The organism is Flavobacterium orientale, assembly GCF_014638005.1.
In the GTDB taxonomy this organism is placed as follows: domain Bacteria; phylum Bacteroidota; class Bacteroidia; order Flavobacteriales; family Flavobacteriaceae; genus Flavobacterium; species Flavobacterium orientale.
The window spans coordinates 1-57671 of sequence record NZ_BMFG01000007.1 but is presented as its reverse complement, the minus strand read 5'-3'; the positions used below and the strand labels follow the sequence as shown (position 1 = coordinate 57671).

50 protein-coding genes and 3 tRNA genes (1 of these 53 running past the window's edge) are annotated in these 57671 nt (G+C 33.9%); 18 read left to right on the top strand and 35 right to left on the bottom strand.

All coding sequences use genetic code 11. The annotated features are described in order from the left end of the window. Positions 1-303 carry the 3' portion of a sulfite exporter TauE/SafE family protein gene (locus tag IEV15_RS09990; protein WP_308418844.1) on the top strand. It extends 72 nt beyond the left edge of the window, so only the last 303 of its 375 coding nucleotides appear in the window; its start codon lies beyond the left edge, outside the window; its stop codon occupies positions 301-303. Here the strand turns inward: IEV15_RS09990 and IEV15_RS09985 are convergent, their stop codons facing one another. The 14 genes from IEV15_RS09985 to IEV15_RS09920 form a co-directional block, all read right to left on the bottom strand. Next, positions 304-1008, bottom strand: coding sequence for a TlpA family protein disulfide reductase (locus IEV15_RS09985; protein ID WP_188362378.1), 705 nt, complete (start codon positions 1006-1008; stop codon positions 304-306). A gap of 141 nt (positions 1009-1149) precedes the next feature. Beyond that, positions 1150-2844: a family 16 glycosylhydrolase gene (locus IEV15_RS09980; protein WP_188362377.1), complete on the bottom strand. Its 1695-nt coding sequence runs from the start codon at positions 2842-2844 to the stop codon at positions 1150-1152. An 87-nt stretch (positions 2845-2931) separates the two neighbouring features. Further along, complete coding sequence (locus tag IEV15_RS09975; RefSeq protein ID WP_188362376.1) at positions 2932-3870, bottom strand: glycoside hydrolase family 17 protein; 939 nt, start codon at positions 3868-3870, stop codon at positions 2932-2934. A 17-nt stretch (positions 3871-3887) separates the two neighbouring features. Next, positions 3888-5471 (bottom strand): MFS transporter, encoded by a 1584-nt coding sequence (locus IEV15_RS09970; protein WP_188362375.1) that lies wholly within the window; start codon positions 5469-5471, stop codon positions 3888-3890. 10 nt (positions 5472-5481) lie between these two features. Next, positions 5482-6993, bottom strand: a complete 1512-nt coding sequence (locus tag IEV15_RS09965) for a glycoside hydrolase family 30 protein (protein WP_373282161.1) — start codon at positions 6991-6993, stop codon at positions 5482-5484. Positions 6994-6996: 3 nt separating this feature from the next. After that, positions 6997-8217: a glycoside hydrolase family 17 protein gene (locus IEV15_RS09960; RefSeq protein ID WP_188362487.1), complete on the bottom strand. Its 1221-nt coding sequence runs from the start codon at positions 8215-8217 to the stop codon at positions 6997-6999. Between the two features lie 29 nt (positions 8218-8246). Next, positions 8247-11657, bottom strand: coding sequence for a 1,3-beta-D-glucan phosphorylase, GH149 family (locus tag IEV15_RS09955; protein WP_188362374.1), 3411 nt, complete (start codon positions 11655-11657; stop codon positions 8247-8249). Positions 11658-11781: 124 nt separating this feature from the next. Next, positions 11782-12549 carry a carbohydrate binding domain-containing protein gene (locus tag IEV15_RS09950; protein WP_188362373.1) on the bottom strand — a complete coding sequence of 256 codons (768 nt, stop codon included), beginning with the start codon at positions 12547-12549 and terminating at the stop codon, positions 11782-11784. Between the two features lie 18 nt (positions 12550-12567). After that, complete coding sequence (locus tag IEV15_RS09945) at positions 12568-13401, bottom strand: glycoside hydrolase family 16 protein (protein ID WP_188362372.1); 834 nt, start codon at positions 13399-13401, stop codon at positions 12568-12570. A gap of 25 nt (positions 13402-13426) precedes the next feature. Then, positions 13427-14923 carry a carbohydrate-binding protein gene (locus tag IEV15_RS09940; protein WP_229734136.1) on the bottom strand — a complete coding sequence of 499 codons (1497 nt, stop codon included), beginning with the start codon at positions 14921-14923 and terminating at the stop codon, positions 13427-13429. A gap of 19 nt (positions 14924-14942) precedes the next feature. After that, entirely contained in the window at positions 14943-16364 is a 1422-nt protein-coding gene (locus IEV15_RS09935; RefSeq protein WP_188362371.1) for a glycosyl hydrolase family 16, read from the bottom strand. A gap of 31 nt (positions 16365-16395) precedes the next feature. Then, entirely contained in the window at positions 16396-19572 is a 3177-nt protein-coding gene (locus IEV15_RS09930) for a glycoside hydrolase 5 family protein (RefSeq protein WP_188362370.1), read from the bottom strand. Positions 19573-20461: 889 nt separating this feature from the next. Continuing rightward, a complete protein-coding gene (locus tag IEV15_RS09925; protein ID WP_188362369.1) occupies positions 20462-21811 on the bottom strand; it encodes a T9SS type A sorting domain-containing protein in 1350 nt (449 codons plus the stop codon). A 433-nt stretch (positions 21812-22244) separates the two neighbouring features. After that, a complete protein-coding gene (locus IEV15_RS09920; protein ID WP_188362368.1) occupies positions 22245-22760 on the bottom strand; it encodes a DUF2892 domain-containing protein in 516 nt (171 codons plus the stop codon). A 156-nt stretch (positions 22761-22916) separates the two neighbouring features. On the opposite strand from IEV15_RS09920, the gene rpmH reads away from it, so the two are divergent. Together rpmH and carB are read left to right on the top strand one after the other, a co-directional pair. Further along, positions 22917-23078: a 50S ribosomal protein L34 gene (gene rpmH / locus IEV15_RS09915; protein WP_026710894.1), complete on the top strand. Its 162-nt coding sequence runs from the start codon at positions 22917-22919 to the stop codon at positions 23076-23078. 112 nt (positions 23079-23190) lie between these two features. Further along, on the top strand, positions 23191-26043 hold the full coding sequence (gene carB / locus IEV15_RS09910) for a carbamoyl-phosphate synthase large subunit (RefSeq protein WP_188362367.1): 2853 nt from the start codon (positions 23191-23193) through the stop codon (positions 26041-26043). A gap of 49 nt (positions 26044-26092) precedes the next feature. Here the strand turns inward: carB and IEV15_RS09905 are convergent, their stop codons facing one another. Further along, on the bottom strand, positions 26093-26632 hold the full coding sequence (locus IEV15_RS09905) for a YceI family protein (RefSeq protein WP_188362366.1): 540 nt from the start codon (positions 26630-26632) through the stop codon (positions 26093-26095). A 13-nt stretch (positions 26633-26645) separates the two neighbouring features. Then, positions 26646-27005, bottom strand: a complete 360-nt coding sequence (locus IEV15_RS09900; protein ID WP_229734135.1) for a c-type cytochrome — start codon at positions 27003-27005, stop codon at positions 26646-26648. A gap of 72 nt (positions 27006-27077) precedes the next feature. Here IEV15_RS09900 and IEV15_RS09895 point away from each other — a divergent pair, with 72 nt between their 5' ends. The 4 genes from IEV15_RS09895 to IEV15_RS09880 all read left to right on the top strand — a co-directional run bounded on the left by IEV15_RS09895 (position 27078) and on the right by IEV15_RS09880 (position 29747). Continuing rightward, a complete protein-coding gene (locus IEV15_RS09895; RefSeq protein WP_188362365.1) occupies positions 27078-27482 on the top strand; it encodes an OB-fold protein in 405 nt (134 codons plus the stop codon). A gap of 8 nt (positions 27483-27490) precedes the next feature. Then, positions 27491-28003 carry an ankyrin repeat domain-containing protein gene (locus IEV15_RS09890; RefSeq protein WP_188362364.1) on the top strand — a complete coding sequence of 171 codons (513 nt, stop codon included), beginning with the start codon at positions 27491-27493 and terminating at the stop codon, positions 28001-28003. Between the two features lie 7 nt (positions 28004-28010). Beyond that, positions 28011-28790, top strand: coding sequence for a T9SS type A sorting domain-containing protein (locus tag IEV15_RS09885; protein WP_188362363.1), 780 nt, complete (start codon positions 28011-28013; stop codon positions 28788-28790). 81 nt (positions 28791-28871) lie between these two features. Next, positions 28872-29747: a DUF5777 family beta-barrel protein gene (locus IEV15_RS09880; protein WP_188362362.1), complete on the top strand. Its 876-nt coding sequence runs from the start codon at positions 28872-28874 to the stop codon at positions 29745-29747. Between the two features lie 33 nt (positions 29748-29780). Here IEV15_RS09880 and IEV15_RS09875 read toward each other — a convergent pair whose 3' ends face one another. Genes IEV15_RS09875 through IEV15_RS09855 form a run of 5 tightly spaced genes read right to left on the bottom strand, consistent with a single transcriptional unit; the run spans position 29781 to position 33911 of the window. Then, positions 29781-30167 carry a hypothetical protein gene (locus IEV15_RS09875; protein WP_188362361.1) on the bottom strand — a complete coding sequence of 129 codons (387 nt, stop codon included), beginning with the start codon at positions 30165-30167 and terminating at the stop codon, positions 29781-29783. 7 nt (positions 30168-30174) lie between these two features. Then, a complete protein-coding gene (locus tag IEV15_RS09870; protein ID WP_188362360.1) occupies positions 30175-30615 on the bottom strand; it encodes a sterol desaturase family protein in 441 nt (146 codons plus the stop codon). Positions 30616-30633: 18 nt separating this feature from the next. Beyond that, positions 30634-31473 carry a phytoene/squalene synthase family protein gene (locus IEV15_RS09865; protein ID WP_188362359.1) on the bottom strand — a complete coding sequence of 280 codons (840 nt, stop codon included), beginning with the start codon at positions 31471-31473 and terminating at the stop codon, positions 30634-30636. Positions 31474-31498: 25 nt separating this feature from the next. Beyond that, positions 31499-32959, bottom strand: coding sequence for a bifunctional phytoene desaturase/3,4-desaturase (crtID, locus tag IEV15_RS09860; RefSeq protein WP_188362358.1), 1461 nt, complete (start codon positions 32957-32959; stop codon positions 31499-31501). A 55-nt stretch (positions 32960-33014) separates the two neighbouring features. Then, positions 33015-33911, bottom strand: coding sequence for a MerR family transcriptional regulator (locus IEV15_RS09855; protein WP_188362357.1), 897 nt, complete (start codon positions 33909-33911; stop codon positions 33015-33017). Between the two features lie 233 nt (positions 33912-34144). On the opposite strand from IEV15_RS09855, the gene IEV15_RS09850 reads away from it, so the two are divergent. Beyond that, positions 34145-35131 (top strand): tetratricopeptide repeat protein, encoded by a 987-nt coding sequence (locus IEV15_RS09850; protein WP_188362356.1) that lies wholly within the window; start codon positions 34145-34147, stop codon positions 35129-35131. A 61-nt stretch (positions 35132-35192) separates the two neighbouring features. Here the strand turns inward: IEV15_RS09850 and IEV15_RS09845 are convergent. The 3 genes from IEV15_RS09845 to IEV15_RS09835 all read right to left on the bottom strand — a co-directional run bounded on the left by IEV15_RS09845 (position 35193) and on the right by IEV15_RS09835 (position 35495). Further along, positions 35193-35274 (bottom strand) — tRNA-Leu (locus IEV15_RS09845). A gap of 47 nt (positions 35275-35321) precedes the next feature. Continuing rightward, positions 35322-35394 (bottom strand) — tRNA-Lys (locus IEV15_RS09840). Positions 35395-35422: 28 nt separating this feature from the next. Next, positions 35423-35495: transfer RNA gene (locus IEV15_RS09835), tRNA-Lys, on the bottom strand. A gap of 131 nt (positions 35496-35626) precedes the next feature. Here IEV15_RS09835 and IEV15_RS09830 point away from each other — a divergent pair. Further along, positions 35627-36142 (top strand): shikimate kinase, encoded by a 516-nt coding sequence (locus IEV15_RS09830; protein ID WP_188362355.1) that lies wholly within the window; start codon positions 35627-35629, stop codon positions 36140-36142. On the opposite strand, the gene IEV15_RS09825 is transcribed toward IEV15_RS09830, so the two are convergent. The 3 genes from IEV15_RS09825 to IEV15_RS09815 are packed head-to-tail and all read right to left on the bottom strand — an operon-like array spanning position 36134 to position 37591. Next, positions 36134-36631, bottom strand: coding sequence for a phosphoribosyltransferase family protein (locus IEV15_RS09825; protein WP_188362354.1), 498 nt, complete (start codon positions 36629-36631; stop codon positions 36134-36136). The two genes, IEV15_RS09830 and IEV15_RS09825, sit on opposite strands and share 9 nt — an antisense overlap. A 5-nt stretch (positions 36632-36636) precedes the next feature. Further along, complete coding sequence (locus tag IEV15_RS09820) at positions 36637-37221, bottom strand: methyltransferase domain-containing protein (RefSeq protein WP_308418843.1); 585 nt, start codon at positions 37219-37221, stop codon at positions 36637-36639. Then, the gene (locus tag IEV15_RS09815; RefSeq protein WP_188362353.1) at positions 37208-37591 is read right to left on the bottom strand and encodes an RNA-binding S4 domain-containing protein; all 384 of its coding nucleotides are present in this window, start codon (positions 37589-37591) and stop codon (positions 37208-37210) included. Before IEV15_RS09815 ends, IEV15_RS09820 begins: the two co-directional genes overlap by 14 nt. A gap of 77 nt (positions 37592-37668) precedes the next feature. On the opposite strand from IEV15_RS09815, the gene IEV15_RS09810 reads away from it, so the two are divergent. Beyond that, positions 37669-38586 carry an FKBP-type peptidyl-prolyl cis-trans isomerase gene (locus IEV15_RS09810; RefSeq protein ID WP_188362352.1) on the top strand — a complete coding sequence of 306 codons (918 nt, stop codon included), beginning with the start codon at positions 37669-37671 and terminating at the stop codon, positions 38584-38586. A gap of 67 nt (positions 38587-38653) precedes the next feature. Here IEV15_RS09810 and IEV15_RS09805 read toward each other — a convergent pair whose 3' ends face one another. Both IEV15_RS09805 and IEV15_RS09800 read right to left on the bottom strand, forming a co-directional pair. Further along, a complete protein-coding gene (locus IEV15_RS09805) occupies positions 38654-39607 on the bottom strand; it encodes a transketolase family protein (protein WP_188362351.1) in 954 nt (317 codons plus the stop codon). 70 nt (positions 39608-39677) lie between these two features. After that, positions 39678-40526, bottom strand: a complete 849-nt coding sequence (locus IEV15_RS09800) for a transketolase (protein WP_188362350.1) — start codon at positions 40524-40526, stop codon at positions 39678-39680. A gap of 192 nt (positions 40527-40718) precedes the next feature. Between IEV15_RS09800 and tgt the strand changes: the two genes are divergently transcribed. The 6 genes from tgt (at position 40719) to IEV15_RS09770 (ending at position 47967) form a co-directional block, all read left to right on the top strand. After that, positions 40719-41849, top strand: coding sequence for a tRNA guanosine(34) transglycosylase Tgt (gene tgt, locus IEV15_RS09795; RefSeq protein WP_188362349.1), 1131 nt, complete (start codon positions 40719-40721; stop codon positions 41847-41849). Positions 41850-41889: 40 nt separating this feature from the next. After that, complete coding sequence (locus IEV15_RS09790; protein ID WP_188362348.1) at positions 41890-42966, top strand: LptF/LptG family permease; 1077 nt, start codon at positions 41890-41892, stop codon at positions 42964-42966. Next, positions 42953-43861: a DMT family transporter gene (locus tag IEV15_RS09785; RefSeq protein WP_188362347.1), complete on the top strand. Its 909-nt coding sequence runs from the start codon at positions 42953-42955 to the stop codon at positions 43859-43861. The genes IEV15_RS09790 and IEV15_RS09785 overlap by 14 nt, the downstream gene beginning before the upstream one ends. A gap of 125 nt (positions 43862-43986) precedes the next feature. Next, positions 43987-44940: an acetyl-CoA carboxylase carboxyltransferase subunit alpha gene (locus IEV15_RS09780; RefSeq protein ID WP_188362346.1), complete on the top strand. Its 954-nt coding sequence runs from the start codon at positions 43987-43989 to the stop codon at positions 44938-44940. Between the two features lie 140 nt (positions 44941-45080). Beyond that, positions 45081-46625, top strand: a complete 1545-nt coding sequence (gene dnaB, locus IEV15_RS09775) for a replicative DNA helicase (protein ID WP_188362345.1) — start codon at positions 45081-45083, stop codon at positions 46623-46625. Between the two features lie 97 nt (positions 46626-46722). Then, positions 46723-47967: an asparagine synthetase B gene (locus IEV15_RS09770; RefSeq protein ID WP_229734134.1), complete on the top strand. Its 1245-nt coding sequence runs from the start codon at positions 46723-46725 to the stop codon at positions 47965-47967. An 80-nt stretch (positions 47968-48047) separates the two neighbouring features. Here IEV15_RS09770 and cphA read toward each other — a convergent pair whose 3' ends face one another. Then, positions 48048-50672 carry a cyanophycin synthetase gene (gene cphA, locus IEV15_RS09765; protein ID WP_188362343.1) on the bottom strand — a complete coding sequence of 875 codons (2625 nt, stop codon included), beginning with the start codon at positions 50670-50672 and terminating at the stop codon, positions 48048-48050. Positions 50673-50992: 320 nt separating this feature from the next. Here cphA and IEV15_RS09760 point away from each other — a divergent pair, with 320 nt between their 5' ends. Together IEV15_RS09760 and IEV15_RS09755 are read left to right on the top strand one after the other, a co-directional pair. After that, positions 50993-51865, top strand: coding sequence for a cyanophycinase (locus IEV15_RS09760; RefSeq protein ID WP_188362342.1), 873 nt, complete (start codon positions 50993-50995; stop codon positions 51863-51865). A 91-nt stretch (positions 51866-51956) separates the two neighbouring features. After that, positions 51957-52802, top strand: a complete 846-nt coding sequence (locus tag IEV15_RS09755) for an isoaspartyl peptidase/L-asparaginase (protein ID WP_188362341.1) — start codon at positions 51957-51959, stop codon at positions 52800-52802. A 12-nt stretch (positions 52803-52814) separates the two neighbouring features. Here the strand turns inward: IEV15_RS09755 and IEV15_RS09750 are convergent, their stop codons facing one another. From IEV15_RS09750 to thrS, 5 genes are all read right to left on the bottom strand, one after another. After that, positions 52815-53372 (bottom strand): hypothetical protein, encoded by a 558-nt coding sequence (locus tag IEV15_RS09750; RefSeq protein WP_188362340.1) that lies wholly within the window; start codon positions 53370-53372, stop codon positions 52815-52817. A 117-nt stretch (positions 53373-53489) separates the two neighbouring features. Further along, entirely contained in the window at positions 53490-53834 is a 345-nt protein-coding gene (gene rplT, locus IEV15_RS09745; RefSeq protein ID WP_188362339.1) for a 50S ribosomal protein L20, read from the bottom strand. A gap of 150 nt (positions 53835-53984) precedes the next feature. Beyond that, positions 53985-54182 (bottom strand): 50S ribosomal protein L35, encoded by a 198-nt coding sequence (gene rpmI, locus IEV15_RS09740; RefSeq protein WP_091398482.1) that lies wholly within the window; start codon positions 54180-54182, stop codon positions 53985-53987. A gap of 119 nt (positions 54183-54301) precedes the next feature. Then, entirely contained in the window at positions 54302-54763 is a 462-nt protein-coding gene (gene infC, locus IEV15_RS09735; protein ID WP_229734133.1) for a translation initiation factor IF-3, read from the bottom strand. Positions 54764-54868: 105 nt separating this feature from the next. Continuing rightward, on the bottom strand, positions 54869-56818 hold the full coding sequence (gene thrS, locus IEV15_RS09730; protein WP_188362338.1) for a threonine--tRNA ligase: 1950 nt from the start codon (positions 56816-56818) through the stop codon (positions 54869-54871). Positions 56819-57671: the final 853 nt, after the last annotated feature.

The following is a 57671-nucleotide window of genomic DNA, read 5'->3' as shown; positions in this document are numbered from 1 at the left end:
CTAATTGGAATAGGTGGAGGGATTATTATGATTCCATTGCTATTGTTAATGGGCATGTCACAACATCAATCACAAGGAATTAGTTTAGCGGTTTTGGCAGTTCCCGTAACTGCATTAGCAGCATTAAATTATTATAAAGAAGGTTATATTGATTGGCGATATCCGGCAATTATAGCAATTTGTTTTATAATTGGAGGTTATATCGGCAGTAAATTTGCCGTTTCAATAGACGAGAAAATTTTAAAGAAAATCTTTGGATTTATATTATTACTTGTTGCCGGAAAATTGATTTTTGGCAAATAATTATTGTTTAGCCAAAATGGTTTTTTTAATTGCATCAGGCGATGTAATCAAAGCAAGTCTTTCTTCAAACACTTTGTAGTTCATTTCAATTGCTTTTTTTATTGGGGTTCTCAATTCAGGTTGGGCAGCACCTCGTTTAATGTCAACAACCTGAAGGTGTTCATCAATCATATAACAGGTAGGAAAACCAAGTGTTTCTCTCATACTTTGCACAATTTCATTATCGTTTTTATAATTTTTGTGAGCATAGCAGATTTCTATTCTTGAACTGAATTTGTTGCTGAATTTTTTAGCGTCTTTTTTCTTTCCCCATATAATCACTATAAATTCTACGTCTTTGTTGAATTCTTTGGCTAATTTGTTTAATGCAGGAATTTCTCCTTTACTGGGAATGCACCAAGAGGCGTAAGTAACCAGAAAAATGGGCTTTTTAAGTTTACTGATTTTAAGTTTTTTGTTTGAAACTCTTTTTAAAGTAAAATCATTGAATTTTGAACCCACAAGTTGGTTATTAACCAAACTGTCAAACAGATATTGACCTCTTTCAAAGTCACCTGTTCGATAGGCTTCATTACTTTGGTATTTGTATTTGAGAAAATTAGTTCGTACAGCTTCCGTAAATAGTTTAGGAGGCTCTTGATTAGATTGAGCTAATAAGTTTAGGTTTGAGGCAACAACTACTAATATGAGAATAATTTTTTTCATATTTTAAGTAATTTGATTCAAACAAAGCTATTTAATTTTATTAACAAAACCAAATTTTATCGGTTAACAACCTGTTAATAAGTCTTTAAATAAAAAATAAACTACAAAATCACAGTTTCTCTGTCTCTTGATTCAACCCTATTATTTCACTATCATTTTCTTGATACTTTTTTTGTCACCTTGATAAACAGCTAACAGATACACTCCTTTTGCAAGGTTTTTAACGGCAATGGATTCAGTGGGAGTTGATGAACTTAAAACTAATTTACCCAACAAAGTATAGATTTCTACTTTATCAATTGCCACAGTTGTATGTATGTTAATAAAATCTGTTACAGGGTTTTGAAAACTAAATTTATCCAATTCAAAGGCATTAACTGTTAGTGAGCAATTGTCACCTACTACATAGGTTAAATATTTAGTTACTGATAATCCTCCGGCATAAGCAAATTTAACGGCATAACTTATTGTAGCACCAATTGTTTGATTGGTAATGGTGTAAGAGTAAGTGCTTCCTGAAACATTTGTCATTTGATATTCTGTAAATGGGGTCTGTCGCCATAAAAAGGCGACCACTCCCACTTTGTCAGTATCAAGTAATTCAAATGTAATTTTCACATCGTTACCAATAGTTTCAAATATATAATTATATCCTGTGGAAAAAGAACCTTGTTGGGCTTCTGTATCTGTTCCAGAGCAACCTGTAACACCAGTGGTTGTGGCACTTAAAAGTAGGGGATTGTTGCTGTATTGATTACCGGCGACATCACTGGCAGAAATAGAAAAATTATAGGTTGTAGTAGGCATTAAATTTGGAACAATAACAGACTTTTCAACCCCGGAAGGATTTGCTGTATTGATAGTTTGATCACCATAATTGATAGAATAGGCAACATTTCCGGAGTTATCTGTGGCGTTTAGTAACAATTCAATAGTTGAACTTGTGACATTGCCAACTGTAGCTGTGAAATTAGTAGGAGCTTCTGTATCCACTTGCAAATTTTGATAAACTCTAACATAATCTATTTCCATGGAAGCTTGTGTAAAACTAGAAGGAATATTTCCGGCAACTCCACCCATTGCGATATTTAATAAAAGATATTGTTCAGCGTCAAAAGGCCAAGTACTAGCATTTTTAACAGCAGGATTGTAGGTATAAAACGCAACACCGTCAAGAAGAAATGTAATCTGAAAAGGAGACCAATTCACAGAATAGACATGAAAATCGTTACCTAAATTTGAAGCAATAGTTCCGCCATGATTCACAGTGTTTCCAAAGGAAGATGGTGTGTGAAGGGCACTTTGTATGAAACCCGCAGGTTGCGATGGTGTAATTCCATGTTCCATAATGTCAATTTCACCACAAGCAGGCCAATTGGTGGTTCCAAATTCAGCATTAAAAAAACCACCGATTTCGTTTACATTTTTACCCAACATCCATAATGCAGGCCAAGTTCCTTGATTGGTTGGAATTTTTGCTCGGATATCAACTCGACCATATAGAAAAGCGAATTTCGAATTTAATCGAGCCGAAGTATATTGTTTGGTTACGCCTTGATTGGTGTAAGGCTCTTTAATGGCTTTTATGGTCAAAAATCCCTCATTGACAAATGAATTGCTAATGAGATTGGTGTAATGTTGCACTTCACCATTAAACCAACTTCCACCATTTGGCAATTGTGTTTGATGATGCCATTTGGTTGAATTTATAGCACCGTTCGTTTCAAATTCATCAGACCAAACTAAATCAGTATATACTACATCAACTTGAGCTTTACTGGATGCTGTTATCATAAAAATGGATAAGAAAAGAAGGAATAGTATAATTTTTTTCATGATAAATGAGTTTATTTTTTTGTGTTTTTTGTGTTTTTAAAAAAGTTAAACCGATTTACCTATTTTTAACTTAGTCTGTTTGATGATTTATAAATCGTTTTTTTGGTATTTTAATTCTTCATTTTTATCCCATAAACCCCAATAGGCACCCACTTCACCTTCGGGACCAACTTTCCATGATTCGTCAAAAGAGGAAAAGTAGAAAATTTCAATTTCGTTTAGTTTTGACCAATTTTGAGTATCAATAAAATATTTCATGGCGTTTTCAGGTGAAGCTACCGCACCTTTGAGTGAACCACCTTGACTTGGCCAGCCTGTTTCGGTGATAATCACACGTTTTCCGTTTCCGGCTTGTTTAGCCGATTCGAACATACTTTTCATGTGATTAAAGGCGTGTTCAATCGGGCAACCTTCCCAATAGGGGTAACAATTGGTCAAAATCACATCACAAGCTTCAGTAATTCGCGGACGATGTGAAAATTCATAATATGCATCAACATAACCAACCGGAATGTTTGGAAGAGCTTCTTTTACACGATGTATGTATTCCAATAATTGATCTTCGGTTAAATCGTTTCGGTACATCACTTCATTACCAACCGCGGCAATGGTTACACAACCTTCTTTGGCTAGTGAAATTAAGGCTTCTATTTCGATTTCATTTTTTTCTAAATCATTTCCAAGCCATGCACCAACCAGCGTTTTCATCCCGTTTTGATGAGCTATTCTTGGGATGTATTCATTGCCTTCAATACATGAAAAAGAACGAACCCATTTGGCATAAGGTTTTAAGATTTGAATTCTTCTGTTCACTTGTTCACCATAAATGATATCACCCGGTTTTTGATGATTTTCATACATGCTAAAACAAATGCCATGCATTCCATCTTCTAAGGTTTTTAGCCATAATTTGGATAAATCTTCAGAAGTATAGTCAGCGATTTTTATTTCCTGAAGACTATTTTCTCCACTAGTATAATTTTTATTTTCATCGAATGAAAAAAAATGACCTTCTCTAAATGACATATTTTCTTTTTTTACTGTTAAATTTCACCTCTTCTGGCAACTAATTCTTCTTTAATTTCTCTTGCTCGCTTTTCGTTCAAATTGTATTTCCACATGATGATAATTGCAATTCCTGCGGTAAGAGAGGGAATGATAATATCTGCTAATCGCAAATTATGCATGGTTTCTGCGGTTTGACTTGCTGCTCCCCCATCAAAACCAATTAATTTTAATACCAATCCACTTAGTACCAAGGCAAGTCCTTGTCCTAATTTTACCATCCACCAATAAATAGCACCAAAAGTTCCTTCTTTTCGTGGCATTCCGTTTTCTAGTTCGTCTAAATCACATACATCAGCAGTCATACTCATCATTAAGGTGAATAAACTTCCCAATCCAAAAGCGAGCATAGGTATTGGAATAAAAATTAACCACGGCACACCATGACTTGTATTTACACTGAACCACGACATATTAAGAGATTCTAAAGTTGGCCCAATAGCATCAAAAAAAGATTGCAAACCATTAGTCATGCTTTGAGCCACGGCTGTTTGGTTAAATGATTCGTTTAAGTCGGTATCAAATCCCCACCATTTTAGCAAATAACCAACAATCGATATAAATGAAGCAATTATAAAAGCTCTCTTTTTCCCCCACTTATTTGCAATTCTTGTAATAATTGGAATTACCATAAAAGCCGTTAATACGGCACTGATGGTTGCAAACCAAGCGGGCCATGTTCCTGCACCTTCATAGCTTCCATTATACATGTAAAAAACAATAATAAATACGCTGAAAGAGGCCACAATTTGAAAGCCATTAAATACTAAAAAAGTAGCCGCACAAAGCTTCATAAAGGGTTTGTTTTTAGAAACTTGTTTTATACCAATAATCAATTCTTTAAAACTGGAACCAATGGTTTTAAAGGATATTTTCTTTCTGTTTTCCATATGAGCGGCATCAATACCTTTACAGAATATGGCTGGCAAGACACCCAAAATCATGCAAATTACACCCACATAAATGGCCAATTGATTAACACCTTCTACTTGAGTTTCATACATTTTTGGATTGGCAATGATTACCCAAAACCAAGGCACAATCATCCAAGCAAATTGACCAATTGTATTGGCAAATCCCATTAAACGAGTTCGCTCATTATAATCGCTGGTCATTTCATAACCCAGACCTACTAATGGCGTTGCGAATATGGTATTACCGGTTAAAAATATTAAAGAGAAAATTAAGAAATACCAGAAATTATACATTTGAGAATTTTCCGGGCTCATTTGCCAAAGCAAAATGTAGAAAATACCACTAAGGATTGCTCCAACAAAAATATAGGGTCTTCGTCTTCCCCATTTGGATTTGGTGTTGTCTGAAACAAATCCCATAATCGGATCAGAAATGGCATCATAAAGACGCGGTAGGCCACCTAAAATACCGGCTAACAAAGGATCCATGCCAAAAGCTGTCAGAAGGAAAAAACTAAAGACACCCAAAGCTCCGGGTAGTAAGTTAAGTACTAAATGACCCGCTCCAAAAGCCGATTTTTGTAAAAAGGGAACTTTGTTTCTGCCATTTGTAACCGTTTTTTCTATAGTAGGTAGTTGATTTTCCATAATTTACTTTTTAAGGTTTAATAACCACCGTTTGTAATGCTTTTGCACTAATGGAGCTATTTTTTTTCTGGTTATTAAAACGTAATTCTATTGTTTGTTCTTTGTCAGTTGGATTAAAAATGGCAATGGCAATTGATCCATCCGGATTTTTAACTGCGGTGGTCATCAATTCATCATTGCTGATTGTACATCCAATTTTCACGGCACCCGGTCGCATGAATTTGCTAAAATGTGCCATCACATAATATAATGGTGTGAAATACACTTCATCTTTTTCAGGGTCAACAATCACAGGAGCTACACACCAGTTTTTAAACCAATTGGGTCCTCCTTGACGGTCTAAAACCATGTTCCAATCAATCCAACCATCTACCCAATTATTCAAACAGCCAATAATATCAGTTGCATAACGATTCACAGGAGCATATTTTGGATGTAAGTGTTTGTCTTGTTCACTAGCCCAATCCCAGCCCCAATCGGTAGCTTCTTTTTTCCAATACCAAGCATCATCTTGCCAATGTGGAATTTCAGAATCCACACAACCTTCGGTTTCAATTAAATATTTATTGGGTGCTTTTTTGTGAGCATATTGCAACGCATCCGGAAAATAATCATAGGTGCTTTCATACCAATGAATGGCAGTTCCGGCAAAATATTTTGATGTTTCTTCGTTTTTATACATCGCATCTACCCATTCCGGTAACCCGGCTCTGTTTTGATCGTAGCCGAAGATTTTTACGTCTTTCCAACCGTCTTTTTCTAATTTTGGTCCGAGATGATTTTGTACAAACAAAGTCATTTCTTCTGGTGAGAAGTGAGTGCTTTCCCAGTTGTTTCCGTTTCCGTGTGGTTCGTTGATAACAGTAACTCCCCAAATATCAATTCCTTCTTTTTTATATGCATGTAAATATTTTGAAAAGTACAACGCAAAGGCATCGTTGAATTCGGGTAATAATTTTCCGCCAACGTAATTTTTGTTATCTTTCATCCAAGGAGGACAAGACCATGGGGAAGAAATGATTTTAAACCCATCTTTAGAAATCGCTTTTGATTCTAAAATCATCGGAATTAAATCGTCTTTATCATCTTCGATGGTGAAATGTTCCATTAATAAATCGTTTTCTACTTTAGCATAAGTATAATTACTCAATGAAAAATCACATGATGCAATGTGTGTTCGGGTTAGTGAATATTTTGCACCATCTTCACTAAAATAAGCATCCAAAATTTTCTTTCTGTTCTCTTTGCTAAGTTTATTAAGTAGATAAGCCGAAGCTTCTGTAAATGATCCACCAAAACCGGTAATGGTTTGAAATGTTTCTTCTGGATTGATGTTGATGATTACAGCATTTTCATTTTCTGAAAATTGAGTAATTTTTGTCAATGAATTTCCTGCTTCAGAAGTTTCATAAACTTCAATTTCTATTTCTTTAGTATCAGAACAACTTGCCATAAAAAAGGTGATAAGTAACGGAATGGTTAAAAATTTTAAATCAAATTTTATGTTGAAACAGTCTTTCATTGCTTAGTTTTTTAAAATTGATGAAGGCATTTTTACATCCAACCATAATGCTTTTTCATCACCATTATAGGTTTTTGTAATTGGTTTTCCGTTTCGGGTTAAATTTTTAAAAGTTCCTTTATCCACTTCATTCCAAAGTGCATGTTTGGCTTGGTTTTGCAAATTAATTAGTCCGAAATGATTTTCTGAACCTAGTGGATTGGCACTGTCTTTCCAATTTTCGTCAAAGGCTTCAAAATAGAAACAAGAAATATTTTCTTTGTTGCTCCATTCTCGCATTAAATTATAAAACTGAGCCGATTTGTATTCGTCAGTGGCTTTTGCACCATCATTGCCGTAATGTTCGTTGGATTGCGTTGCCCAACCTGTTTCGCCAATATGAACGGGTTTGTCTACACCAATTGACTTCATATAAGCCATAACATTATTGTATTGATTTACAGCATAATCTCTTGAACGAAGCATGGCGGCATCAATTTTTTCTTTGTCAGACAACTGTAGTTCATTTTCTTTAATTCCCCAAAAAACGGGATTGTAATGTGTGTCGTGCATTGGGTACGTGTGCATAGAAATATAATCAACAGCTTTGTATAGTTGATTCAGTTCTTCCACATGATATTCGCTATCACCACCTCCCCAAGAAGCAAAATTGTCGGAGCTTGTAATCCAAACTTCTTTCGGTAACTTGTTTTCTTTCTTCAAATTCTGAAGATGATTCACCCATTTTAAAATAATATTTGGCGTTACATAATAACTGGTTGCCCATTTTACCATCGCTTCATTTCCCACAGCAATAATTTTAATGATGTCAGGATATTGATTGGTTAATCGAACGGCTTCTGCAATTTCAATGGCATTGCGATCACTTTCTTCGTGATGAATAGGAGGCAAGTTTGTCCACGCATTTTTGCAATCGATCCAAGCACCAAGCATGACATACATTTCAAACTTTTCATCATCTTTTTTTAATTCGGTAATAGCTTTCAACAGATTTGAAACTTCTTCATAATGCACATTATACGTTCGTAAAAATTTAATGTTTATGGCGGATAGTATTTTTAAATCTTCTTTTATTTCTGCTACTGTGGGCTGGATTTCGCGAGAATTTGTGCGATATCCACCGTAACAAATAGCTTGATAGTTTTCATTTCCTAAAATCATTTGGGCCGTAATTTCTTTTGAGACTAAATTGTTATTGTCTTTTTGATTACATGATAGTACCATGAGGAATATGATGTAAATCAACTTTTTCATTATCGTAAATTATTTTCGGTTAATGAAACGAATACAGATTCAATGTCACCTGTTCTGTGGACTATTTTTTCACTGGTTTTTTTATCTAATTCCAAAGTTTGAAATACTTCTGTTGTTCCGTTTTTATAAAAAACAGTCAGAGCATTTGAGGTGTCAATTTTATAAATTATCGGCACTTGACAAACACTAAATGCCAGCGAATTTTCATCAAGCTTCATTACTTTTTTATTGCCATTTTCCAAAATAAAAGTCGCCTCAGTAGTGTGTGATAAAAATTCCTTTCTGTGTAGTAAAGCAGGCTGGAAATGTAATTTTCCATCTTTCATTTTCACGCCTAATTCGCTAATTCTTGCAAGGATGTCTTCTTTTACTTGACCGGTCATTCCCGGTTGTTGTGCACCTTTGTTGAAGGGTGTGTGCGAATACGGATCGGTTGGAAAAGCTCCGTAAACCTCCGGAGATTTATGAACACCAATTCCTTCGCCAATTTCATAATGATGAGCGATTAAAGCATCAATAATTTCTTGACTTTCGTTGTTTTCAATAGCTGCTTCGCAAACTTCAGAAACAGCTACATGCAATTTTGAAACCATGTGCCAATAAATAGAACCTAAACCTTCATAACCATAGAATGTTCCGGAACGACCAGTAAAAGCTTTATGATTAAAGACTTCTTCAAAAATGTTTAAAACAGTTTCTGAATCTTTTTGAACCAATTCTTTATAATTTTCTTCTTTTTCCAATTGTTCCAAAGCATTTTTTACATCGTTGGCGTTATGGAAATTTCCATTAAAATGATAGCCGCCTTTAATGTCTTTATTGATCAATTGAAAATTATGATGTTGCAGTAGTTTTTTCAACAATTCAGAAGATTCAACTCTTTCTTTTGGAATGCTGTTTTTTTCTAAAAACTTAGGTAATTCTTTATTTGGATATAAAATATAACTTTCTTGGTCTTTGCGATAAAGTGAACTGTTACGCAATGAATTCAAAACGTCTAGCGATTCTTTTCCGTTTAAAAATCCGGAACTTAAAACGGCTACTTGACCTTCTAACATTTCAGCTAAATAGGAAATGGAAACACCGTTATTTTCAAGTGACATCAAATTATACGCATGATATAATTTGTCTTGTCGTTGATTGGCTTTGATGGCATGCTCAATAAAAGCTAAACTTACTTTGGTAAATGTTTTTAAACCAGCCATAGAATGCGTTCTCTTTTTACCCCAAAATCCACTGTTGTAGATTTGATGACGGTAATCGGAAGCTGCATTTCCTAAAGCATCCAATATTTTTTTTCTATTTTCATTATCAATTGAAGAAGATAGATGTGGTTGAAATGCCAAAAGATTTTCTCTGATTGCATGATAAAATTCAACCATTTCATTTGAAATTTTGATGGTTTCTTGGTTAGAATTTTCCAATAATTGTTCAAAGAATTTCAAAAATCTTCTTAGGTAATAGAGCGTTACCATAGAAACACCATTTCCAACCAACGCATTGTTCGCATCGTTCCATTCCGGACGTTGGGTATTCATCCAAATACCGGCTTCGGGAATAAAGTTTGACATTTTTGCCAATACCGTAGCCAGAATTTTTTCGATAAAATTAACATGATAAATTTCGTCATTATTATCTCGCAACAAGGCTCCGTCTGCACCAATAGCATTTCTTCTTGTGTTGATTTTTGCTTCCCATTCATGGCTGTAAGCAATGGTATCTTTTGAGTTTTGAACTATTTCCTCATAGGATTTAATGATGTAAGGAACGGCAGCGTAAACAAAACAATCTTTGTCGAAATAAGAATTTAATTTTCCGGGTTGGTATTTTTCGATAAACTCTAAAAATTTCAATAAATAGATAATTTGATGATCGCCCCAATAACCAATGTATGACCAAGGATTGTCGGGTTCAATAGCTTCCCAATCGAAACCGCTTTTGGTTACACGGTACGGATTATAGCCATCAAAAGTAGAAGCGTTCAAGAATTTATGAATCATTCCGTCAATAAAATCAGGAAATGCAAAAGCTAACGCTTCCCAGTTTTGGAAGATGTCACGCCAGTTTCCTTCGTAATCTAAAATTTTTGAACCGTCAATTTCGCTTCGGGTATTGATGGAAAATTTGTTCCAAGGACGACTCGGGTCACCGTGTCTTCGACTGAATTTCAGCGGAAGATATTCCGTGCAAAGACGAATTAAATCGGCATCATCGCTTTGGTTTGCAAATTCTTGAATGAACTTATAATCAAATGTTTCAGGAAGATTGTTTAAAAACGAAGCATGTTTTTCGAAAACAAGTGTATTGGCTTTGGAAAGATAGGAGGTAAAATCTTTTTTTTCAATTTGATAATTGTTATCAAAAATTCCGCCACGCATGATGTTGAACAAAACATTGGAAAAATAGCGTGAATCTTTTCTGGAATCGGCTGTAAATTGCAAACCGTCCGCTGTTGCATTCAAGGCAATGAGGTTTTGTGTCCCAAGATTCACATCATCAACCACTTTTTGTTCGAGTGTTTTATCGGTAGAAATAGTTTCAGCTAATTCGATTATTTGAGCTTGATTTTGGTTGACATTGGCGATGATTTTCCAACTTTTAGAAGCATTACTTTCTAAATTCAAATCGGTAGAAACAAAATAAGCTCCTTTTTCACCTTTTACATCTGTTTCGACTTTTGGTTTTTGATTTTTACGGAAAGCTGCAACTTGTTTTGATGATAGTAAATAAGTTGGATTTTCTAATCCCAACGACCAAGCGATGTTGGCTTTGAGAGCTTCGCTTGGTTCGGCTTTATCTACGATGATTGCACTCAGTGCAAAAATTCCTAGTCCGCTAGTTTCTTCTAATTCGCTGCGTTTGTAGGCATCTACCAAATTACTGGTAGTTGCTTGCAAACCGCTTTCTACACCATGAGGAAGAATATTTTGAATTCCGTCTAACAGTGTAATTTTGTAATTTTTGTTTGAATTGTTTATGATTTCAGAAGTTCGCACAAAGCCAAATGCGTTGCTTGAATTCCAGTGGTATCGAAACGTGAGTTGCAAATCATGAAAAATTTCTTCAAATATGATTTTGTTACCGTACGTATTCTTGTATAAATTTCTACTGATGTTGTATTTATCATTGAAGCGTTCGGAAAAGGGTTCCCAAATTAAAGTAGTGTCTTCCAACTGAATTTGAAAAATCGATTTACTTCCGGTGATATCGGCAAATTCTGTGATTTTATCATCGGTGTAATAGGGGAAGAGGGCAAATTCTGCATTTTTTCTTCCGGCGGTTAATCCTCCATTACTGGAAATAAACATCCAATGATTGGAATCACTTACGATACTCATGAAAAAGGGTCTCATGGCATCGGAGTTTTCTATTTTATAATATTTTTCGCCTTTTATTTCAATTAATTGCATAAAATCAGTTCGATTGTAATTAGTTTTTTATTTAAATCAGCTTTAAAACAAATAGTAAAGTTGAATTTTTTAAGTAATTGTTTTTAAAAATGAAAACGTACTTATATAAAATTATAAATTGCGTCTAAGGCAGTTCGTTCAGGGTTACATTATCAATATTAACTCTACCGATTGCCGCTCCTAAGTCAAAAATTACTCTTGAATTATTGTTTGTAAAATTTGCTACTAAATCAATACTGAATGTTTGAACCGATGTTGTTAAGTTTTGAGTTACAACTTGATTGGTCCACGGATCACCACTTAAACCTATTCCCACAACCATACTTCTATTTACGTCTGACCAAGCGTCAAATGTCAATCGATATGTTTTTCCTTGAGTCATAGCAATTCCTTTGTGTGATAGATTCACATCGAATGGATTACCAGCTGCGGCAACATTAACGGAAAAATAGGTGTTTCCATTTTCAGATACTAGAAGTGATGGATTTATGGGATTAACAACACCAAAGGTCCAAGGAGCAGTGCCACTTTCAAAATCGCCATTGGTTACTAATCCACCTTGAAAAACAAATATAGAAACGGTACTACTAAAAGAATCTACAGCTCCTGTTGCATTGTTTTTTGCTGTGAGTGTTACAGTATATTCGCCTGTTTGCGTAAATGTTTTTACCGGATTCTGAAACATTGAAGTTGTTCCATCACCAAAATCCCATTCATAGCTTTCTGCATTGCTAGACGTGTTTATAAACGTGATCATTCCCGGCGAAGCTTCTCTTATATAGGTATATCCGGCACTTAACTTGTTGTTTTCAATGGTGTCATCATCATTGTCACAAGCTAGAAAACTAATGAAAATGAATAATAAACTAACTATTTTTATTGATTTGTTCATGATTTTATATTTATAATTTTATTGATAAACTCTAACATAATCTACAAGCATTCTTTGAGGAAATGTTGTATTACTATTTGGACTACCTGGTAAATTTCCGCCAACAGCCACATTTAAGATCATGAAAAATGAATTATCAAACACCCATTCTCCGCCTTCGTCTTCAACTTGTTTTCTGGTGATTTGATTATACAAAACATCATCCACATACCAATTGATGTGGTTTTCGCTCCATTCTACTCCAAACACGTGGAATTCAGTATCAAATCGACTATTTTGCAAAGTATATGTTTTACCGATACTTTCTGCTCCTGAAAAACCCGGACCGTGAAGCGTTCCTAAAATTTTAGTAGGACTATTTCCTAAGTATTCCATGATGTCAATTTCGCCACATTGTGGCCAGCCATCTACATCAATATTACTTCCCAACATCCAAAAGGCAGGCCATAATCCTTGACCTAGCGGTAGCTTGATACGTGCTTCAAAACGCCCATATTTTTGATCAAATAAATTTTGAGTTTTCAATCGAGCAGAGGTATAACTTGCACCACCAAAGGCTTCTTGTTTGGCTGTGATTATCAAATAGCCATTTTGTACGACTACGTTTTCAGGTCTATCGGTATAAAATTGTAATTCATTATTTCCCCAACCATCGTTTTGCGAGCCTCTTCCAATATCATATGTCCATATTGATGGATTTGGTGCACCATCAACATCAAAATTATCTTCCATAACCAAATTGAATTTAGTGACTACAGTTTGCGTTTCATTTTGATCACAAGAATAGGTACTGATGATTAACCCTATAAAAGCAAGGGATAATACACTTATTTTATAATTTATATTTTTCATTTTTCTATATTAAAATTTTTACTAATTATTGAGCATAAAAGTATACGTTGTCTACCCAAATATTGAAGATACCGCCTGGATTTCCGGATACAAAAAACAACTGTCCAAGATTGGTAGCATCATTAAAACCCGGGAAACTTGAAATTGGAATATCAATACTTGCCCATCCGTTTGAATCAACATTGGTTAAAGTAGCAGCATTAATTACAAAAGAACCGGAAGATGTTGTTGGTCCATTAGCAAGGCTGCTATGAAGTTCAATTCTAATAAAATTACCGGCTGTTACAGCTTGTCTGACATTTATGTCAACATGTAAATGAGTCATACCACTAATATTTACTGTTGGTACAGTTTCATACATACCTATGCTGACAAAATCCAATTGTGTGTAATGAATAATATTATCAATAGTTCCATTTAGGAAAGGTGCTTGGATATCTACATTATTGGGATCATTACCGGCACCACCTTGCGTATTTGATCCCTGAAAGAAACCATTATAATGTCTTACAGGAACATTGTTATAAGCATCGCTAAAAAGTGATATTACAGTTGCCTGATTTCTTGTTGGAACTGGTGCATGAGGGAATTCTCCTGCGGCATTGATAGTTAGAGAGCCTTGAGCTAAATCATTTCCTAGTTGAGCAGTAACTAAAGCTGTACCTGAGGACCCAATAATTTGAGTGGTCATTTGGCCAAAATTATTTAATTCAAAAGGACTCGTTACAGCAGGATTTGAAGAATTGAAGTTAAAATAGGAAGGTGCTGCATTAACAGAAATATTTTGCCCGTTTGACAGGTTGAATACTGCTCCCAAATTACCTAAAACTTGATTGGATCCTATAAATCCTGACACGGTAAGGTCTTGACCATCGAGCATGTAAGGATATAAAAGGTTGTTGTTGCCTAACTTTTCAAAACGCAATTCATCTATCCAAATGGTATAGCCTTGACCGTTTGTGCTTTCAGTTCCGGCTGCAAAAATAAACAGTCCTCTTTCTTTGTTCAGTTTTGAGGGATCAGGTATAGGAATAACGTACTTTTTCCAACCGGTAGAAAGTTGTAAATTTGACACAGAAGTTTCGTATTTGCTTTCTTCAAAATCTACACCAAAACCTACTGTTCCAAAAGATGCTGTTGTAGAGGCTTTTGCCCAGAATGTTAAGGCATCAAATCCTGTGAGATTTCTTCCAACACCTCTATCTCTAAAAATTCCTCCAATATAACCGCCTTCGGGATCATTAGGGGCGGGGACATCAATTCTGATTGATGAACGACCTACATAGGCAACATTATTATCTACACCAAATCCGAAAGGATTTGCACCAGAGGCCGGGTCAAAAGATTCAAAAAAAGCATCGGTAAGTCCTATAGGAGCATCTGTAAATATATCAGCCGTATTGGAATAAGTTGCAAGAACAGCATCATCAGAAATCTCTCTTTCACATCCAACAAAAAAGAGCGTAAAAGTAAATGCCATCAAACTGAAAAATTTTAAATTTTTATTTATTATATTTTTCATAATTAAATGTTTTTAAAAGTTAGTTGTTGTAGAAATATATGTTATCCACATATAATGAAGAGTTATCACCACCTTCAAAAATAATTTGTGCTAAATTTGATCTACTTTGCAAGTTAGGCATTGCTGAAAAAGGGATGTCAATGGATACCCAATTTTGTGAAACAAGCGTTGGAGCTAAAAAAGTTGTTGAATGTCTAGTATCGTCTCCTCCACCAAACACGCCATTTGCACCAAAATCAACAATAATTATTCTTAATTCTCTACCCGGAGCAATCGGGCCTGGAAAATAAAAATCAGCATGAAAATGAGTCATGTTAGTGGCATTAACCGTAGGGTTACTAAATTCTATTCCAACAAAGTTAAAAATTGTATAGTGTAAAATATTATCATTATTAACGGTAAAATCAGCTGAAAGTGTTGTCTGCCATGGTGCCCAATAACCATTAAAATAATTAACCGGAACGTTGGGATAGGCATTTGAAAAAATCGATATGACTTGACTGCTAGGTCTTGTGGGAGTTGGTGCAAATGAAAAAGCACCAAGACTGTTAATGGTTACACTACCCACTGTTTCATTTCCATTAAATGAAGCAGTAATAACAGCTATTCCTTGATTTAATGTGCTTATAGATCCTGTTGAATTAACAGTAGCAATAGAAGGATTAGAGGAAACAAATTCAAAATAACTTGGTGAACACATTACGACTAAATTAGTAGCATTAGGCATATTAAAAACGGTTTGCATACCTCTAACTTGATTTGTTGTGCCTTGATAAGTATTTATTTCAGTATTGTTTCCGGCTTCAATTGAACTTTGCATCTGTAAAATGGTTTCTATTTTTTCGAATTTTATTTCGTCAATCCATAAGGAGTAGGCTTCACCTGAAGTTCCTTGAGTTCCAAGTGCATATCTGAATACACCTCTTTCGTTAGTTAATTTTGAAGGGTCAGGAAAAGGAATAATCACTTTTGACCAACCAGTATCAACATCTACATTTAAAAGAGTTGCCATGTATTTATTTTCTCCAAAATCTTCTCCAAATCCTATTTGGTCTATTGTAACACCTCTAGAAGCTTTAACCCAAAGAGTCAAAGCATTAAAACCTGTTAAGTTTCTACCAACTCCATCAATCATAAAAATACCTCCGGCATAATTCCCGTTGGGATTTGATGCATTGGGAACGTTTATTTTTATGGAAGTATTACTTTGGTAACCTTGGGTTCTGTCTATAGTAAAGCTTTCAAAATTGGAACCTTCATAAAATTTTATAAAGTCAGCTCCCATGCCAACAAAATTATCTGTAAAGATGTCCGCAATTCTTGGGTAAGTTGCTTCTACAGCATCTTCTGATATATCTCTTTCGCAACTCGAAAAAACAAGCAAAAAAGCTATGAGTATTTGAGTTACAAAGTAATAGTTGGTGCTAGTTTTATTTTTCATAGTTTAAGTATTTAAATCTAAATTTCCAACTTTACTTGCCAACGTTAATTTGGATGTAGGTTCTAATTTCCCATTCACTTCCGTTGGGAAAACCTACCGGACTCAATATGGGCTGGTTTTGAAATTCAGCTGCCGCATTGGGAGCATATCTTGGTGAATATTGATCTAACGCCCTCCAAGTACCTCTTACTCCAATTCTTGTATTGGGTAAAATAAACCAATCTGGTTTTCCTAAACTTAAAGATGCATCAAGCATGGTTTGGAGCGGATAGGTAAGGTTAAAATCTCTGTGGTAATCAAATGGACCCCAATCATTTATTTTTAGAGCATACATAAATTTCCATTTATTCATGATTGCTCTTACATCAAAGCCAAACCTGTTGATTGTTCTGTCAGAATCTCCATTACCCTGACCGTTACCAATATAAAAGTTTCCAATAATACCTAAATCAGGACTTATTTTTGATACTACTCTGGAGTGTACTTCCCATAAATCTTCTGCAGGTGCTGAATTTGGAAATGCGAAAAACGTACGATCTGCTAAGAAACCGATATGAGCATCCATTGTTGTGGGTAATCGTCTATAGACAAATCCCATATTCATTGCAAACTTAGCATCTTCTGCTCTATCGTTATCCCATTGATACATCCATGAGCCAGGAGTTGGGTCATAAGTAAACAATAATTCATATCCATACATTTCTCTGTTACCATTTCTAACGGCAAAAGGGTCGTCAATTAAGTTTCTCAATCTTGCAGGTCCTCCAAAATTATTTGGGATGGCATCTACCAAAGGTTCTTGATACATAAAGTTTGGTGCAATCTGAATTTTTCCTACTGAATAAGTAAATCCAGATAATACATTTGCCATATTTCCACTTCCTGAGTCTTTAAGTTTCCAACCAGTGAACGTTTGGGTTTGGTCAGCACCACCACTTGCAACTAATCCCATAAGAGATGCTTGTCCGTACCAATTGAATATACCACTTTGATAAGTTAATTTAAACTTACCACCCCAATTGTCACTACTTTTAATTTTATCTTCAACAACAACACCATCGTCGGTTATGTCTTGATAAGAACTTCCGTTAAGTGGATTACCTCCCCAAATACCTCCTAGTACAATACCAAATTTACCAAATTTTCTTTCAATTGCTATAGTTGCACGTTCTGTTGCCCAAGGTGGAATAACCCCCGAACGCACTTGGTTTTGGTTTAACACACGTCTTCCAGTTTCATCAAACGTAATTTCTGTATTGAAATCTCTATGATAGATACCTGTTAAATTCCAGTTAGCAATTTTGCGTTGGTATTTAAATAAAGAACTGGGATTAGCTCCCCACCATAATTGAGGACCGGCAGCTATTTTTAAACCTTTAAAAGCTCCTTTAACATCTACCTCGATTCCGGATATTTCACCATTATAGATGTCTAAATTAGGACCATAATTAGCTTCAGGATAGAGTCCGAAAAAATCACCTTCATAGCCCCAATGATAATGTCCTGTTCTGTAAAAACCTTTTAAATCAAATTCTTTGGCGTTCCATTCAAATTCAGCTTGATAGACTCTTAATCGTTGCAAGTCATTCATTACAACATCGGTATTATTTCCACCATCAACACCCACAAAGGTGGTTCTTCTCCCAACATTTTCATAGAAAATTTCATCAATAGGGTTTTCAGCTACGTTGCCAAGAACGTTAAAAGTTACCTCAGCTCTCATATTAGAGGCCGGATTAGCTTCAACTCCTATGTAGTAAGATTGCATTTGATCAAAACCCAATTGGTTTGGATATACATTACTATTAGAGTCTGCTGTTTCTGGAGTTGTTATTAAATGGCCACCAGTACTAAAGGTTGTAAATTCAGCGGTTAATCTGCTAAAACGAATTTTGCTAGTTGAACTGCTTTCTAATGCTGCCTTGTCGCCTCTAGCTCTTAACTTAGCGTCAATTAAATAGATGTTATTAAAATGTTTGTTAATATCAGCTTGAGTTTTACCGCCATCATAAGGGTTAAATTGATGTACCTCTTTTAAAGTATAATATGCAGCTCTAGGGTAAAGTGTATAATTTCCTTGATTATTAGTTGGGCCTTTAGCACAAATTCCAAACCATTCTTCATTCATATTATTTACACCTTCTTCATAATCAAATTCATATCCACCATTGGACCAGGAAGCATTGCTGTCATGTTTGTCTAAGTTTGTGGTTTGACCAAATTTCCACCAACCATCACTAAATTGAAAGGTATAACCACCTAAAGAGTTACCGCTTTTTCCTAACCCTTGAGCATTTTCATAAATTTCTTTCCAATTGCTTTTTAAATAATAGGCTTGAGCCTGTTGATCTTCTTGTAGTGTTCTAGCATTAAAGGCATCAGAACCAAATTCTGTTAACAAGACAGGTTTTCCGTATTCATTTTTAACCCTTTCAAACAAATCACCAAAAGATTTTCCACGATACACATTAATACCAAAAATATCAACATCAGGACATTCTTTGGCAATAATGTCTAAAAATAATAAATCACCATTACAAATTGCAACTGGGTTATTAGGATTAATAGATTTCATGGCTTTAGACGCCTCATTCATTAGGTTATACATCGGTGTTCCTCTTGTTTTTCCAATATAAGCCTTTTGGGCATCATCATCTGGAAAGTCTTCTGTTTCTGCACCTGCCCAAAACAAGCCATAGTTGTTTTCGTTTCCAAGTAAAAACAATAATAAACCACGAGTGTTTTTGTAAGTTTCACTTAATTCTTTTACTTCAGACATAAGTAAGTCTCTTGTCTTTTTGTCTGAATAGTCTGTTACTGGAGTCCAAACACCATTTATGGTAAGACCATAACGACCAAAAGAGTGGTTAAGCATTGTATATATTCCATAATTGTCATAAATATATTCTACCCATTTTTTGGGTATACCTGCATAAACACGAATAGAATTTACACCCATATTCTGGAGGAGTGCCATCTCATCGTCTAAGGCAGTTTTGATAACAGTTTCAGGTTGATTCCAAAGACTGTAATCATAATTAGTGCCTATTGGAAAGTAATCCCAATTCATACCATTAACCATAAAGTCTTTTCCATTAACTTTAAGTTTTGTTCCGGAATTACTGTTATCAATAGTAACTTTTTCTGTTTGAGAAAAAATTAAAGAGGAATAACACCAAAAAATTAGTAATAAAATTATTTTTTTCATTTGGTTTGTTTGATTAAAAAGATTAATGAAATATGTAAAAAGTTGTTAGTTAAATTTTCGATTCTATAAAAATACTAATGAAATATTACATTATTAGTAAACTGACCTCAACAAAAAATATACATTTTTGTAAAATTGGATATATAAGTTGTTTTTAAACTTCAAAAAAAGAAAACCCAATTGGATTTGTAATTATGAATTGAAGGACAGATTGAATTAAAGGTCTTCAAGTATATTTAACTAAAATTAACAATTATGTTGTTTGAAGTCTTATAAATAGTGAGGAAATTCCATTTTATTTAAAATAGAAGGTATGGGTATTGATCAATAAAGTCAACTGCAAATTGAAGAAATCATGAAGTTTAAATTATTTGTTTTTTATTGTAAAAATATATGATACCTTATATTGAAATATAGTAATTTCAAACGTTAATGTTGAGGTGATGTATAGTTAATATAAGCTAAAAATGCATTGTGTACATCATCTTTTTTAAACTCAACAAGCAAAGACTTGTCGATTAAACTACTTTATTTGAAAATCAAATCTTTGATGATAGATAATAAAGGTTTGCCAATCACTAAGAGTGTATTGTAGATTAATGTAATATGCAATCTAATCTAATAATTTAGTACAACTAAATATATTGAATTGTACATTTTTATAGGAATAATTATTTACCATATACTACTATTTTGTATTGTTTTTTTTTAAAATTATATCAATCGCTTTTATAAAATTCTAAGTAGTTTATTTAACTACTTAGAATCTTATATGTGCTTTTAATCTAATACCAAATTGAAAAGTAAATGCCCATAACTGTTTATATAAGACATAAAAAAAAGGCTGTCCTTGATGGACAGCCTTTGAATTATAAAATTTTATTTTTATTTATTCTTTAACAATTCTAGTAGTGGATACAGCACCGTTAATTGTTGCTTTAACTACATAAACACCTACTTGAAGATTTGAAATATCAATAGCTGCTTGTTGGTTGTTTGGAGTTGTCGTAATAACTTCTTGACCTAACAAATTGTAAACGGCAACTTTTTCTAAAATTTCTTGTGCTTCAATTGTGAAGTTAGATGAAGCAGGATTTGGGTACAATTTAATTTGTGAAGCTTCAAAACTTGAAACACCTAATGTAGTGTTTTTGTGTAAATATAAATTGTCATAGAAAACAGTACCTAAATCAGATGTAATTACAAATTGTACTAAATCATTTCTGTTTGCATTTACAATTGGTGCAAAATTAGCTAGCGGAATATCTAAAGAAATCCATGTTCCTGGATTTGGATTAGTTAAAAAGTTTGAATTATTTATTGAAAATTCAATAGCATTTGCTTCTCCGGCTCCACCATTCCAATTTGAAAATTTAACGTTAAAACTTTTGTCAAGTGTTGCTGTTTCTGTCCAAATATCCATGTGGAAATGTGTAAAAGTAGTAGCGTCAAATCTACCGGCTAAAAAGGTAACACCTTCACAACCTAATCCGGTTACTTTGTGCGTGTTATTTCCTTGAATTTGAACTAAAGTTGTATTTGCACCACACCAAGAGTTGTTATAGGTATTGTCATCACCGGTATAGCCAATAACTGAAATAGGAGCGTAAGCATCACTAAATATTGATCGCACATCAGCAGCAGCTCTTGCAGGTGGTGTTGGAGCAGCAGTTGCAGGCTCTGCAGGAGGAAGAATCGGAGTAGCTTCACTAGTAATATTATCTATGTAAACAGTAAAGTTACCTGGTGGTAAAAAACCAGCATTATTTGGATTCCAGTTAGGGAAAAACACAATTTTTTGATAATTTCCATCAGCAGTTGTAGTTCCATCTAAACCTTGAGTAAAGGTAAATGTAAGTGTTTGCCAAGTATTTGGGGTAGTATAATTCTGTGATGCAGCTGAATTAGGACCTCCCACTTCAACTTTTGCCAATAAAGTAAATGCTTGAGTTGCATAAACATCTATTTGTACAGTTTTAACGGTAGTCAATTTGATTAAAGTATTTTGTTGTAAAACCTCAGCACCTTGCCATGGGTTTCCACCTGATTGACTAACCAATCTTAAATTGTTCATTCTTGTTCCACCAACTTCAGGATCCATTTCTATACTAGCACTTCCCAAACCTTCAAAACCTACAAAGGTAAAAGAAGAGGGAGTTTCAAAGTTTTGCACAACCACTTGTTGAGCAAATCCTACAGAAATTACCATTAAGGTAATAAATAGAGTAATTTTTTTCATAATATTTAATTTTTCAGTTAATAATTGTTAATTCCAAAATTAAATATTAAATGTAGTAAAATAACATACTTTAATATATACTAACTATACATTGTATTTTATTTTCATGAATCCCTGAAATAGCTTTAATTACATGGTATTTCCTTATAATTCATGTCTTTAATTGTTGGCGTGTTCCTGAATATTTTATCAGTTGTATAGGTGATGTATAGGTATTTTTTGACTAGCTAACTTCAACTACAACGTTTTCTTCATCAATTAATCATTAAATGACAAATTAATATTGAAAAATAGTGGTATAGTGAAGGTAAAAAAGAATTCTTAATAACGCTCTAATTAAAGTATTTTCAACATTTCTGTCAATTGATTAAAATAAAAATCGATTTACAGATAGCTGCAAATCGATTTATAATCGTAACAAAAATATTTTAACTTATATTTTTTTCAATTGCTGTTTCATCATAGTAATTTGCTCTTTCAACATTTTTTGTTTGTCAAGCTTGTTTGCTTCATTTAATAAATTCGTAGCTTCAATTTTCCGTCTTCTTGACATGGCAATTCCGGCAAGATTTAATTTGGCTACAGCCAAATCCATATCCATAGAAAGACCTAACTCAATTGCTTTTCTGAAAAACTTTTCGGCTTGATTCAAATTGGTTTGCGAAACCATCAAACCATGAAGGTAATTATAATAACCTTGTTGCTTTCTTACTAATGCAGTTTCCGGATTTTTAATTTTATCCAACCATTTTTTTGCTCCCGGAAAATCTTGCTTTCTTAATCGTAAAAAAGATAACAATATGAATTCATTTTTAAAATATAAGAAAATCGGAAATACAGTTAAGAGTAATAAAAATATTCCGTTTCCAATGTTGCGATCATAAAATTGCCAAAAGGAAGCAACAATCAATAAGGCGGTGATAACTAATTTGATATTCTTGTTAAACATGGTAATGACTTTTTTTGTGTTTGCAAAGGTAATAAAAGGAAATTAAATTTTTTTTATAAAACTGCTTGTGGGAAAAAAAAGTCTTTGTATATTTGCACTCGGTTTTTGAGAGACCGAAATCCTTTTTTAAAATAATAAGATTTAAAGATATCAGTAATGAGTAAGAGAACGTTTCAACCATCGAAAAGAAAAAGAAGAAATAAACACGGGTTTATGGATAGAATGGCTACTGCAAATGGTAGAAAAGTCCTTGCTCGTAGAAGAGCTAAAGGAAGACACAAATTAACTGTTTCTTGCGAACCAAGACATAAGAAATAATGATTGTGAAATCATAAATAAAGGCGTTACTTTTTTTAGTAACGCCTTTTTTTTATAACTTGTCAACTCAAACACCAACTAAATAGTTACAACACAACAAACTACATACACAATGCCAAAAGATTCTTCTATTAAATCAGTATTAATTATCGGATCAGGACCAATTGTAATCGGTCAAGCCTGTGAATTTGATTATGCAGGTTCACAATCTGCACGTTCACTTCGTGAAGAAGGAATTGAAGTGATACTTATTAACTCCAATCCGGCAACAATTATGACCGATCCGTCAATGGCTGATCATGTTTATTTATTGCCTTTAACCACAAAATCGATTATTCATATTCTAAAAAAACATCCCAATATTGATGCCGTTTTGCCAACAATGGGTGGTCAAACTGCTTTAAATTTGTGTTTGGAAGCTGATGAAAAAGGAATTTGGAAAGATTTTAATGTACGATTAATTGGTGTTGATATCAATGCCATCAATATTACTGAAGATAGAGAACAGTTTAAACAATTGTTGGAACGTATTGGAGTAGGAGCCGCTCCCGCTAAAATTGCTACTTCTTTCTTGAAAGGTAAAGAAATTGCTCAAGAATTTGGATTCCCATTGGTGATTCGTCCTTCTTTTACTTTAGGAGGTTCCGGAGCTTCATTTGTTCATAATAAAGATGAATTTGATGAATTATTAACTAGAGGTTTGGAAGCATCACCAATTCATGAGGTGTTGATAGACAAGGCTTTATTGGGTTGGAAAGAATATGAATTGGAATTACTTCGCGATAAAAATGACAATGTCGTAATAATATGTTCTATCGAGAATATGGATCCAATGGGAATTCATACCGGTGATAGTATTACTGTGGCTCCTGCTATGACTTTGTCCGACAAAACATTTCAGAAAATGAGAGATATGGCCATTTTGATGATGCGTAGCATCGGAAATTTTGCCGGAGGTTGTAATGTACAGTTTGCTGTTTCTCCCGATGAAAAGGAAGATATTGTAGCTATTGAAATCAATCCTCGTGTTTCACGTTCTTCTGCTTTAGCATCAAAAGCGACAGGTTATCCGATTGCTAAAATTGCAACAAAGTTAGCTTTAGGCTATCACTTAGATGAATTGCAAAACCAAATTACCAAATCTACTTCAGCACTTTTTGAGCCAACTATTGATTATGTGATTGTAAAAATACCTCGATGGAATTTTGACAAATTTGAAGGAGCCGACAGAACATTGGGCCTTCAAATGAAATCGGTGGGTGAAGTGATGGGAATTGGTCGTTCGTTTCAAGAAGCGTTACACAAAGCAACACAATCTTTAGAAATCAAACGAAATGGATTAGGTGCAGATGGAAAAGGATACAAAAACTACGAACAAATTATTGAAAAACTAACTTTTGCGAGTTGGGATAGAGTTTTTGTAATTTATGATGCTATTCAAATGGGAATTCCTTTGAGCAGAATTCATGAAATTACTAAAATTGATATGTGGTTCTTAAAGCAATATGAAGAACTTTATTTGTTAGATAAAGAAATTTCAAAGTTTGAAATTGATACATTACCAAAAGAATTACTTCTGGAAGCCAAACAAAAAGGTTTTGCCGATAGACAAATTGCTCATATGGTGCGTTGTTTAGAAAGTCAAGTTTATAAAAAACGAGAAGAACTTTCTATTAATCGAGTTTATAAATTGGTTGATACTTGTGCTGCCGAATTCAAAGCTCAAACACCTTATTATTATTCTACTTTTGAAGCTGAAATTGAAACAGCAACCGGTGAAAAATATGTACACAACGAAAGTGTTGTTACTGATAAGAAAAAAGTTATTGTTTTAGGTTCAGGCCCAAACCGTATCGGACAAGGAATTGAGTTCGATTATTCTTGTGTTCACGGTGTTTTAGCAGCTAAAGAGTGTGGTTATGAAACCATTATGATTAACTGTAATCCGGAAACGGTTTCAACCGATTTTGATACAGCCGATAAATTATACTTTGAGCCTGTTTTTTGGGAACATATTTATGATATTATTCGTCATGAAAAACCGGAAGGTGTCATTGTTCAATTAGGAGGTCAAACCGCATTGAAATTGGCAGAAAAATTAGATAGGTATGGTATAAAAATCTTAGGAACTAGTTTTGATGCCTTAGATTTAGCCGAAGATAGAGGTCGTTTTTCAGAACTTTTATCCGAATTAAAAATTCCTTTTCCTCAATTTGGAGTGGCAGAAAATGCCGATCAAGCTTCCGCCTTAGCAGATGTGTTGGACTTTCCATTATTAGTACGACCTTCTTATGTGTTAGGTGGTCAAGGAATGAAAATTGTGATCAATAAACAGGAATTGGAAGAACATGTAATTGACTTATTGAAAAACATTCCCGGAAATAAATTGCTTTTAGATCATTATTTGGATGGAGCGATAGAAGCGGAAGCTGATGCGATTTGCGATGGAGAAAATGTTTACATAATAGGAATTATGGAACATATTGAACCTTGTGGTGTTCATTCCGGAGATAGTAACGCAACATTGCCACCGTTTAATCTAGGTGAGTTTGTAATGCAACAAATCAAAGACCATACACACAAAATTGCTTTGGCATTAAAAACGGTCGGATTAATTAATATCCAGTTTGCTATCAAAGATGATACGGTTTATATTATCGAAGCAAATCCAAGAGCTTCTCGTACGGTACCATTCATCGCTAAAGCATATGGCGAACCATATGTAAATTATGCTACAAAAGTAATGTTAGGTGAAAATAAAGTAACCGATTTTACTTTTAACCCACAATTAAAAGGATATGCCATCAAACAACCGGTGTTTTCATTTGGAAAATTCCATGGCGTAAACAAAAAATTAGGGCCGGAAATGAAATCAACGGGTGAGAGTATTTTATTTATTGAAGATTTAAAAGACGATCAGTTTTATGAATTATATTCAAGACGTAAAATGTACTTAAGCAGGTAGTTTAGTACGTTATAAAATCTAAGAAGCCTCATTTAGTGAGGCTTCTTTTTTATTTTAAATTAAAATTTAAATCGACATTTACTTTTTTAGAAACTTTTTTACTTACAATATTCGGAATTTTTATATTGAAATCATCAGCATTCAAATCAAAATTTGATAAAAATTCTAAACCTTTTTCTGTTTTTTTAATTTTTGCCGTAACTGAAATTTGTTTGCTTTTTCCGTGCATTTCAATTTTTCCATTGACAGTATACTCTTTTTGATTTTGGTCAATTTTACGATAATCAAAATCTTCAATTGTACCTTTAAAACTAGCTTTTGGATAAGTGTCACTTTCTACATAGTTTTCGTTGAAATGTTCTTCCATTAAAGCAATCTTAAACCGAAAACCTTTCATAAGTGCTAATGAAGCAATTTCACCTGAAGTGGTATTCAATACACAACTAACTGCTTCGTTTTTTGCTTTTACCTCTTCAAATGAAGGCACAGAAGCTTCAAAAACAATAGTGCCTGTTTTAGTAATTAGTTTATCTTGTGCTAATCCAATTTGAAAATGTATCAAAAGAATTAAAAAAATTTTTGTCTTCATAAGTTTGTTAATTTTATTCAAGTAATCCGTCAGTATTCCATTGTTCAATCGCGTTTATTTGGTCTTGAGGCAATCGAGGACCACCAAATGGCATGGCTCCGGGAGAGCCTTCCGCTCTGGAAATTCTGTCTAATAATCCTCTATTTAAAACCGCTTCCTTCACATTTTCGTATGTTGTTAAAGACATTGGGGCTCCATTTGCTGGAGTCGCTCCATGGCAGTTTAAACAGTGGTTAGTTATAATAACTTTTACATTACTGTTATAGGTGCTCAATACAATAGGTGTTTCATCAGTTAAATCAGAAATACTATCAGATGTGCAACTATAAAATGGAGTTACTAAGACGATCAGAAAAAGGCGTTTCATTTTCATTTTTATGTAAAATTAAAGAATTAACTGTTTTGTTGTAACTATATTGATGAATTTAAATAAATTTGTATGATAATGAAATTAAATAAGCAAAAAAAAATAGTTATTATAATTTTAATAGTGATTGCTCTTGGGGCTTTACTAACCTATAATTATGTTTATAAAAACCATCGAAATATAAGTTCTGAAGTTGCGGTTTTTTCTATTGGAGTTACTGATTTATTTCAAGAATTTAGAAAAAATCCAGAAGCTTCAAATTTAAAATATGCTAACAAAACTATTATCACATACGGCGTTTTAAGTTCGTTGGATTTAGAAAATAGAACAATAGTTCTAAACGAACAATTATTTTTAAGTGGTGAAAAAATTGAATTCGAGAAGTTAATAGAAGGCCAATCCTATAAATTTAAAGGTAGATTTATTGGTTTTGATGATTTGTTAGAGGAATTAAAAATGGACCAATGTGAACTTGTGAAATAAAAAAAGCTATGAAGAAAATTATTTTTGTTTTAATTTTTATACAATCCTTACCGTGTTTCTCGCAACGCGATATTTTCTCAATTGCAAGAGATGGAAATGTAAAAGAACTAATTGCTTATTTAGAATTGCACCCAAATGCTGGTAATGAAGTTACTAAAGAAGGATTTTCTCCATTGGTTTTAGCTTGTTATCGAGGAAATAAAGAAGTAGCTCAATTCTTAATTGAAAATTCAAAAGATTTAAATTCAAAAAGTACAATGGGAACGCCTTTAATGGCGGTTGCCGTAAAAGGATATACTGATCTGGCTCAACTTTTACTAAAAAACGGAGCAAATCCCGATGGAACAGACGAAAAAGGAACAACGGCTTTAATGTATGCCGTTCAATTTAGAAATATAGAATTGGTTAAAGTTTTATTGGAGCATAATGCAAATAAAACGTTACAAGATAAAAACGGAAAAACTGCTTTTGAATTTGCTGTTTTTTCAGGAAATGATGAAATTATTAACTTACTTAAATAAATAACTTATGAAGAAAATTACTTTTTATGTGTTCTTATTAACCGGTTGCTTGGCTTTTTCACAAAAGTCAACGGGTGTTGTCACTTTAAATGATGACATGGAAGCAACACTTTCTTTAAATCAAACCAATTCATTAGTGACTTTGACTTTAGTTGGTCCTAATGACAGATGGTTTGCATTACAATTTGGTTCTTTTACCGGCGGAATGCAACCGGGGACAGACGTGGTTTACTGGAATGGCTCTATTTTAGTTGATGCCAAACATAATGGTATTGGTGTCGCTCCAACTACTGATCCGGTCAATAATTGGACTCAAGTTAGTAATACAAATAATTCACCAAGTGCAGGTTTAAGAACGCTTGTCTACACAAGACCTTTTAATTCTGGCGATACTGATGATTATTTGTTCAATTATTCAGATGTCACTATCGATTTGGCGTATGCAGTGATAGAAACAGCAACTTTTACTTTACAATACCATGGAGGACCGCCAAATAGAGGCGTTTACCTAAATGTGCCTTTGACTGATTTAAGTGTAACTGATTTTTCGCTGAATGCTACTGAGGTTTATCCAAATCCGTCTAATGGAAATTTTAGTATTAAAACAAAAACAAATCTGGATGTAATTACCATTTATTCTCAAACAGGTGCATTGATTAGAACAATTTCTGTTAATGACCCTTCTGAAAATATTGAAGTAACAGTAAACGGTCTACAATCCGGAATTTATTTTATTGAACTAAAAAACAAAACAGACAAATCTTGGAAAAAGATAATCGTTAACTAATTTAATAATAAAAAGGGTTGAAACTATATTGGAACGTTTTGCGTAAATAAGTTATGTTTTAACCTTTTTTATTTACAAAATATGAGAAAAATACTTCTATTTCTTTTGTTGCCCTTTATTGGTTGGACTCAAGATGATCTATTAAATAGTTTAGATAGTATTGAAACCAATCAGCGAGTTACTTCCGCATTTAAGTCATTGAAGATCATAAATCTTGAATCTACAAAATTAGCTTCAAAAGGAGATTTTTACTTTGTTGTAGCACATCGTTTTGACTATTTCAATAATGGTTTTGATGATTTTTTTGGATTAGATAATGCCAATACGCAACTAAAATTTTTATACGGAGCTACAGATTGGCTAACGGTTCACGTAGCAAGAAGTGGTTTTCAGGAAACGTATGATTTGGCAGCCAAATATTTGATAAAATCCCAAATAAAAGAAGGTTTTCCGGTAACAATTGTCGGGTTTAACAGTGTTTCAATCAATTCAGAGTTAAAGGAAAAAGACTATCCCAAACTAAAATTTGAAAATCGATTGAGCTATGTAACTCAATTATTAATTTCTAGAAAATTTTCAGATAAACTAACGCTTCAAATTGCTCCATCTTATTTTCATGAAAATACCTTGCGAGATATTTTGGATGAAAACAACCAAGCAATTTTACCCAATCCACAAGATAACAGTCAATTTGCTTTAGGAATGGGAGGAAGGTACAAATTAACCAGTCGTTGGTCAATCAATATGGATTATGCAGCTCATTTAAACAGAACTCATCAGTCAATTTACAGAAATCCATTATCTATTGGTGTAGATTTAGAAACGGGAGGTCATGTTTTCCAAATGCACTTCACCAATTCGAGAGCTATGCATGAATCAGGTTTTTTAGGACAAACTAGTGGTGATTGGTCCAAAGGTGAAATTGCTTTTGGATTTAATTTAGTTCGTGTATTTTAAATAAAAAAAAGTGTCAATTATGACACCTTTTTTTTATTTTCTTAAAATGATAATTCTTTTTTCGTCCGAAGTGTCTTCATTAACCCATTTTTGGTAGTTTGACTTATTCTTAACTTTTTTCCATGTTCGGGATAAATCAGAATTGTCACTTTTTATAACTATGAAGGTTTTTGAATCATCCCAACTAAAAGGACTCACATCTCTAATTTGGGTATTGAAAAAATTAAATTCCAAATTTTTATTACCACGATTGTTATTGTCAAAAGACATGGTTCCGATATTGGTTACTCTTGCGGTTTGAAAATTAGAATTTTGAATTTCATAGTGTGTAACCCGCCAAGTATCTGCTAATCTATGCGAACAACTTGTCAATACTAACAAACTTACAATACCTATAAAGATTGGGATAAATTTTTTCATACTGCTTTTATTTAAAGTACTTAAAGGGCACAATTAACATGCCAAAACATTCTCCTTTTTCTTTGCCGATGTGTTTGTGATGCATTTTGTGAGCACGTCTCACGGCTCTTGCATAACGATTATTAGCATTTCTGAATAGCTTAAATCGTTGATGAATAAAAATATCGTGCACTAAAAAATAGGTTAATCCGTAGGCAAAAATTCCCAATCCTATTGCTAATCCTAATTCAAGAATGTTATTTTGCCAAAGCAAAAAGAAAGATATGCTAACGATGGCATAAAAAATAAAGAAGGTATCATTGCGTTCAAACCATGAATCATGGTCTTTTTTGTGATGGTCTTCATGTAAATTCCAAAGAAAACCATGCATCACATATTTATGCGTAAACCACGCCATAAATTCCATCATAAAAAAAGTCAAAAAGAAAACTAAAATGTGAATCCACATAATCTGAAAATTTAAAATCTAAATAATATTAAGTCGGTAATTTACATAACACTTGGCCAATAATCCAACTTTTTGGTAATCCGGAACACGAATTCGAGTGGTTTTGATAGCCATAGAAGGTGTCTTCTTTAATTTGGAAAGCAGTTTTTTGTAATATACATAAGCCGTATAAACACCAAATTTTGCTTCTAACGGAAGTCGTTGAATACCCTCAAACCCGGCAGCAAAATCGGCTTCAATTTCTTCAATAATTAATTTTTTGGAAGCTTCGTCCAATTGATTTAAATTAGTATTTGGGAAATAGGTTCTGTTTAAATCGTCATGGTCTGCTTTTAAATCCCTTAAAAAGTTTACTTTTTGAAAGGCAGAACCTAAACGCATGGCACTTTGCTTTAGTTCTTCATATTGGTCATTATTTCCATTTACAAACACTTTCAAACACATTAGTCCAACAACATCAGCAGAACCGTAAATATATTCGGCATATTCTTCATTAGTTTGGTATACTTTTTTGGTTAAATCCATTTTCATACTTGACATAAAAGAGTCAATCAAGTCCTTTGGAATATTAAAAGTATGTACAGTATGTTGAAAAGAATTCAAAATCGGATTTAAACTAATTTTATTAGTTAAGGCCAAATTCAAATCATTTTCAAATAGATTGAACAACTCTTCTTTGTTGTAATCGTGAAATGTATCAACTATCTCATCGGCAAATCGCACAAAACCATATATATTATAAATGTCTTGTCTAATTGAGGGAGCCAACATTTTAACAGCTGATGAAAAGGAAGTGCTGTACGATCTTGTAACATTGCGACTGCAATCAAAGGAGACTTTGTCAAATAATGATTTCATAGCTTATTGTAATGGATTGATAGAATTATTTATTTTTTTCTATTAATGCTGCAACCAATTTTCCTGAAATTAACGACGGAGGAACTCCGGGTCCTGGAACAGTTAATTGGCCTGTAAAATATAAATTTCCAACTTTTTTACTCTTTAATTTAGGTCGTAAAAAAGCAGTTTGTAATAGGGTATTCGCCATTCCGTAAGCATTACCTTTATAGGAATTGTAATCTTTAATAAAGTCACTAACACAAAATGATTGCCTAAAGATAATATTATTTTTGATTTTCTGTTGCGTAATTTCTTCAAAACGTGACATAATTTTCAAAAAGTACTTTTCTCGTAGTTCCTCAGTATCCTCAATTCCAGGAGCTAATGGTATTAAAAAGATCCCTGCTTCACAACCTTCGGGTGCCACTGAATCGTCAGTTTTTGATGGGAAACTAGCATAAAAAAGTGGTTCTTCCGGCCAACTTGGATTGTCATAAATAGCTTCCGCATGTTTTTTAAATGACACATCGAAAAATAAAGTATGATGTTCTACATTTTCAACTTTTTTATCAAAACCAACATAAAATAATAGGGAGGAAGGAGCAAAAGTTTTCTTTTCCCAATATTTTTCTGAATAAGCTCGGTCAATTGGATCAAGTAAGGTTTCTGTATGATGGTAATCTGCACCACTTAAAACTAAATCGCAATAGTCTATTTTATTATTGACACTAATTCCGATTGCTTTTTTGTTTTCAACAATAATTTTGTCAACCGAAGCATTCGTTTTAAAAGTAACGCCTAATTCACGAGCTAAATTTTCAATGGCCAAAATAACGCTGTACATACCGTTTTTTGGATGCCATGTTCCCATTCCAAAATCAGCAAAATTCATGAAACTGTAAAATGCCGGCGTATCTGAAGGTTTTGCACCAAGAAATAAAACCGGGAATTCTAAAATCTGAATTAATTTATCGTTTGTAAAACGTTTACGAACTTCTTTGCTGATAGTTGAAAAAAACTGTCCAACTTTTAATGCTGTTTCAGGTGTGATTAGCTCTAACGGAGAAACACCGGGACGATAAACCAAATCTTTAATGGCAATATCATAATTGCTTTGAGCTTCAGCCATAAATTTTTCAAGAACAACGCCACTTCCTTTTTCAACCGTTTCAAAAGTTGCTATAATTTCAGGAAGATTGTCGGCAATAGTGACAAAACTATTGACTCCAAAATAAACTTTGTAAGCCGGTGATAGTTTTATTAATTCGTAGTAGTCAGATGGTTTCTTGCCAAAATCTTCAAAAAATCGCTCAAAAACATCAGGCATCCAATACCATGTTGGTCCGATGTCGAAAGTGAAATTGTTTTTAATAAGTTGACGTGCTCTTCCGCCAATTGTTTCGTTTTTTTCAAAGACTGTAACTTGATGTCCTTTTTGAGCTAAATAACAGGAGGCGGCAAGTGCCGAAAACCCTGAGCCGATGATGTATATTTTTCTCTTCATTTGTTTAACAAAAATAATAAAAAAGTTAAACAATAAAAGGAAAATTATATTTATTTTAAAGCATATATGTTAAATCTTTTATAGAGCTAAATATTTTAACTTTAGGGAATTGATTTTGATTTATATGTTCAGTAATTCTGCCAATTGTCCATAATTCATCGGTCTCATTATCGATAATTTCTTCGTAAAATTCCTTTAGATAATCATTTACTTTATCTTTTTCAGGTTCTACAGTCATGTATGATATATAAACCACGTTGTTAAAATAGCGTTTTATGTCTTTCAAACTATCAATTGGCACACTTTCACCTAAATAAACTGATTTGTATCCACTCAATATAATTTCGTAATTCAAATACATTAATCCTAATTCATGGATTTCATTTAAAGGTAAATACAAAACAAAAACTTTATCTGATTTTGTAGGTTCAAGAACCTGAATTTTTTCAGTATTGACTAAAAGTTTTTGCTTGATTAAATAACTAATAAAATGTTCATGAGCAGGTGAAATGGTATCGGTTTGCCAAAGCATTCCTATCTCATTCATCAACGGAATAAAAACCTCATAAAAAACTTCTCTAAAAGATTTTTCTGCAAGTAAATTATTATAAGTATTGAAAAATAAACTATGATCAAAGTTAATCATAGCCATTTTAAAAGCATTTATGGCATGATTCTTTACACTTTTATCAGATATGATTTCTCTAACCATGGCAGGTATTCTGTCTTCCGGAAGTTTAGATATTTTTGATATTTTATAGCCATGGTTATGAAGCAGTGTAATGTTCAAAAGCTTTTGTAAGCTAGCTAGATCATAGTATCTTATGTTAGTATCAGTTCGCATGGGCTCTAATACATTGTATCTTTTCTCCCAGATTCTTATGGTATGAGCTTTTATTCCTGAAAGGTTTTCAAGATCTTTAATACTGAATATGTTTTTAACGTTGTTCATTTTTTACTAAAATAAGTTAAACAAAAGTACTAAAAGTTTTAGTTTATAATCATCATACTTGATTTTTTTTTATAAAAGTTATGATTATACTAGCTTTTGTGAGAAAAAACAAGCCTCATAATGATTAAAACTAATATAGAAGCACAAGTAATTTTTTTTTGTGGATAAAAAGAATTGACTATTTTTCCGAAAAAATAGAAATGAAACCTGCTTTTAATTTTAGTTTAATAATAATGCTCTTATTTTTCAACGGTAATGCCCAAACAACCTATGAAAATTACTTCCGCAACGGAAATTTTAAACTTGAGAATAAAGAATTCAAAGCGGCAATTATGGAGTATACTAATGCTATTTCCATAAATAAGGAATCTTATGAAGTGTATTATAATAGAGGAATTGCTTACTTCGCAATTGAAAATTTTGATCTTGCTATTCAAGATTTTACAGAAACTATAAAATTGAATCCAAATTATACAGAAGCGTTCGGCAATAGAGGTTTGGCCTATTTTAGCTTAAAAAAATACAACGAAGCATTGATGGATTATAATGCTGCATTGGTTTTGAGGAATAATTTTCTGGAAGTGTATTTTAATAGAGCAAATTTAAGAATGAAACAAGACAAATTCGCTGAGGCTATTGCAGACTACACAAAAGTTTTAGAGTTAAAACCTAACTATGTAAAAGCAATAAGTAACAGAGGTGATGCTTATTTTGAAATGGGGAATTATTCAAAAGCAATCGTTGATTTTAATAAAGCAATTGAATTTGATTCCAAAAACGCAAAGTTATATTACAATCGAGGGAATGCAAAATTTAGTAAAGAAGAATACAAAGCTGCTTTAGCCGATTATAATTTGGCAATCGAATTAAATACAAAATATAGCGAAGCGTATTACAATAGAGCAGTTGTGAAATCTTTAATTGGAGATAATAATGGAGCTATTGATGATTATAATGAAATTTTAAAAGTTTTCCCCGAGGATGCTGATAGTTATGTGGGAAGAGGAATTTCAAAACACAGATTAGATGATTTTGAAGGAGCAATTATCGATTATACATATGCTATCGCAATTAATGGTGCTAATAAGGAAGCCTATTACAACAGAGGATTGTCAAAAGTACTGCTCAATCAAAAGGAAAATGCTTGTGCTGATTTTAAAAAATCGCTAGAGCTGCAACACGATAGTGCTACTGAAGCATTAAAAAAATACTGCCAATAAGTGGAAGATAAAAAAAACACACAAGTAAACTTGGTGTTTTTTAGTTTAAAGTCTTCATTCGTGACCACGATGGGATTCGAACCCACACGCCTTGCAGCACCACCCCCTCAAGATGGCGAGTCTACCAATTTCTCCACGTGGCCGTTGCTGAAAAAAGTAAAGACGTTGCATGCAACGTCTTTACTTTTTGTGACCCGACTGGGGCTCGAACCCAGGACCCCATCATTAAAAGTGATGTGCTCTACCGACTGAGCTATCGAGTCATTGCTATTCCAGAAATTAAAAAAATTGTGACCCGACTGGGGCTCGAACCCAGGACCCCATCATTAAAAGTGATGTGCTCTACCGACTGAGCTATCGAGTCAAATGCAATTTCTTGAATGCGGGTGCAAATATACGGTCTTATAATTTATTTTTCAAAGCAATTTTAGCTTAATTTTACGTTTTTTTATCATTTATTCTTAACCTTTTAGTTTATAGGTATTTAATTTAGTTATGAAAATAGTTTTAGTTGGTTATATGGGTTCAGGCAAGTCAGCCGTATCAGAAAAGTTGGCAAAAAAATTGAATTTGAAGGCTTTGGATTTGGATTTTATTATCGAAAAAAACGAAAATCAATCCATTTCTGATTTGTTTTTGAACAAAGGTGAACTGTATTTTAGAAAAAAGGAACATGAGTTTTTAAACAATTTGCTTTCCAATGAAACTGATTTTGTTTTGAGTTTAGGAGGAGGAACTCCCTGTTATGCAGGAAATCATCTTTTTTTAGAACAGCCCGATGTTGTTTCTATTTATTTAAAAACTACTATTGAAACATTAATTAATCGTTTAGAACCGGCAAAATCACAACGACCATTACTGGCAAATTTAAACAATGACGAGTTAAAAGAATTTATAGGAAAACACCTTTTTGAAAGAAGTTATTATTACAACTTTGCAAAACATACCATTTCAACCGATGCAAAATCTGTTGAAACAATTGTAAAGGAAATAGCTGATTTGTTATTCTAAATAAGCGTGATTGTTATTGTCTTCAAAAACAACTTGTACATGTTCTTTTAAAGAGGTAGAAAGTGAAATGCCTTTAAAATCAGCTTTTACAGGATATTTTTTATGATTTCGATCTACTAAAACAGCCGTTTTGAATTTCTTTAAAGGCACATCTAAAAAGTGTTTTACACCATAAACCAAAGTAGTCCCGGAATTCAAAACATCATCAACCAAAATAAGCCCTTTGTTTTGGTAGTGTTCGGCACTCAATGATGTTTTTATCGCTCGCGTAGGATTCGTTTTATCAATAATCACTTCACACAAATTGACTTTAAGAGAAGAAATCTCAGTCACATGAGCCGCTAATTTTTGAGCAAAAATATAACCATTTGAAGCGATACCCGCAATTACAATTTCATCTTCTTCAACAAATGTTTCATAAATCTGATAAGCGATTCGTCGTATTTTATTTTCGATTTCTTTGTGGGATAAAATGATATTTTGAGACATTGTTTTTATTTTTTCTCAAAGATAAAAAACAGTTCTTTATCTTTTCTGGGTTTTATTGAATTATATGCTGTTTCTAATGTTTTAATTTTAAAAAGTGGACTGAAAAGTTTTAAATAGTCTTCTTTATCTCCGCCAAATGGAGGTCCAATTTCAGTTAATGGAAAGTCAAACAACAAACCAATTGCTTTGCCTTTTTCTGTAAGTAATTCATGTGTTTTTTGTACATAATTTTCTCTTAAAACAGGATCAAGTGCACAAAAAAAGGTTTGTTCAATAATTAAATCAAATGAATTTTTAAGATCAAAAAAGTCATTTAAAAGAAAATGATTGGCGGGAACATTCTTGATTCTTTGTTTGCTGCTTTCAATTGCGTTTTCAGCAATGTCCACAACATAAACATTGGAAAATCCTTGTTGGTGTAGGTATTCTAATTCATAGGCATTTCCGGCTCCGGGAATTAAAATTTTCAGGGTTTTATTTTCTATTTGATCAATATACGCTTTTAGTGGCGTTGTAATAGTGCCAACATCCCAACCAATATCTTGCGTTTCATAACGTTTATTCCAATACGCTTTATTAAATTTCATCATCAATTACATCATTTGTATAGTCATCAATATCTCTCCTGTCTTTTTTTGTTGGCCTACCTTCTCCTGTTTTGCGGTAGTGTTCCTTACTCAATTTAATCATTTCTAAATGGGCAAAAGAAGCTTCGGGTGTCTCGTCTTTTCTATAGATATCTACTAATTTGGCTCCAACTCTGTTGGCAGGAATGGCTAAAACGCTGATTATATACGTAATTTGATCTTTTCTAAAAGTAATTTTGTCAGAAGGAAAGACTTCTTTGGAGGCTTTGGCTACTTGACCATTTACTGTAATTTGATTCTTTTTGCAAGCCTCTGTAACCATGTTTCTGGTTTTGTAATAGCGAACACACCAAAGAAATTTATCTACTCTCATAAAAATTCAGAATACTGCGTTAATTTTTATACAAAAATAAATCAAAATTGTATCTTGCGGCACAAAAAATAATAATAATGAATAGAATAAAAGCCTTTTTATATGTAATGCTTGCGGTTGGATTTTTTTCAGCTTGTAATAAAGATGATGGTGCTAAACCCGAACCACCTCGTGATTCGGCAGTGCAGTATGCTGCTGATATTGCTGCTATAGAAGAATTTCTTGAAAAGCATTATATCGAAGTAATCAACAACCCCGGTTTTCAAAATGATATGGACGTGGTTATCGAGGAAATTCCGGAAGGAGGAACTCAAACTCCGATTAAAGACCATCCGGATTTAACTTTCAGAATGGTTACTTTGAATGATGTTGAGTATAAAATTTACTATATTAAATTAAGAGAAGGGGTTGCTGAAAATCCTTCACCAACAAATGTTGATGCTGTTTTAGCTTCATATAGAGGTACTTTATTAAATGGTTCTCAATTTGATTATATGGACATTCCTTCAACAATGCTTCGTTTGGACAATGTAATCAGAGGATGGAGTGAAATTTTTCCTCAATTCAAGACCGGAAATTATACAACAAATGGTGATGGAACTGTGAGTTTTACAGATTTTGGTGCAGGTGTTATGTTTATACCGTCTGGTTTAGGTTATTTTAATTTATTTCAACCGGGTATTCCTCCTTATTCACCTTTAGTTTTTAGCTTTAAATTATACGAAATTGAAAGAATTGACCATGATAATGATGGAATTCCTTCTTATTTAGAAGATATAAATGGCGACGGTTATTTAACAATTGAAGATGATACAGACGGTGATGGAATTCCGGATTATAGAGATGTAGATGATGATGGTGATTTTAGATTAACCAGAGATGAAATTAAAGATGCCGAGGGTAATATTATTCCTTATGCAGATATTCCGGATTGTGGTGGTAATACAACAGATCCTGAACGTTTACGAAAACATTTAGATCCTGATTGTAATTAAAAAAATAGAAACATAAAAAATCCCGACAGTTTTTAAATTGTCGGGATTTTTTTATGATAGAAAATAGTTATTTTCTTTTGATAACTCTTTCTGCTGCTTCAACTATTGCTTGATTATTGAGTTTGTATTTTTCCATAAGTTGGTCAGGTGTTCCTGATTCTCCAAATGAGTCATTTACAGCCACAAACTCTTGCGGTAACGGATTGTTGGCCACTAAAGTTCTGGAAACACTTTCACCCAAACCACCAAGAATATTGTGCTCTTCTGCAGTTACAACACATCCTGTTTTAGCTACTGATTTCAAAATTGCTTCTTCATCTAATGGCTTAATGGTATGGATATTAATTACCTCTGCTGAGATACCTTTTTCTGCTAATTTTTCCGCAGCAATCAATGCTTCCCAAACTAAATGTCCTGTAGCTATAATAGTAACATCATTTCCTTCTTGTAATAAAATAGCTTTGCCAATCACAAAAGGTGCATCAGAAGGCATAAAATTTGGCACAACCGGACGGCCAAAACGCAAATAAACCGGACCATGATAGTCAGCAATTGCAATAGTGGCAGCTTTTGTTTGGTTGAAATCACAGGTGTTGATAACCGTCATTCCCGGTAACATTTTCATCAATCCGATGTCTTCTAAAATTTGGTGTGTTGCTCCGTCTTCACCAAGCGTTAAACCGGCATGCGAAGCACAAATTTTTACATTTTTATCAGAATAAGCAACTGATTGTCTGATTTGATCGTAAACTCTTCCTGTAGAAAAGTTAGCAAAAGTTCCTGTAAAAGGAATTTTACCACCAATGGTTAAACCGGCAGCAATTCCAATCATGTTAGCTTCTGCAATTCCAATTTGAAAAAAACGTTCCGGATGATTTTTTTTGAAATCATCCATCTTTAATGAACCAATCAAATCGGCACAAAGTGCTACAACATTTTCATTTTTTTGACCTAATTCAGTCAATCCGGCTCCAAAACCCGAACGGGTATCTTTACTTCCTGTATTTATGTATTTTTTCATTTTTTTATTGCTATAAGCTTTCGTCAATAGGCAATAAGCGTAGGCTTAAAGCATATTGCGTAAAGCAATTTTAATAATCCCCTAATGTTACCGCGTTTTGTTCCAAAGCTTTTGCAAGTTGCTCATCATTTGGAGCTTTTCCATGCCAAGCATGTGTATGCATCATATAATCAACACCATTACCCATTTCAGTATATAATAAAACACAAACCGGTTTTCCTTTGCCTGTTTTTGATTTGGCCTCGTTCATTCCCGAAATGATTGCTTCTAATGAATTTCCTTCTTTGATTTCTAAAACATCCCAATCAAAAGCTTCAAATTTTGCTTTCAAACTTCCCATGTGTAACACATCGTCAGTGGTTCCGTCAATTTGTTTGCCATTCAAATCAATAGTGGCAATTAAATTGTCCACTTTTTTTGCTGAAGCATACATTATGGCTTCCCAGTTTTGACCTTCTTGCAATTCGCCATCACCGTGTAATGAATAAATTAAATGATTGTCATTGTTTAGTTTTTTGGCTTGAGCGGCTCCAATTGCAACCGATAATCCTTGTCCTAAAGAACCGGATGCTATTCTGATTCCTGGCAATCCTTCGTGTGTAGTTGGGTGACCTTGTAATCTTGAATTGAGTTTTCTGAATGTTGCTAATTCCGCTACCGGAAAATAACCACTTCTGGCCAAAACACTATAAAAAACAGGTGAAATGTGACCGTTAGAAAGAAAAAATAAATCTTCGCCAACACCATCCATGTCAAATGTTTCCTTACGATCCATTAGGTTTTGATATAAGGCTACAAAAAATTCTGCACATCCTAAGGAACCTCCCGGATGTCCGGAGTTTACGGCATGAACCATGCGAAGAATGTCTCGTCTGACTTGAGTTACTAAGTCGTTTAGTTGTTGTGTGTTAAGTTTCATTATGCTTATAATTGTTAAACTGCTGCAAAGGTAATTCAATTATTATATTTTCTAGGTCGGGGGTTTATATTTTTTGGAAAGTTTTAAAGAAAAGTTGTTAGTAAGTCTGGTTTTTTTTAAAAGATAAATAATTCCTAAATCTCAGATGATAAATGCTATTTCTTTTATCTTTGCCGATTGTAAAATGTATATATGAAATTTGATTTACTCACAACAGACCCAAATTCAAAAGCACGTGCGGGTTCTATTACTACAGATCATGGTGTGATTGAAACACCAATTTTTATGCCTGTCGGAACCGTAGCTTCAGTTAAAGGAGTACATCAACGAGAATTAAAACAAGACATCAATCCGGATATTATTTTAGGGAATACCTATCATTTGTATTTACGACCGCAAACTTCCATTTTAGAACAAGCCGGTGGATTGCACAAATTTATGAATTGGGACCGAAATATTCTTACCGATAGTGGCGGATATCAAGTGTATTCCCTTTCATCCAACCGAAAAATTAAAGAAGAAGGGGTAAAGTTTAAAAGCCATATTGACGGTTCCTATCATTTTTTTTCACCGGAAAATGTCATGGAAATTCAACGAACTATTGGTGCTGATATTATCATGGCTTTTGACGAATGTACACCTTATCCATGCGATTACAATTATGCCAGACGTTCCATGCACATGACACATCGTTGGTTAGACAGATGTATCAATCATTTGGAAAAGTTACCTTTCAAATACGGTTATGAACAAGCTTTTTTCCCAATTGTTCAGGGAAGTACGTATAAAGATTTAAGACAACAATCAGCAGAATATATTGCTAATGCAGATGCGGTTGGTAATGCCATTGGCGGTCTGTCTGTTGGTGAACCTGCCGAAGAAATGTACGCCATGACAGAAGTAGTAACGGCTATTTTGCCTCAAAGCAAACCCCGTTATCTGATGGGAGTCGGAACTCCTATTAATATATTAGAAAATATTGCGTTAGGGATTGATATGTTTGACTGTGTAATGCCTACAAGAAATGCGAGAAATGGAATGTTGTTCACAGCAAACGGTTCTATAAATATTAAAAATAAAAAGTGGGAAAATGATTTTTCACCCATAGATGAAATGGGAATTACTTTTGTAGATACCGAATACACAAAGGCTTATTTGAGACATTTATTTGCCGCTAATGAGTACCTGGGGAAACAAATTGCCACCATTCACAATTTAGGATTTTATATGTGGTTGGTTCGCGAAGCAAGAAAACACATTATTGCCGGTGATTTTAGAGTTTGGAAAGAACAAATGGTGAAACAAATGAGTCAACGACTTTAATAATTCAAAAATACGACAATCGAATAATCCGATTTTCTAAATGAAAATAATTGATAAATACATTTTAAAACGATACATCGCTACTTTTGTGGTAATGCTGTTACTTTTTATCCCTATCGGGATCGTAATTGATGTTGCCGAAAAAATCAATAAAATCTTAGAAAGTGATGTGCCGTTTAAAGCGGTAGCTATTTATTATTTGGATTTTACGGTTTATTTTGCCAATTTATTATTTCCCATATTTTTGTTTCTTTCTGTAATTTGGTTTACATCAAAGTTGGCCAACAATACCGAAATTATTGCGATTTTAAGTTCCGGAATTTCCTATACTCGTTTTTTGAGACCTTATTTAATTGGAGCAACTTTGGTCTCAATTTTTGCATTAATTATGGGCTTTTTTCTTGTGCCAAAAGCCAGTAAAGGTTTTAATGATTTTAGATATACCTATCTTAAAAACAATGTTGAAGTACGCCAAAATTCAAATGTTTTCAGACAAATCAGCGATGATGAATTCATTTATGTAAGTAATTTTAATACTGTTTCTAAAATTGCGTACAATTTTTCATTGGAAAAATTTGAGGGTGAAAAATTAAAATATAAAATCACGGCAGGGCGATTAAAATTTAATGATAATGATAGCACCTATACCATGTTCAATTATCAAAAACGAACAGTTGGTGAGTTGGAAGATATCTTGGAAAGCGAAGTGAAAAAAGACACCGTTTTTTCGTTTGATTTGGAAGATTTAACACCGGTTATCTACATAGCTGAAACGCTCACTTTACCCGAATTAAACCGTTTTATAAAAAAAGAAAGAGATAGAGGAAATGCCAATATAAATACATATTTGGTTGTTTTGTACAAAAAGTATAGTTTACCGGTAACGGCATTTATTCTTACTTTAATTGCTGTCGCTGTTTCTTCAAAAAAACGTAGGGGAGGAATGGGAGTAAACCTTGCCATCGGAATTGTAATCGCTTTTACGTTTGTTTTCTTTGATAAAATATTCGGAACATTAGCAGAAAAATCAAGTGTGCCTCCTTTGGTTGCGGTTTGGCTTCCTAATATTGTTTTTGGTATATTAGCCTTCATTTTGCTTCGAAATGCTAAACGATAATAGTAAAAGTTATTTACACCTCCATTTAATAGTTTTTATTTGGGGTTTTACCGCCATTTTGGGCGAATTAATTTCTTTAGATGCCTTGCCTTTGGTTTGGTTTCGAATGATTATGGCAGTTGGATTTATTGCTATTTATTTTCTTTTCAAAAGACAATCACTCTTTATTTCAAAAAAATTATTACTGCTTTTTCTCTTCTTAGGGTTGGTGATTGCCATGCATTGGTTGACGTTTTTTAAAGCAATTAAAGTTTCAAATGTTTCGGTTACGCTAGCTTGTCTTTCAACCGGAGCTTTTTTTACCTCTTTTCTGGAACCTATTTTTTACAAACGTCGTATCGTTTGGTATGAAGTTCTTTTTGGATTGGTGGTTGTATTCGGACTTTATATCATTTTTAATTTTGAAGGCGATTATTATTTAGGTATTGTTCTGGCATTAACATCAGCATTTTTATCCGCTTTATTTTCTGTTTTAAACGGAAAATTGGCTCAAAAATACGACCCAACCGTGATTTCATTTTATGAGTTGTCAGGTGGTGTTTTGTGTTTTTCTATCTACCTGCTCTTAACGAATAGTTTCTCGGCTGAATTTTTTACACTCCAATCATCCGATTGGATATACTTGATTATACTTAGTTCAATCTGCACCGCATACGCCTTTATAGCATCTGTAAAAGTGATGAAATTTTTAAGTCCTTATACGGTAATGCTAACCATAAATTTGGAACCGGTTTACGGAATAATTTTGGCTCTTTTAATTTTTAAAGAAAAAGAACAAATGAGTTCCGGCTTCTATTTAGGTGCTGTTATTATTGTGGTTACCGTTATTTTAAACGGAATTGTTAAATATTATCTGAAACGCAAAGCCATAGCTAAAAAAGTAAATTTGCAGTAAAAACAATACGTCTTGCTTAAATTTAATTTTACATTAAAAAGTGATGGATAACATTAAAATTTACTTTTCATAACAATTTAAAATTCTATCTTTGCTATTCAAACTAAACTAAACTCATTTGACCTATGGAATATTTAGATTTTGAACTTCCCATTAAAGAGCTGGAAGATCAATTGGACAAATGCCAAATTATTGGAGAAGAATCCAATGTGGATGTAACGGCTACTTGCAAACAAATTGAAAAGAAATTAGAAGAAACCAAAAAGAAAATATATAAGAATTTATCAGCTTGGCAACGCGTGCAGTTATCGAGACATCCAAGCAGACCTTATACAATGGATCATGTTCGTGCTCTTTGTGGCGGAACTTTTTTAGAGCTTTTTGGTGATAGAAATTTTAAAGATGACAAAGCCATGATCGGCGGTTTAGGAAAAATTGGAGGCCAATCGTTCATGATTGTGGGGCAACAAAAAGGTTTTAATACCAAAACCCGTCAGTTCCGAAATTTTGGAATGGCAAATCCTGAAGGTTACAGAAAAGCCCTTCGATTAATGAAAATGGCAGAAAAGTTCGGAATTCCTGTTGTGACGTTAGTAGATACGCCGGGAGCTTATCCGGGTCTTGAAGCTGAAGAAAGAGGTCAAGGGGAAGCAATCGCCAGAAATATTTTTGAAATGTTACGTTTAAAAACACCAATTATTACCGTAATTGTTGGTGAAGGTGCATCGGGTGGAGCACTCGGAATTGGTGTTGGAGACAGAGTTTATATGTTGGAAAACACTTGGTATTCTGTAATTTCACCGGAATCATGTTCTTCGATTTTATGGAGAAGTTGGGAATACAAAGAAATTGCTGCTGAAGCTTTGAAATTGACTTCCTATGATATGAAAAAACAAAAGTTAATTGATGAAATTATTCCGGAACCATTAGGGGGAGCTCATTATGATAGAGAAACTACCTTTAAAACCGTAGAACAATATATTATAAAAGGATATAACGAATTAAAAGATTTATCAACAGAGGAGTTAGTAAGCCAAAGAATGGATAAATACAGTAAAATGGGAGAATACAAAGAATAAATCCTACATACTTACCTTTTAATCCGAAGCCTTGAAACTTCGGATTTTTTTTCGGTTATTAACATTTTTATTTACTTTTCAACAAATGTTTACTAACAACTCGAACACGTTTAATTTTAATTTTTGGTTACTTTAGCCTCATGGAAAATTTAAGAAATATTAACCCGATAAAAGTAGATAAAACTACGATTATACATCTTGAAAAAGGGAAGTTACCTCCACAGGCTTTAGACCTTGAAGAAGCGGTGTTGGGAGCAATGATGATTGACAAAAAAGGCGTAGATGAGGTAATTGATATTTTACAACCCGATGCTTTTTATAAAGAAGCTCATAAATATATTTTTGAAGCTATTGTTCAACTGTTCACCGACACACAACCAATTGACTTATTAACCGTTTCTTCTCAATTAAAAAAGAATGCAAAGTTAGATTTAGTAGGGGGCGATTTTTATTTGATTCAACTTACTCAAAAAATTGCATCTTCGGCTCACATTGAATTTCACTCACGAATCATTCTTCAAAAATACATTCAACGTAGTTTGATTAAAATCTCTTCTGAAATTATTGAAGAATCTTATGATGAAACTACCGATGTTTTTGATTTATTAGATAAAGCTGAGTCAAAACTTTATGAAGTAACGCAAGGAAATATTAAAAGAAGTTCAGAGACTGCTCAAAGTTTGGTCATTCAAGCTAAAAAAAGAATTGAAGAAATTGCAAATAAAGATGGTTTAAGCGGTGTTGCAACCGGTTTTGAAAAGCTGGATAAAGTGACCTCAGGTTGGCAACCTAGTGATTTGATTATTATTGCGGCTAGGCCGGGTATGGGAAAAACCGCATTCGTACTTTCCATGGCCAGAAATATGGCTATTGACTTCAATCAACCGGTAGCTGTTTTTTCGCTGGAGATGTCTTCTGTTCAGTTAATTACACGTTTGATTTCTTCTGAAACCGGATTGTCTTCTGAAAAATTACGAACCGGAAAATTAGAAAAACACGAATGGGAGCAATTAAGTGTAAAGGTTAAAAACCTTGAAAAAGCACCTCTATATATTGATGATACACCATCCCTATCGATTTTTGACCTTCGTGCAAAAGCCAGACGTTTGTCTTCACAACACGGAATCAAATTGATTATTGTCGATTATCTCCAATTAATGACAGCCGGCGGCGGCGGAAAAGGTGGCGGAAACAGAGAACAGGAAATTTCAACCATTTCCCGAAATTTAAAAGCTCTTGCTAAAGAATTAAATGTTCCGGTTATCGCATTGTCTCAGTTATCACGTGCCGTAGAAACTCGTGGCTCTAGCAAAAGACCTCTTTTGTCTGACTTACGTGAATCGGGTGCAATTGAGCAAGATGCCGATATCGTTTCGTTTATTTACCGTCCGGAATATTATAAAATTGACGAATGGGATGACGATGAACAATCGCCAACAGAAGGACAAGCAGAATTTATTATCGCTAAACACAGAAACGGAAGTTTGGAAAATATACGATTAAAGTTCATCGGAAACCTAGGAAAATTTGACAATTTAGATGATTTTACGTCAGGTTATAATGACTTGCCTTCAAAAATGAATTTAGATGACGCTCCATTCATCACGAAAAACTTACCAAGTGCCAATGAGGCTTTTGGAAGCAATCTCAACAATGATGACGATGATAGTGAAGTGCCATTTTAAGAGTTAATCCGCGAAAGCGGATTTTTTTTATCATTTTCTTCACATTAAAAAAGTTATCTTTGAAATAAAAAAGGCGATGCGTTTCATTCAAAACTATATGCTACTACTTTTTCTGATTTTGTCATTCAATGCCAAAGCTTCATTTATTTTGTTGCCAATGGATGAAACGACACAGCAAAATCATTTAAAAGCTTATGGAATAACTTTTTGGGCTTTAGAACAAGATTATAAAGTGAGTTGGTTACTTAATTATAGAGGGGGTTCTTTTTTATTGCCCGATGCCCAAGAAATCAGAAAAGAATGCCAAATAAGAGGGGTGAGTTTTGAAATTTTATCAGACAGTCAAACCAATTCCATTCTTGAAGAAATTAATAGTCCATCGCAAAACATGGAGGCTGTTGTTTTAGAAAAAGCACCCAGAGTTGCAGTTTATACACCTAAAGGGAAAAAGCCTTGGGATGATGCCGTTACTTTAGTTTTGACCTATGCGGAAATTCCTTTTACAGCTGTTTATGATGAAGAAGTACTCTCCGACCAATTGTTACTTTATGATTGGTTGCACTTACATCATGAAGATTTTTCGGGTCAATATGGTAAATTTTTTGGAGCTTATAGAAATGCACCCTGGTACATTGAACAAAAAAAAGAAGCTGAAACTTTGGCAACTAAATTAGGTTTTTCTAAAGTCTCTGAAGCCAAATTAGCGGTTTCAAAAAAAATTAGAGATTTTGTGATTGGCGGCGGCTTTATGTTTGCCATGTGTTCGGCTACCGATAGCTTTGATATTGCTTTGTCTGCCGATGGTGTAGATATTTGCGAACCCATGTTTGATGGCGATGAAAGTGAACCCAATTACCAATCGAAAATTGATTATTCCAAAACATTTGCATTCAAGGATTTTATTCTGGAACGAAGACCAACTATTTATGAGTTTTCAGATATTGACATGACTACCAAACGTAAAATTCCAATGGAAAAAGATTATTTCACTTTGATGGAATATTCCGCAAAGTGGGATCCGATTCCAACTATGTTATGTCAAAATCATACACAATTAGTGAAAGGCTTTATGGGGCAAACCACTTCATTTGATTCCGATTTAATCAAATCTAATGTGTTGATTATGGGCGAAAACAAATACAATGGCGAAGCAAGATACATCCACGGAACCAAAGGAAAAGGAATGTTTACCTTCTTTGGAGGCCACGACCCTGAAGATTACCAACACTTGGTAGGGGATGCACCAACGGTATTAGATTTACATCCCAACTCACCGGGATATCGTTTGATTTTAAATAATGTTTTGTTTCCTGCGGCTAAGAAAAAGAAACAGAAAACCTAAAATAAATTAATAAGAACTAAAAAATCCAAAATCATAATTCAATTGATTTTGGATTTTTTAGTTTAAAAATGAATGTAAAATCAATTCAAACTCTCTTCATTTTCTTTGTCCAAATATTCTTGAACAATATCAATTGCATTAGTAACAACATCACTTAAAGCCGTTATAAAGGTGCCTTCATCAGCAATATTGATAGCATGTTTGATGGCTTCAATTTCTTTAGTTATGATTTCATAAGTAACTGGTCGGTTCGCTTTTTGAATGCCCTCCAAAATCAAATCTATGATCTCTTGTTCGGTTCGGCCTCGTAAATGTTTTTCCTGACGGATAATAATGTGATCAAACATTCTCGCTGCAATTTCAGCACAATCTTTTATGTCTTCATCTCTTCTGTCGCCAACACCGGCAATAATTCCAATTTTTCTGGTGGCTTCAATGTTACTCAACAAATCTTCAATAGCCGAATATCCAGCCGGATTGTGAGCAAAGTCAATCATTACTTTGAATCGTTTAAATTCAAAAATGTTCATTCTTCCCGGAGTTTGAGCCACACTCGGAATAAATGTTTGAAGCGACAAACTGATATCATCCGTTTTAAATCCATACAAATAACTAGCTAATGTTGCAGCTAAAACATTCTGAATCATAAATTTAGCTTTCCCTCCCAAAGTCAACGGAATATGTAATACTTTTTCAATTCTAATTTTCCAATCGCCTTTTTTGATGGTTATAAAGCCATTTTCATAAACCGCTACAATCTTACCTTCTCTACTTAGTTTTTTTACAACCGGATTTTCTTCATCCATCGAAAAATAAGCAATATTACAGCTTAAATCATTGGCTATTTTTAAACATTGATCATCTTCCGCATTCAAAATGGCCCAACCGTCTTTTTTGACACTTCTAACAACAACGGCTTTTACACGTGCCAAATCATCAAGTGTGTCTATGTCATTCAATCCCAAGTGATCTTCTCTAATATTGGTTATGATAGCAATATCACAGCGGCTAAATCCTAACCCCGATCTTAGAATGCCTCCTCTGGCAGTTTCTAAAACAGCAAACTCCACCGTTGGATCTTTTAAAATATATTCAGCACTTATGGGTCCGGTTGTATCTCCTTTTTCCAACATGTGGTTTTGGATATAAATTCCGTCAGAGGTAGTAAATCCTACTTTATAACCATTGTTTTTTACAATATGAGCTAACAATCGGGTAGTGGTCGTTTTACCATTTGTTCCTGTTACAGCGATAATCGGAATTCGACTTGGCTTTCCGGGAGGATAAAGCATGTCAATTACCGGAGCTGCAACGTTCCTTGGTAATCCTTCTGATGGTGCCAAATGCATTCTGAAACCGGGTGCCGCATTTACTTCTAAAATGACACCACCATTTTCTTTTAAGGGTTGCGTTAAATTTTCTGCCATAATATCTATACCGCATACATCCAATCCAATGACTCTTGAAATACGTTCCGCTAAGAAGATATTTTCAGGGTGCATCATATCAGTGACATCTACAGAAGTTCCTCCTGTACTTAAATTGGCAGTTGATTTTAAATAAACGGTTTCACCATTGTTGGGAATGGTTTCAAGGGTGTAGCCTAATTTTTCCAATAAATCCGTTGTATCTCTATCAACAGTAATTTCTGTTAACACATTTTCATGGCCATAACCACGTCTCGGATCTTTATTGGTTATATCAATGAGTTCTTGAATGGTATGCTTGCCGTCACCTAAAACATGAGCCGGAACTCTTTTGGCTGCGGCAACTAACTTGTTGTCAATTACTAAAACTCTAAAGTCAAAACCGGTTATAAATTTTTCAACTATAACCCTTCTACTGAATTTTTTTGCGTGTGCCAAACCCTCAACAGCGTCTTCCCAAGTAACAACATTGATGGAAGCTCCTTTGCCATGATTACCGTCCAAAGGCTTGATTACAATGGGATATCCAATTTTTTTAATGGTGAGTTCTAAATCTTCTTCGTCAACACAAATCGAACCACTGGCAACGGGGATGGAAGCCAATTCTAACATTCGCTTAGTTTCTTCTTTATTACATGCAATATCTACAGCTATATTACTCGTTTTACAAGTAATTGTAGCTTGAAATCGCATCTGATTTACACCATAACCCAACTGAACTAAGGAATTTGTTCCTAATCGAATCCACGGAATATCTCTCGAAACAGCTTCTTCAACTATACTTCCGGTTGAAGGCCCCAGTCGAACTCGCTCTCTGATTTCTTTCATTTTTTGAATGTCGGCTTCCAAATCATAATCGGTTCCGGCAATCAAAGCTTCGGCAATTCTAACCGAACTTTCCGCAGCAAACATCCCTACATTTTCTTCCGTATAACTAAAAACTACATTGTAAATTCCGGGGGTTTTGGTTTCACGAGTTCTGCCAAAGCCGGTTTCCATACCCGCTAGAGTTTGAATTTCTAAAGCAATATGTTCAATAACATGCCCCATCCAAGTGCCTCTCTCTATACGCATAAAGAAACCTCCTCGAACTCCTTCAGAACAACGATGTTCTATCATAGTTGGAAACATAGCTTCCAATCGTTCTCTGAAACCGTCAATTTTGTTGGTAGGATATTGTTCCATCTCTTCTAAATCGAGACGCATTTGAATGAGTTTTTTGCGTTGAACACTCCAAATATTTGGACCACGAAGAGCTTGAATTTTTAATATTTTCATAAATCAGAAAAATTGATTAATTGAGTAATGTTTTGTAATGTGTAATGGATTTGTTAAAAATAAGGAATATTTGCTTTACTAAAACACTTTTTTTGCTTGGTTTTCTGATTTTTAATTGAATTAACTACTATAATTGAAAATAATGATTGATTTTCAGAATTTTATACTGAAAATATTTTTTATAACGGATAGTTTGATACAATTGATAAGGGTTCGCAAAAGTTTTAAACCGATGTAGAATAGTTTTAAGTCCCTTTTTTATTCGTTTAAATTCAAATAAAATACATTGTATAATTTTAAGTTTTTGCTATTTTTACCAAATGAATAGCAAAGGAAAATTAATAATTATTGGAGGTGCTGTAGACAAGGGAAGTTTTACAGAATCAAGTTTTGATCGAGACGTTTCAAAAAATATGAATTTTTTTGAAAAAGGAATCATCAAACGAATCATCGAAGAATCTAAATATAAAGAAAATTCAAGAATTGAAGTCGTAACTACTGCTTCTAAAATTCCTCGTGAAGTGGGTCCTGAATATGCTAAAGCCTTTCGTTATTTGAATGCTTCCAATGTAGATGTATTACACATTGAAAAGAGGGAACAAGCCAATGATAAGGAAGTATTAGAAAGATTAACCGCAGCCAATATAGTGATGTTTACCGGAGGTGATCAATTGCGATTGTCGTCTATTTTGGGTGGAACAAAATTTCATGATATTTTATTAGATAAATACAAAAATGAAGATTTCATTTATGCCGGAACATCTGCTGGTGCTGCTGCGGCTTCCAACAATATGATTTATCAAGGCAGTAGTCATGAAGCTTTATTAAAAGGAGAAGTAAAAATAACAAGCGGACTAGGCTTAATTGATGACGTGATAATCGATACCCATTTTGTGCAAAGAGGCCGAATAGGAAGATTATTTCAAGCGGTCGTTGGAAATCCGAAAGTGCTGGGAATTGGTTTAGGGGAGGACACCGGACTATTAATTACCAACAATAGTAATATGGAAGCAATTGGTTCCGGACTTGTGATTTTAGTTGATGGTCGCGAAATAAAAGATACCAATCTTACACAAGTAGAATTAGGACAACCCGTTTCTATCAATCATTTAGTAACCCATGTAATGAGCATGTATGATACGTTTAATTTAGAAACATACAAAATGCACATTCATTCGTCACAATACGTATAATAATAATAATAAATTTTTCGGAACACAGATTGAAGAAATTATATAAATTTTAAAAATTTCTTTAATCTGTGTTCTTTTATAATATTCGATTATGTCAAAAATAATTATCCACGGAGGTTTTTTCTCAGAATCATCAACCAATCTCGAAACGAAAATCGCCAAGCAAAAAGCGTTACTTCAAATTGTAAAAGAGGCATATGACTATTTAAAAACACATTCTGCTTTAGAAACAGTGGTTTATGCTGTGTCATTGTTGGAAGATGATGAATTGTTTAATGCAGGAATCGGTTCCCAAATTCAAAGTGATGGTAAAATCAGAATGAGTGCTGCTTTGATGGACGGGACTTCTATGAAAATGAGTGGTGTAATTAATATTGAAGAGGTAAAAAACCCTATTCAAGTTGCTGAAGTCTTAATGAATGTTGACGATAGAATTTTAGGTGGTAGTGGAGCTACAAATTTTGCCAGAAAACACGGTTTTGAAAAGTTTTCAACTGAAATCCCTCAACGAAAAGCGGAATATGAAGCCAAATTAGAAGCAACCCGAACGGGAACTGTGGGTTGTGTAGCATTAGATTCAAATGGAAAAATTGCTGTAGCGACTTCAACCGGAGGTAAAGGTTTTGAAATTCCGGGTCGTATTTCTGATTCTGCAACCGTTGCCGGAAATTATGCTAACGAGTTTTGTGGCGTTAGTTTAACCGGTGTTGGCGAAGATATTGTGAGTGGGGCAGTGGCTACAAAAATAGTAACTCGCGTAACAGATGGTTTTTCATTAGAATCAGCATTTGAAAAAACATTTAACGAACTCAAACCCTTTGATGGTTTTGCAGGAGCAATTGCTATCGATAAAAAGGGAAATATGTACCATCAAGATTCACATCCTTCAATGGTTTTTGCAAGTTTTGATGGGGAAAAAGAAGAGGTTTTTAAATAACTAACTCAAATTTCAACCTTGCTTCAATTTTGTTTTGGATAAAAAAACGTCTTTGTTTAGTGAAATACTATACGCTAAACTCATAAAAATACACCACGAGATTAAAAAGGAGGGAAACTTTTCTACTCCAAACTGTAAGTAATCATTTTTAGAGAAAACCAACATTACAATAACTACCAACACATAACATGTTGTAATTGCCAAAAAACTAAATTTCAAATTATTTACTTTAAATAGAAAGGAATGAAAGTAAAACAATAACAATGCTGCAAGATATCCGCCAATGGTTATCATTATAATTCCTTCATATTCTGTAATTTCTTCAGATGAAATAGCAATTAACCATTCGTCAAAGAAATAAATGACAATTGCTAATCCCAAGAAAACTAAATAACTTTGACCTAAAGTTAAGAGTATACCCAATGGACGACTTGTTTTTAATTTATCTAAATTTGGTAAACTAACAGATAAAGCAAATACTAAGGGTAAGTAGAACAAAGCTTTTTCCACAGAAGGAACCGCTAGCATAGTTACTATCACTAAAAGAGAGCCTAATACAATTCGAAACATACCTTTGAGTTTAATGAAAAGATTAATTTTGTATAAATATAATACAAATAAAAAAGTGCTGCCTGAAAAGACAACACTTTTATATATAAGTAAGTTAAAATCGGGTTTAAAAAACGTTTATTTTACTTTATTCAAAATTGCTTTGAAAGCTTCCGGATGATTCATTGCTAAATCAGCAAGCACTTTACGGTTCAATTCGATACCGTTAGATTTTACTTTTCCGATAAATTGAGAATAACTCATTCCTTCCAATCTTGCACCTGCGTTAATACGCATAATCCATAACGAACGGAAGTTTCTTTTGTTTTGTCTTCTATCACGGTAAGCATAAACCATGGCTTTTTCAACCGCGTTTTTAGCAACCGTCCAAACGTTTTTACGTCTGCCAAAGTAACCTTTGGCTTGCTTTAATACTTTTTTTCTTCGTGCTCTTTTAGCAACAGAATTTACTGATCTTGGCATAATTTTCTTGTTTTTTTGTAGCAGGCGTCCCGAATTTAATCAAGGGAACTTATCGGCCATACTCCAAGGTTATTAAATAATTTTTAACCTAAAGAATTAATTAATGAAGCACCAATGACTAATTACTAATCACTAGTTACTAATCACTAATTATATAATTCTTAATTGTTGTTTAATGCTTTTCTCATCGGTTTTGTGAACCAAAGTCGAATGAGTTAAAGCTAACTTACGCTTTTTAGATTTTTTAGTCAAAATGTGACTTTTAAAAGCGTGCTTTCTCTTGATTTTTCCAGAGCCAGTTACTTTGAATCGCTTCTTAGCACTGGATTTTGTTTTCATTTTAGGCATAATTTCCCAAATTTATTTGTGATTCAACTTACTTACTTTTTTTAGTTTCTAATAGCTAAGAAGTTAAGTGTTTGAGATTTATTCTTCTCAGTAACTCAGAACCTCAGTTTCTTAGGAACTTATTTCTTCTTTTTCGGAGCAATGAACATAATCATTCGCTTCCCTTCAAGAACAGGTAAAGCCTCTACTTTCCCATATTCTTCTAAATCTTGAGCCAAACGTAATAAAAGAATTTGACCCTGTTCTTTATAAATGATAGAACGTCCCTTAAAAAACACAAAGGCTTTTAATTTGGCTCCCTCTTTTAAGAATTTCTCAGCATTCTTTTTCTTAAACTCATAATCATGTTCGTCAGTCTGAGGTCCAAATCGAATCTCTTTGACAACAATTTGAGACGATTTAGCTTTGAGCATTTTTTCACGCTTCTTTTGCTCGTAGATAAACTTACCATAATCCATAAGTTTACATACTGGCGGTTCTGCGTTTGGAGAAATTTCAACTAAATCTACTTCAAATTGTTCAGCCAATCGTAAGGCTTCACCAATTTTAAATACTCCCGGTTCAATATTTTCTCCTACCAAGCGAACTTCTGGTACACGAATTTCTGAATTTGTTCTGTGTGCCGCTTTTTTTTCTACTCTGGGTTGATAACCCCTGTTGTTTCTAATTGCTATGACTGTAAAGTTTTAGTTAGACTTAAATTCTTTTAATGTTTTCTTTATTTCTTCATCTACAATAGTAGCAAATTCTTCTATTGTACATGTGATATTTCCTTTTCCTTCTTGACCGTGTCGTCGTACAGAAATTGTATTGTTTTTTTCTTCTTCTTCACCAACTATAAGCATAAAAGGGATTTTACTCACCTCTGCTTCTCTGATTTTCTTCCCAATTGTCTCATTGCGGTTGTCAATCAGGCCGCGAATTTCGTGATTTTCTAGCAGATTTAAAACTTTTTTGGCATAATTTTCATATTTCTCACTTAAACTCAATATAATAGCCTGTTCAGGCATTAACCATAGTGGGAAATTTCCTGCTGTATGCTCCAGTAGTATTGCTATAAATCGTTCCATTGAACCAAATGGTGCTCTGTGAATCATCACAGGACGGTGCATTTCATTGTCTGCTCCTTTATAATTCAATTCAAAACGCTCCGGTAAATTATAATCTACTTGTATTGTTCCTAATTGCCATTGTCTGCCCAAAGCATCTTTCACCATAAAGTCTAATTTCGGTCCGTAAAAAGCAGCTTCACCACTTTCAATAACATAATTCAATCCTTTATCACGAGCCGCACTAATAATGGCATTTTCGGCTTTTTCCCAGTTTTCAACGCTGCCAATATATTTATCAGGATTTTCTAGATCTCTAACTGAAACCTGAGCAGTAAAATTTTCAAACCCTAAAGAACCAAAAACATAAAGCACTAAGTCAATTACATTTTTAAACTCGGCATCCAATTGTTCAGGTGTACAAAATATGTGGGCATCATCTTGTGTAAATCCACGAACTCTTGTCAATCCGTGCAATTCACCACTTTGCTCATAACGATATACAGTTCCGAATTCAGCATAACGCTTTGGCAAATCTTTATAACTCCAAGGTCTTGTGTTGTAAATTTCACAGTGATGCGGACAATTCATCGGCTTTAACAAAAACTCTTCGCCTTCTGCCGGAGTGTGTATCGGCTGAAAACTATCAGCACCATATTTTGCATAATGTCCCGAAGTAACATATAATTCTTTCTGACCAATATGTGGTGTTACCACTTGCTCATAACCTGCTTTTTTCTGAGCTTTTTTCAAAAATTGCTCCAAACGATCACGCAATGCAGCTCCTTTTGGCAACCATAACGGTAAACCTTGACCCACTTTTTGTGAAAAAGCAAATAAATCCAACTCTTTTCCTAACTTTCTGTGGTCTCTACGTTTGGCTTCTTCCAATAATTCCAAATACTCTGTCAAATCTTTCTGCTTCGGAAACGAAATGCCGTAAACACGAGTCAGCTGCTTGTTCTTTTCATCACCACGCCAATAAGCACCTGCCACACTCATGATTTTCATCGCCTTAATCAATCCCGTATTTGGAATATGACCACCGCGACACAAATCAAAAAAGTTAGCATGATCACAAAACGTAATCGTTCCGTCTTCTAAATTCGAAATCAATTCCGTCTTATACTCATTATTTTTATATACTTCCAAAGCCTCCGCTTTCGAAACCGAACGCATTTTAAACTCATGCTTCTCTCTTGAAACTTCTAAAACCCGGTCTTCAATGGCTTTAAAATCGGCTTCTGTAATTTTTGTATCACCAAAATCCACATCATAATAAAACCCATTATCAATCGCCGGACCAAGCGTTAACTTAATGCCCGGATATTGCTCCTCCAAAACTTGAGCCATCACGTGCGAAGTCGAATGCCAAAAAGCCTTTTTACCCTCCTTGTCATTCCACGTATATAATAGGAGTGAACCATCCGCGGTCAATTCCGTCGTCGTTTCCACAATAGTGCCGCTATACGACGCAGAAATCACATTTCTCGCCAAACCTTCACTAATACTTCTCGCAACATCCATCGGAGTTGAATGCTTCTCAAACTCCTTAACCGAACCGTCAGGTAAACTAATTTTTATCATGCCTAAATTTTTATGGACTGCAAATATATAAGATTACAAAATCCCACACAATATATATAGGTAATATTAAAACAACATTTTGAAGAGTTTACTGAGATCTATTTCTCGCTATCTATTCCCACTCTTTCTTCGTCCTCTCACGTCAATTATAAGAAGACCTTCTGTCTAGCCATAATATAAAGAGTAAGTTGCTTTTACCCAAAGCGATTATAAAGAGCAAAGGTATAGAATAGTTTAGGTATAATCACAATTGTAGTAATTATAATGTAAGTGTATTGTAACAATATAGTAAGTATATAGTAACCTAAATACAGAAAATACACCTCTTTAGTACGATAATGAGCCAGTTATAAGTAAGTGCTAAATAGTGCTGCTACTTAGAAGCAACAAACCCATCGGCCCAATCCATTACAGCGAAGTAGTTTTCAAGCCCATTTTCAAGTCACAGTTCATTCCGTAGGACACGAGCGTAAGCGAACTGGCGAAGCAATCTCAGCTAATTAAGTTTCGTGTCTTTCTTTCTTAGTGGCAAAAACTAAATAGTGCGTAGCAATCCTTTTCCGTGCTTTCTGAGAGAATAAAGTTCTTCTCGAACTCGCAACCCTAACCTGAACAAAAAAACTTTTTCCATTTCCATCTCATAACCAACGCATTAAAAAAAAGATTGCAAAAGAGATTAAAAAAGATTTGGAAAGCCCAAAAAGAGTACTACTTTTGCACCCGCAATGAGAGCGACGTTCTGAGTTAAAATGGAGTTTAAAAAAATCTGAAAAAAGATTTGGTAGGAGAAGCAAAAGAGTATTATCTTTGCCCTCCGCAAGCGACAAAAACTGTGATTAAAAAGCTATAGAAA

Coding starts and splice junctions, on each gene's coding strand:
- IEV15_RS09800 (WP_188362350.1), bottom strand. CDS start 40,526: ATGAAACTTAACACACAACAACTAAACGACTTAGTAACTCAAGTCAGA.
- IEV15_RS09975 (WP_188362376.1), bottom strand. CDS start 3,870: ATGTCATTTAGAGAAGGTCATTTTTTTTCATTCGATGAAAATAAAAAT.
- IEV15_RS09880 (WP_188362362.1), top strand. CDS start 28,872: ATGAGAAAAATACTTCTATTTCTTTTGTTGCCCTTTATTGGTTGGACT.
- IEV15_RS09905 (WP_188362366.1), bottom strand. CDS start 26,632: ATGAAGACAAAAATTTTTTTAATTCTTTTGATACATTTTCAAATTGGA.
- IEV15_RS09945 (WP_188362372.1), bottom strand. CDS start 13,401: ATGAAAAATATAAATTATAAAATAAGTGTATTATCCCTTGCTTTTATA.
- IEV15_RS09980 (WP_188362377.1), bottom strand. CDS start 2,844: ATGAAAAAAATTATACTATTCCTTCTTTTCTTATCCATTTTTATGATA.
- IEV15_RS09935 (WP_188362371.1), bottom strand. CDS start 16,364: ATGAAAAATAAAACTAGCACCAACTATTACTTTGTAACTCAAATACTC.
- IEV15_RS09865 (WP_188362359.1), bottom strand. CDS start 31,473: ATGAAATCATTATTTGACAAAGTCTCCTTTGATTGCAGTCGCAATGTT.
- carB (WP_188362367.1), top strand. CDS start 23,191: ATGCCAAAAGATTCTTCTATTAAATCAGTATTAATTATCGGATCAGGA.
- IEV15_RS09785 (WP_188362347.1), top strand. CDS start 42,953: ATGCTAAACGATAATAGTAAAAGTTATTTACACCTCCATTTAATAGTT.
- IEV15_RS09870 (WP_188362360.1), bottom strand. CDS start 30,615: ATGTGGATTCACATTTTAGTTTTCTTTTTGACTTTTTTTATGATGGAA.
- IEV15_RS09895 (WP_188362365.1), top strand. CDS start 27,078: ATGAAATTAAATAAGCAAAAAAAAATAGTTATTATAATTTTAATAGTG.
- cphA (WP_188362343.1), bottom strand. CDS start 50,672: ATGAAAATATTAAAAATTCAAGCTCTTCGTGGTCCAAATATTTGGAGT.
- IEV15_RS09810 (WP_188362352.1), top strand. CDS start 37,669: ATGAATAGAATAAAAGCCTTTTTATATGTAATGCTTGCGGTTGGATTT.
- IEV15_RS09920 (WP_188362368.1), bottom strand. CDS start 22,760: ATGTTTAACAAGAATATCAAATTAGTTATCACCGCCTTATTGATTGTT.
- IEV15_RS09930 (WP_188362370.1), bottom strand. CDS start 19,572: ATGAAAAAAATAATTTTATTACTAATTTTTTGGTGTTATTCCTCTTTA.
- dnaB (WP_188362345.1), top strand. CDS start 45,081: ATGGAAAATTTAAGAAATATTAACCCGATAAAAGTAGATAAAACTACG.
- IEV15_RS09950 (WP_188362373.1), bottom strand. CDS start 12,549: ATGAACAAATCAATAAAAATAGTTAGTTTATTATTCATTTTCATTAGT.
- IEV15_RS09960 (WP_188362487.1), bottom strand. CDS start 8,217: ATGGTACTATCATGTAATCAAAAAGACAATAACAATTTAGTCTCAAAA.
- IEV15_RS09940 (WP_229734136.1), bottom strand. CDS start 14,923: ATGAAAAATATAATAAATAAAAATTTAAAATTTTTCAGTTTGATGGCA.
- IEV15_RS09790 (WP_188362348.1), top strand. CDS start 41,890: ATGAAAATAATTGATAAATACATTTTAAAACGATACATCGCTACTTTT.
- IEV15_RS09875 (WP_188362361.1), bottom strand. CDS start 30,167: ATGAAAAAATTTATCCCAATCTTTATAGGTATTGTAAGTTTGTTAGTA.
- IEV15_RS09965 (WP_373282161.1), bottom strand. CDS start 6,993: ATGAAAGACTGTTTCAACATAAAATTTGATTTAAAATTTTTAACCATT.
- IEV15_RS09755 (WP_188362341.1), top strand. CDS start 51,957: ATGTCAAAAATAATTATCCACGGAGGTTTTTTCTCAGAATCATCAACC.
- IEV15_RS09825 (WP_188362354.1), bottom strand. CDS start 36,631: ATGTCTCAAAATATCATTTTATCCCACAAAGAAATCGAAAATAAAATA.
- IEV15_RS09890 (WP_188362364.1), top strand. CDS start 27,491: ATGAAGAAAATTATTTTTGTTTTAATTTTTATACAATCCTTACCGTGT.
- rplT (WP_188362339.1), bottom strand. CDS start 53,834: ATGCCAAGATCAGTAAATTCTGTTGCTAAAAGAGCACGAAGAAAAAAA.
- IEV15_RS09850 (WP_188362356.1), top strand. CDS start 34,145: ATGCTCTTATTTTTCAACGGTAATGCCCAAACAACCTATGAAAATTAC.
- IEV15_RS09815 (WP_188362353.1), bottom strand. CDS start 37,591: ATGAGAGTAGATAAATTTCTTTGGTGTGTTCGCTATTACAAAACCAGA.
- IEV15_RS09805 (WP_188362351.1), bottom strand. CDS start 39,607: ATGAAAAAATACATAAATACAGGAAGTAAAGATACCCGTTCGGGTTTT.
- IEV15_RS09985 (WP_188362378.1), bottom strand. CDS start 1,008: ATGAAAAAAATTATTCTCATATTAGTAGTTGTTGCCTCAAACCTAAAC.
- IEV15_RS09970 (WP_188362375.1), bottom strand. CDS start 5,471: ATGGAAAATCAACTACCTACTATAGAAAAAACGGTTACAAATGGCAGA.
- IEV15_RS09780 (WP_188362346.1), top strand. CDS start 43,987: ATGGAATATTTAGATTTTGAACTTCCCATTAAAGAGCTGGAAGATCAA.
- tgt (WP_188362349.1), top strand. CDS start 40,719: ATGAAATTTGATTTACTCACAACAGACCCAAATTCAAAAGCACGTGCG.
- IEV15_RS09830 (WP_188362355.1), top strand. CDS start 35,627: ATGAAAATAGTTTTAGTTGGTTATATGGGTTCAGGCAAGTCAGCCGTA.
- rpmI (WP_091398482.1), bottom strand. CDS start 54,182: ATGCCTAAAATGAAAACAAAATCCAGTGCTAAGAAGCGATTCAAAGTA.
- thrS (WP_188362338.1), bottom strand. CDS start 56,818: ATGATAAAAATTAGTTTACCTGACGGTTCGGTTAAGGAGTTTGAGAAG.
- rpmH (WP_026710894.1), top strand. CDS start 22,917: ATGAGTAAGAGAACGTTTCAACCATCGAAAAGAAAAAGAAGAAATAAA.
- IEV15_RS09855 (WP_188362357.1), bottom strand. CDS start 33,911: ATGAACAACGTTAAAAACATATTCAGTATTAAAGATCTTGAAAACCTT.
- crtID (WP_188362358.1), bottom strand. CDS start 32,959: ATGAAGAGAAAAATATACATCATCGGCTCAGGGTTTTCGGCACTTGCC.
- IEV15_RS09820 (WP_308418843.1), bottom strand. CDS start 37,221: ATGATGAAATTTAATAAAGCGTATTGGAATAAACGTTATGAAACGCAA.
- IEV15_RS09770 (WP_229734134.1), top strand. CDS start 46,723: ATGCTACTACTTTTTCTGATTTTGTCATTCAATGCCAAAGCTTCATTT.
- IEV15_RS09900 (WP_229734135.1), bottom strand. CDS start 27,005: ATGAAAATGAAACGCCTTTTTCTGATCGTCTTAGTAACTCCATTTTAT.
- IEV15_RS09925 (WP_188362369.1), bottom strand. CDS start 21,811: ATGAAAAAAATTACTCTATTTATTACCTTAATGGTAATTTCTGTAGGA.
- IEV15_RS09760 (WP_188362342.1), top strand. CDS start 50,993: ATGAATAGCAAAGGAAAATTAATAATTATTGGAGGTGCTGTAGACAAG.
- IEV15_RS09885 (WP_188362363.1), top strand. CDS start 28,011: ATGAAGAAAATTACTTTTTATGTGTTCTTATTAACCGGTTGCTTGGCT.
- IEV15_RS09955 (WP_188362374.1), bottom strand. CDS start 11,657: ATGCAATTAATTGAAATAAAAGGCGAAAAATATTATAAAATAGAAAAC.
- IEV15_RS09750 (WP_188362340.1), bottom strand. CDS start 53,372: ATGTTTCGAATTGTATTAGGCTCTCTTTTAGTGATAGTAACTATGCTA.